This is a genomic window from Lysobacter sp. 22409, from assembly GCF_052045105.1.
Lineage (GTDB): Bacteria > Pseudomonadota > Gammaproteobacteria > Xanthomonadales > Xanthomonadaceae > Lysobacter > Lysobacter antibioticus_B.
Window position 1 is genome coordinate 42,300 of record NZ_JBQEOE010000010.1, and the last position, 41,244, is coordinate 83,543.

Consider the following 41,244-nt stretch of genomic DNA (forward strand, 5'->3'; position numbering starts at 1 on the left):
GATACCGCAACCGCCCGCGCAACCTGCCCGGCCCCGCAATGAACCCGCCAGCCGAGTCCCCCTTCGGAAAAGGGGGGCAAGGGGGGATTGGCGACAGCGCCGCAGTTCTTCTGTCACCGCCGAGCCCAACGTCATCGTCCTACGGCCGCTCGCGTCGTCGACACCATTGCGCGGTCGCGGCTTGCGCCGCTCCTACCCAAGAGCGACGCCGCTTCAAGGGTAGGCCCACGGGGATTTCCTTCGGTCGCAAGCCGCGACCGCGATCCCGCAAACATCGGCGCTACCGATGAGCCCCGGTTTGGATGCGCCACCCGACTGCTACCATGTCCCCGTTGCAGAAGAGTGGCGCCGGCCGAAGGCCGCTGCCCGCCGAAGGCGCAGGCTCCCATAATCGCTCAGGCTCGGCCCTTCATCGGCCGGAACACTGCAACGAACACGCCGATCTGGAGAGAGGCCGCGACGCGGCCCACCGAAGGGGCAAGCGGCCGCTGTCGCGACAGCGCGCCGCCCAAACTCTCAGGTAAAAGGACAGCGGGAGCGGCACCGCGGCCTTCGGGCCACGGAGACAGGCAAGCGCATGCGGCTCACGGCCGCGCCTGCGCTTGCCGCGCTGTCCGGCCGCTCGTCCTCATCGCAGCGGCGCGTCCGCGTCTTCGTGCCCGGCCGCGGTTCATTCGTGCCCGCCCGACGGAGAACCGCCGTGTTGCTGCAACTGATCTATCTCATCGCCATCAGCGCCGAAGCCATGACCGGCGCGCTCGCCGCCGGCAAGCGGCGCATGGACCTGTTCGGCGTCGTCATCATCGCCAGCGTCACCGCGCTCGGTGGCGGCTCGCTGCGCGACATCGTGCTCGGCCACTACCCGCTCGGTTGGGTGCGGCATCCCGAGTACCTGGGCTACACCATCGGCGCGGCGATCGCCGCGACCTTCCTGGCCAAGAAACTGCACCGCTTGCGCCGCGCCTTCCTCTGGCTGGATGCGCTCGGCCTGATCGCCTTCACCCTGATCGGCTGTTCGGTCGCGCGCGAAGGCGGGCACGCCCCGGTCATCGTCGTCATCGCCGGCATGTTGACCGGCGCGTTCGGCGGCGTGTTGCGCGACGTGCTGTGCAACGAGATCCCGCTGGTGTTCCAGCGCGAGTTGTACGCGGTGATTTCGCTGCTGACCGGCGTGGCCTATCTGGCGATGCTGCGCTTCGGCGTCGCCGAGAACCTGGCCGTGCTGCTCTGTCTCGGCGGCGGTTTCTCCTTCCGCCTGTTGGCGATCCGCTACGAGTGGGAGATGCCGAAGTTCGTTTATCAGTGAGCGTCGGCGCAGCCTGCGCTGCAGAGCGCGCTCAAGCGTCTTCGGACAGCGCCTGCGCGACGCGTTCGCGGATGGCCGGCACCAGCTCGCGTTCGAACCAGGGGTTGCGCTTGAGCCAGAGATTGTTGCGCGGGCTCGGATGCGGCAGCGCCACCGTATGCGGCCAGCGCTCGCGCCAGGACGCGACCGCGGCGGTCAGCGTGCCGCCGGCGCCGGGCAGGTGATAGGCCTGCGCGTACTGGCCGATGACCAGGGTCAGGCGCAGCCGCTGGAACTGCGCCAGCAGACGCCGGCGCCAGGCCGGCGCGCACTCGGGGCGCGGCGGCAGGTCGCCGGACTTCGCGGTGCCGGGATAGCAGAAGCCCATCGGCAGGATCGCCACCTGGTCAGCGTCGTAGAAGCGTTCGCGATCCAAGCCGAGCCAGGCGCGCAGGCGTTCGCCGCTGGCATCGTCGAAGGGCAGGCCGCTCGCGTGCACCTTGCGGCCGGGCGCCTGTCCGGCGATCAGGATGCGCGACTGCGCGCTCATCTGCAGCACCGGCCGCGGGCCATCGGGCAGATGCGCGGTGCACAGCCTGCACGCGCGAACGTCGGCGAGCAGGGCGGCAAGGGATTCCATCGGCATCGGTTCCGGCAAGGAGGCAGCGGCGGTCGGGTTTGCGCGTGCAAGCCGCGGCCGAGTGTTGGTCGCGGCGCGAAACCCTGTCAAGCTGCGAACCCGCAGCGCAGGGCGGCAGCGCAAAAGACGACGCCGGCGCTAGGCCGGCGTCGTCGTTGCAGCGCTAGTGGGCGGAGAGATTATGCAGTGATGTCGCGGTCCTTGGTTTCCGGCAGGAACAAGGCGCCGATCACCACCGTCATGGCGGCGACGATGATCGGATACCACAGGCCGCTGTAGATGTTGCCGGTGGCGGCGACGATGGCGAACGCGGTGAACGGCAGGAAGCCGCCGAACCAGCCGTTGCCGATGTGGTACGGCAGCGACATCGAGGTGTAGCGGATGCGGGTCGGGAACAACTCGACCAGCCAGGCGGCGATCGGGCCGTAGACCATCGTCACCAGCAGCACCAGGAAGGTCAGCAGCGCGATCACCATCGGCTTGTTGATCTGCGCCGGGTCGGCCTTGGCCGGATAGCCCGCGGTCTGCAGCGCTTCGGTCAATTGCTTGCCGAAGGCTTCCGACTGCGTCTTGAAGGCGGCGCCGTCGAGCGATTCGCCTTCGAAGCTGCTCAGGCTGGCGCCGCCGATGCTGACCGTGGCGACGCTGCCGGCCGGGCCGGCCGCGTTGACGTAGGGAATGCCCTTCTTGGCCAGCGCCGACTTGATGATGTCGCAGGACTGCTTGAAGGTCGCCTTGCCGACCGGGTCGAACTGGAACGCGCAACGATCCGGATCGGCGGTGACGGTGACCGGCGAGGCGGCGACCGCGGCTTCCAGCGCCGGGTTGACGTTATGGGTGAGCGCCTTGAACACCGGGAAGTAGGTGAACACCGCGATCAGGCAGCCGGCCAGCACGATCTTCTTGCGGCCGATCTTGTCCGACAGCCAGCCGAAGAAGATGAAGCCGCCGGTGGCCAGGGCCAGGGCGATCGCGATGAAGATATCGGCCTGGTTCGGGTCCATGCCGAGGGTCTTGGTGAGGAAGAACAGCGAGTAGAACTGGCCGCCGTACCAGACCACGGCCTGGCCGGCGGTGGCGCCGAGCAGGGCGAACAGGGCGATCTTGCCGTTCTTGGAGAAGAAGCTCTCGGTGATCGGCGCCTTGGAGGTCTTGCCTTCGGCCTTCATCTGCTGGAACAACGGCGATTCGGCCAATTGCATGCGGATCCACACCGACACACCGAGCAGGATCACCGAGAACCAGAACGGGATGCGCCAGCCCCAGGACTCGAAATCTTCCTTGCCGAGGTAATTGCGGCAGGCCCAGATCACCAGCAGCGACAGGAACAGACCGAGCGTTGCGGTGGTCTGGATGAAGCTGGTGTACAGGCCGCGCTTGCCGTTGGGCGCGTGCTCGGCGACGTAGGTCGCCGCGCCGCCGTACTCGCCGCCGAGCGCCAGGCCCTGCAACAGCCGCAAGGTAATCAGAATGACCGGCGCGGCGATGCCCAGGGTGGCGTAACTGGGCAGGATGCCGACCAGGAAGGTCGCCAGGCCCATGATCACGATGGTGACCAGGAAGGTGTACTTGCGTCCGATCATGTCGCCGAGGCGGCCGAACACCAGCGCGCCGAACGGACGCACCGCGAAACCGGCGGCGAAGGCGAGCAGGGCGAAGATGAACTGGCTGGTCTCGTTCAAACCGCCGAAGAACTGCTTGCCGATGATCACGGCGAGCGAACCGTAGAGGTAGAAGTCGTACCACTCGAACACGGTGCCGAGGCTGGAGGCGAAGATGACCTTCTTGTGGTCCTTGGTCAGCGGCGTGCTTTGCGGCGCTGCGTTTGCGGTGATGCTGGACATGTCTGTTCCCCCGAACAGTGGAGAGGAGCGGGCCGGGGCCCGCCGGGGCGATTCTTTCTATGCTGCTGTCGCGACTTTCCGATCAGAAGCTGTACTTGACGTGGGTCTGCAGGCGGTTGATTTCGCCGCGGTCGCCGCTTTCGATCTCGCGCTGGCCCCAGATGTACTCGGCACCCAGGTCGAGTTTCGGGATCGGGGTATAGATCAGGTTGATGTGGGCCGATTGCGCCGACTTGGTGATGCCCAGGCCGGTCAATGCGGTCTTGTTGTCGTATTCGGCGCGCGAATAGAACAGGTTGCCGCGCAGCTTCGGGGTGAACGCGTGGCGCCAGCCGACGAAGCCCGAGACCAGGTCGATGTTCTCCAGGTCGCCGCTGGCGTCGAGCACGGCGTCGTTGTTGAGCGCCAGGCCGACGTAGCGGCCGATGCCGCTGCCGGTGGTGACCATGTAGCGCAGGTCGTCCTTGGCGCCGAGGTTCCACTTGCCCGACAGGCTCAGGCCGTAGCCGGTGTTGCTGTCGTTGATGCGACCGGACTGATACTTGAGCTGGCGGGCGAGCGCGCCGACGCTGAAGTGGCCCCAGTCGCCCTTGGCGGTGTAGCGCGCGGTCACGTCCGGCACCGCGCCGTCGTCGCCGGCGACCTGGGCCATGTTGCCGCGGAACGGCGTGTACACCGTCTCCGGGTTCTCGATCGAGAACGACCACGGCCCGCTGGTGTAGCGCAATTGCGCCTGGCGTACGAACACCGTGCCCTCGGTGGGGCCGAGGAAGTCGACCGTGTCCGGCAACGCCGCGGTGTCCTGGAAGTTCGACCAGGCCTGGCCGGCCATCCACTTGTTCCAGGTCACGTAGGCCTGGCGCAGCGTCAGCGCGTAAGTGTTGGTGGCGACCTCGCTGCCGGTGAAGGCGGTGCTGCCGCCGCCGTAGAGGTCGAATTCCAGATAGCCCTTGAGCTTGTCGCCGCTTTCCAGGTCGGTGTCGGCGGCGAACCAGAAGCGCGAGAAGTTCGCGCCCATGTCGGTGTCGCTGCCGCCTTCGCGGGTGGCCGCGCCGCCGACCGGAATCGCCTTGGGCACGTAGAACAGGCGCCCGACCGAACCGTCGGCGATGTCGCCGTCGTTGGTCTGGGTGACCGAGGCATCGAGCTTGATGAAACCGCCGTAGCTGAAACGGGTGCCGGGGTTGCCGGCGGTCGAGATCGGCGTGCTCTGGATGCCGGGCTTGGCCGGCGTCGCCGCGACCGCGGCCGGTGCGGCGGCCTGCGCGGCCTTGACCTCGGTGACCTGGGTCTGCACCTGCTGCTGTTGCGAGACCAGTTGCTGGACCATGCGTTCGAGTTCGGCGACGCGCGTTTCGAGTTCTTTTTCCTTTGCCGTCTGCGCGAAAGCCAGGCCGGGCAGCGCCAGGGCGACCAGCAAGGCCGCGGCCAGGGGCCGCCGTCGCATCGCCGCGCGCCGCGGTGCCGTGCGTGTGAGCACACTAGTGAACGTCATGATTCCCTCCCGAGGAACGCCGCGCGGTACGTGCGGCTGCGGCCAGCCTGCGCGCGGCCGAGACGGCTTCACCATTCGCCATTGGTCGTAACGGCGCGATTCAGTTCTCCATTTACGGCCAAGTTACGACCAAGGTCTAAATGGGTGCCGCAGCGGCGGTCGCGATGAATGCGGCAAACTGGGAAGCCCGACGGGTCGAGGGCCGGGATTGCGGATTCGAGATTCGTAAGCTGCGATGATGGCTTGGTCGATTCTCGAATCCCCAATCCCGAATCCCAGCCGTCTTACGGAGCCCCCACTCATGACTCACCCCGTCACCGTCTACCCGACCGACGCGGACTTCGCTGCGAAGTCGCGCTACCGGCGCGAAGACTACGAACGTCTCTACGCCGAATCGGTCGCCGACCCGGACGCGTTCTGGGGCGGCGTGGCCAAGCGCCTGGACTGGTTCAAGGCGCCGACCAAGATCAAGAACGTCAGCTTCGATCTGGCCGACTTCCACATCCACTGGTACGAGGACGGCGAGCTCAACGCCAGCGTCAACTGCCTCGACCGCCATCTGGCCGAGCGCGGCGACAAGACCGCGCTGCTGTTCGAGCACGACGACCCGAGCCTGCCGGCCGAGCACATCAGCTACCGCGAGCTGCATGCGCGCGTGTGCCGTCTGGCCAATGCGCTGCGTAACCTCGGCGTCAAGAAGGGCGACCGCATCACCATCTACCTGCCGATGATTCCCGAGGCCGTGGTGGCGATGCTCGCTTGCGCGCGGGTCGGCGCGATCCACTCGGTGGTGTTCGGCGGCTTCGCCCCGAACTCGATCGCCGACCGCGTCGCCGACTGCGCCAGCAAGCTCGTCATCACCGCCGACGAAGGCCTGCGCGGCAGCAAGAAGATTCCGCTCAAGGCCAACGTCGATGCGGCCCTGAAGCTGCCCGGCACCAACTCGGTCGAAACCGTGCTGGTGGTGCGCCACACCGGCGCCGCGGTCGACATGCAGATGCCGCGCGACCGCTGGTACGACGCGGTGGTCGAAGGCCAGCCGGAAACCTGCGAGCCCGAGCGCATGAACGCGGAAGACCCGTTGTTCATCCTCTATACCTCCGGCAGCACCGGCAAGCCCAAGGGCGTGCTGCACACCACCGGCGGTTACCTGGTCTATGCTAGCTTCACCCACGAGGCAGTGTTCGACCTGCGCGAAGACGACATCTACTGGTGCACCGCCGACGTCGGCTGGGTCACCGGTCACAGTTACATCGTCTATGGCCCGCTCGCCAACGGCGCCACCGCGCTGGTCTTCGAGGGCGTGCCGAACTATCCGGACGTGTCGCGTTTCTGGAACGTGATCGACAAGCACAAGGTGAGCGTGTTCTACACCGCGCCGACCGCGATCCGTGCGCTGATGCGCGACGGCGACGAGCCGGTCAAGAAGACCTCGCGCGCCTCGCTGCGTCTGCTCGGCACGGTCGGCGAGCCGATCAACCCCGAAGCCTGGCGTTGGTATTACGAGGTGGTCGGCGATTCGCGTTGCCCGATCGTCGATACCTGGTGGCAGACCGAGACCGGCGGCATCCTGATCACCCCGTTGGCCGGCGCGATCGACCTCAAGCCCGGTTCGGCGAGCAAGCCCTTCTTCGGCGTGCAGCCGGCCCTGGTCGACGCCAACGGCGGCGAGCTCGCAGGCGAGGCCGAAGGCAATCTGGTGCTGAAGGATTCCTGGCCGGGGCAGATGCGCACCGTCTATGGCGACCACCCGCGTTTCATCGAGACCTATTTCAAGACCTACCCCGGCAGCTACTTCACCGGCGACGGCTGCCGCCGCGATGCCGACGGCTACTACTGGATCACCGGGCGCGTCGACGACGTCATCAACGTCAGCGGCCACCGCATCGGCACCGCCGAAGTCGAGAGCGCGCTGGTCTCGCACCCCAAGGTCGCCGAAGCGGCGGTGGTCGGTTTCCCGCACGACCTCAAGGGCCAAGGCATCTACGCCTACGTGACCCTGATCGCCGGCGAAGCGCAGAACGACGAATTGCGCAAGGAACTGGTGGCCTGGGTGCGCAAGGAGATCGGCCCGATCGCCACGCCCGACCATCTGCAGTGGGCGCCGGGCCTGCCGAAGACCCGTTCGGGCAAGATCATGCGCCGCATCCTGCGCAAGATCGCCGAGAACGCGCCGGATCAGTTGGGCGACACCAGCACGCTCGCCGACCCGTCGGTGGTCGAGAGCCTCGTGAGCGAGCGACTGGGGCGATAAGAGCGTCACTGCCTGGCTGGCACGGCTGTTATCGCGGTCGTGCTGGTTGCGGGGGGCGGCTGTAGCAGCAGCAACAGCAAATCCCCCCTGCCCCTTTTTTCAAAGGAGGGATTCGGTAGGAAGGTGATTCCCGGGTTGGGTGATTCGTGAGCGAGGCTGCAAATAGCCTTGCTTGGGCAGCTCAAGCTCCACTTCGAGTTCCACCTCAAGCTCCACCTCAAGTTCCACTTCAAGTTCCACTTCAAGCGTCAGCTCAAGCTGGCATTGGTATACCCGTGCTGTTGCTGTTCCCCCCTTTGAAAAAGGGGGGCAGGGGGGATTTGCTTCGGCTTTCGCCTTCAATCTTGACTCACGATCCCAGGCAAACGCTCGGACACGACGCGATATATCTCCTCCATCACCGCAGCCGTTTCCCTGTGCACCTGCAGGTTGTCGAAGCGGATCACCTTCAGCCCGAGCATCTCCAACGCGACCGTCCTTCTTTCATCCGCCGTCAGGCCTGAATCGGTGGCGTGCTGCGAGCCATCGACTTCGACGATCAGCCCCGCCGCCGGCGCATAAAAGTCGACCACATAACGTAGCAACGGCTTCTGCCGGTAGAACTGCACGCCGAGCATCTGCTTGCGCCGCAACAGCCGCCACAACCGCTGTTCGGCGGCGCTGGCGTCGCCTCGCAGGCGGCGCGCGGGCGTTTTGAGACCGGGTTCATACGAATGCATACCCACATTTCACCCGCCTTCACCCATCGTCCAATAGCGGACGAACCCCCTGTACGACGTAAGATTCCTGCCATGTACGTCGTCCGCAGCACCCTTCCCCCGACCAGGCCCGCCCCATGCCGACCCTGCTGATCGCCGACGACCACCCGCTGTTCCGCGAAGCCTTGCGCGGCGCGGTCGCGCGGGTGCTGCCGGACGCGGCCCTGCGCGAAGCCGACAGCGTCGATGCGCTGTACGCGCTGGTCGAGGCCGAATCCGACGCCGATCTGTTGCTGCTCGACCTCAACATGCCCGGCGCGCAAGGCTTCAGCGCGCTCGTGCATCTGCGTGCGCTGCATCCGCAGTTGCCGATCGTGGTGGTGTCGGCGCGCGAGGAGCCGGCGACGATGCGCCGCGCGCTGGATCATGGCGCGGTCGGTTTCATTCCCAAGTCCGCCGACGCGGCGACGCTCGGCGCGGCGCTGACCACGGTGCTCGACGGCGACCGTTGGGCGCCGGCCGCCGCCTTCGCCGCGCCGGCCGCGAATGCCGACGAACACGAAGCCGCGCAACGCCTGCGCGACCTCACCCCGCAGCAGTTCCGCGTTCTGCAGATGCTCGGCGCCGGCCTGCTCAACAAACAGATCGGCTACGAACTCGGCGTCTCCGAAGCGACGGTCAAGGCCCACGTCACCGCGATCCTGCGCAAGCTCGGCGCCAACAACCGCACCCAGGCGGTGCTGATCGCCGGCCGTCTCGCCCTCGATCCCAGCGCGATCGTGCCGCCGCCGGAAGAGGTCGAGTAAGCGGGTTCACCGGCGACCACCGCTCGCCGCTTGCGCGCACTCGAACCGTCGCAGGGAATCCGCAGACGATGGACGGCCACCCGAGTTTCCCCGACCCGGTAACCAAAAGCATCGACATCCAGGCCGCGCCGACGACGGTGTGGCAGGCGCTGACCGATCCTGTGCGCATGCCGGCGTGGATGTCGGAGGAGCCGCTCGAAGTCGTCACCGACTGGGCCATCGGCAGCCCGATCGTGATCCGCGGCGTGTTGCACGGACGGCTGCGTTTCGAGAACAGCGGCATCGTTCGCGCCTTCGAAGCCGGGCGCGTCCTCGAATACAGCCATTGGAGCTCGCTGTCGCGGCGCGCGCTCGCCGACGCGCCCGAGAACCACGTCGGCATCGCATTGCGGCTGCATCCGAGCGGCCACGGCACGCGACTCGAGCTGAGCCTGAGCAATCTCGGCGACTATGCGGTCTACGGCCACATGAATTTCTACTGGGAAGTCACCCTGGCGGTGCTCAAGCGTTACTGCGAAGCACAGGCGCGGTAACGAGCGTCCGTTGCGCGGCCACGCTCGCCGCCCGTCGGCGCGATGCGAGTTGCCGCGGACGGCCATTGAATCGACAACGCAGCTGCCGGCATAGTCGCGCCATCAATGGACCGCCATCGAGAAAGGAAGCGGCATGAATCGCTCGACCCGCTGGATGCTGTCGTTGGCGATGCTCGTAATCGCGCTGCCCGCAGCCGCGCAGGACATCGAATGCGACTTCGACCAGGACTATCTGGCCAAGCGCATGCAACAAGCCGCTGCGCGCCACGGCGGCCGACTCGATGCCGCCACCGGCACCGCCATCTGGAAACTGCGCAACGGCGAGACGGTCACGGTCGCCAGCGGCGGTTGCGTGCATTACGGCACGACGGTGAGTCTGGTCTATGCGCCCGGCGCGTCCGCACCTTCCCGTGAAGTCGCCATCGAGCGCCTGTTCGCCGCGGTCTCGAAGTACTGGCAGCCGGCGGCTGCACGCCGTTTGCAGGCTTTGGTGCAGGCCGGCGCGTATGCAACCAAGACCTTGGACGACGGCAGCATCGAACTGGTCGGCTCGCTCGACCCGGGGGAAAGTTTTTCGTTCGAATATCGCCTCATCCTCGGCAAGCACGAGGTGCGGATCAGCTGGGAAGAAGCCTGATCCGCGAAACCGCAACCCGCGCACAAACTTGAAAACCGCGCGGCGCGGGTGTTAGCTGGCCGCCTCAATGCGCCGCCGCGCAGTCGCGGTCGGCGCGCACGCGCGACGATCGCGATGCGGTTCAACGGAGGCGTAATGAAGCGGGAACTCGAAGGCAAGGTCGCGGTGATCCACGGCGGTGGCGGCGCGATCGGCGGCGCGGTGGCGCGTGCGTTCGCGCGCGAAGGCGCTCGCTTGTTCCTCGCCGGTCGTAGCCAAGCGCGTCTCGATGCGGTCGTGGCGGACATAGCGAAGGCCGGCGGCATCGCCGAAAGCGCGCAGGTCGATGCGCTCGATGCCGGTGCCGTCGAGCGCCACGCCGAGGCGGTCGCGGCGAAGGCGGGCGCCATCGATATCGTTTTCAACGCGGTGGCCTTCGTGCACGTGCAGGGCGTGCCGTTCGCCGAACTGCCGCCGGCCGACTTCGAGTATCCGGTCCACTCGTACATCCGCTCCAACTATCTGACCGCACAGGCGGCCGCGCGCCACATGGGCGAACGCGGCGGCGTCATCCTGAGCCTGGTCACGCCGGTTGCGCGCATGACCGGTCCCGGCTATCTGGGCCATTGCGTCGCCTGCGCCGGTGTCGAAGCGATGTCGCGCCATCTCGCCGGCGAACTCGGCGGGCGCGGTATTCGCACCGTCTGTCTGCGTTCGCATGCGATCCCTGAAGCGCTGGACGCGGGTTCGCACAGCCGCGAGGTGTTCCAGCCGCTTGCCGACCAGGCCGGCATCTCGGTCGAAGCGATGCTGCAGGGCGCGGCCGAGAGCACCCTGCTCAAGCGTCTGCCGACGCTCGCCGACATCGCCGGCAGCGCGGTCTACGCGGCTTCGGATCGCGCCTCGGCGATGACCGGCGGCATCCTCAATCTCACCGGCGGTTTCCTGGTGGATTGATACGCGGGCGACTCACGGCTCGTCGCGTTGCGCATCCGGCGCCCACACCACGCCGAGTGCGCGAATGCCGAAACCGGACACGCGCTGCACTTCGCGCCACGGGTCCAGCGAGGTGTCGAATTCGATGATCTCGTAGGAGCGGCCGCAGGTGCGCCAACCCGTGCACGGCGCGATGTTCGGCGCCTGGTCCCAGGGAATGCCCGACAAGCGCCGTAACTCCACCCACGCCTCGGCCAGCGAGCCGTGTTGGCTCAGCGATTGCGCGTGATCGGTGTCTTCGATGATGAAGCGCGTCGCCATGATGTCGATGCGTGCTACCCAGAGAGTGGGACTGCGGGGCAAGACCGGGCAGTCGGGCCGGCCTTCCCCAAGGCCGGCGATCCGCGGCATCGTAGCCGGGCTCATGCGTCAGGACAAATCGCCCTGCGTCGCCGTCCTTGCGAACCGCGAGCGCGACTGGAGATCAACCATGGCGGCAAGATCGCGATCGCGAAAACCCGGATCGCGATCACACCCGGCTACGGCGCCTGCGCACTCGTGCGACACGAAGCGCGACGGCGCGCCCGCTTGCGATGGCGGCTCAAGGAAAGCAGCGGTGCGCGCGACGAGGCGTGCGTACTGCGAACACGGACGACGACGTCCTCGCAACCAAGCGCTAGGGCAGGGTGAACTTGCGCATCGCGCGCAGCGGCCACAGCGAAGTGAAGCGTGCGCCGCCGACCAGGCGATGCGCGGCCGACATGCCCTGGATCAGGCCCAGGCGTTCCAGCACGTCCTTGGCGCGGCGGAAGCTATGGCGCGGGTCGGCGGTCAGCATGAACAGATTGATCTCTTTCGCGCTGACGTCGTAACCCTCCAGCTCGACCGTATCGCCCAGCGCGGCCTTCAACTCGGCCTCGATCGTCGCCAGGAAGGCCTCGTCGGCCAGGGACTTGCGCCAGAACTTGATGATGAGTTGATGATCCATCCGCCGATTGTAGGCGCAACCGCGAACGGCGCGATCTGCCCGTGCCGCAATGCCGATGCGCGATCGCGTCGCGCGCCGCGTTGCAGTCGTAATGCCGGATGCGGCCGACAACAAAGCGGCCCGGTTTCCCGGGCCGCTCGTCAAGCTTCCCTGCCTGCCTCGCAGCTCAGTCCTGGGCGCTCTGGTAAGCGACCAGGTAACGGCCTGCGGCGACCGCGAAGGCGGCGCGGCTCACCGTCTTGCCGGGGTCGAAGTAGGCGTGCAGGGTCGGTTGCAGATCGAACGGCCCCTGGGTGACGGCGAAGCGCGCATTGATCAGGCCGCGGTCGAGGGCCAACTGCACGTAACCGCGCAGGCTGGCCGGGATCGACGCCGCATCGTCGACGGCAATGCGCTTGCCGTCGTAGAACGCGGTCAGCTGGCCGTTGAACGCGCGCGCTTCGCTCTGCAAGGCCAGGCTCTGCACCAGCGAATAGGCCAGGCTGACCCGGCTGACGCTGTCGTTCGGGCGGAACGCGCCGTTGAGCGTGCCCATCACGCCGTCCTGCGACTGGCTCAGGTCGCGCAGTGCGCCGCCGTTGGCGACCGCGGATTCGGCATAAGCGTAACGCGCGTCGCCGGGCGAGAGGTCGCTGAAGCTGGAGCGGCCGTTGAACGGCAGGTACTGGCGCACGCTCTGGCCCATCAACAGGTATTGCGCCAGTTCGCTGCGCTTGAGCGTGGCATCGGGGCGGAACTGCTGATCCGAGTAACCGTCGACCAAGCGGTTGGCGACGGCGAATTCGATCGCCGAGCGCGCCGGGTGGGTGGCGACGTCGCCCATGCCGGTGTAGCCGCCGCTCTTGAGGAAACTGATTTCGCCATCGACCGTGCCTGGCAGGCCGTAGCCGTTGGTGACCTTGGCCGGGTCGAGGTTGGTGCCGGACACCGAGCCGACGCCGCGCACGCTGACCTTCCACAGGCCAGGCTTGCCGGGCGCGCCGGTGGTGACGGTGTCGCCGAGCACCGGCAGGGCGATCGAGGAGCCGTACTTGATGCCGTCCGGATCGGTCAGCACCACCGCCAGCGTGTTCTCGCCGATGGTGGCGCGGGCGGCGACCCAGGCGATGTCGCTGGCGACGGTGAAGCTTTGCTCCTCGACCGTGCCGACCGGAGCGAAGTCGACCGAGAACGGCAGGTTCGGCACGCCGCCGGACAGGATCGCGTTGGCGTTGAACGCACGCAGCGGGTTGACCGTGGCGCCGAAGCCGTAGCGCAGCGCGGCGGCCTCGGCGACCGCGGTGTAGGCGTTGACGTGGCCGGCACCGGCTTCCCAGGCCAGGCGGCCGGTCATGTTGGTCGAGGTGCGCTCGAGGATGTCCTTGATCTGCGCCGGGGTCAGGTTCGGATTGGCTTCCAGCATCAGCGCCACGATGCCCGCGACGTGCGGCGTCGCCATCGAGGTGCCGCTCATGTGGGTGTAGTGGGCCAGATAGGCCGGCGCCAGGGTTTCGGCGTCGTGCTGCGCTTCGGTCGCCGGCAGGGCGCCGGTCAGCGCGCGCGTGGACACGATGTCCACGCCCGGCGCGACGATGGTGGGCTGGTTGAAGTAGGTCCACTGGCGGCCGTCGGGCATGGTGAAGCTGCCGCTCTCGCCGCGCTTGCCGCGCGAGGAGAAGCCGGTCAGCACGCCGTCCTTCTCGCCGGCGCCGACCGAGATCACCCACGGCGCCTGTGCGTAGGGGTTGTGGGTGTCTTCGCCGGGGCCGTCGTTGCCGGCGGCGAACACGCTGACGATGCCGCGCTTGTACAGCTCGTAGGTCGAAACGTTGACCGGGTTGAGCGGATCGAACTTGCCGCTGCTGCCCCAGGAGTTGCTGGTCACGCGGATCGGGTGATCGAAGCTGAACTGCTTGGTCGCGGCGTAGTCGAGGCCGCCGACCGCATCGAGGATCAGCAACACTGCACCCGAGCCGTAACCGACCAGGTCCGCACCCGGCGCCACGCCGCGGTACAGGCCGTTGGAGCGGGCGCCGTTGCCGCCGATGGTGCCGGCGCAATGGGTGCCGTGGCCGGAACCGAGGTCGGTGTTGATCACGCCCTCGGTGTAGGAGATCGGCAGCATCGAGTCGAGCGAGTTGAGGTTGGTGGTGCCGAGGGTGTTCTCGACCACGTGCTCGCGGAACTTGAGGTCGTCGTGGGTGGCGTCGATGCCGGAGTCGTTGACCACCACGGTGACGCCGGCGCCGCTGAACGGCACGGCGCGCACGTAGTCGCCGGGGTTGTCGACGGTGCGGGCGGCGCCGGTGATCTCGCGCGCTTCCTTGTTGAAGTAGCGCAGCGGCGCATTCCAGTAGATCGAGGCGACGTCGTCGCGCTGGGCCAAGGCGCGGATCTCCGCCGGCGTCGCCAGGGCGCCGGCGATCGGCAGGGTCCGCATGGTCACGCCCTGGTCGATGCCGAGCGCGCGCAGCGCCGCGACCTGGGCCGGGGTCACCGGGCTGGACTGCTTGTAGCTGACCACCACCTGCAGCGGCTCGGTGCCGGCGACGGCGGCCATGCGCTTGAGCAACTGCGGGTCGAGGTGGGCGTCGGCCAGGGCGACGCCGCTGGCGAGTACGCCGACGGCGATGGCGCAGACGCGGAAGGTCTTACGGGGAATTCGCGATGACATGGTCGAATGGCTCCGGAAACGCCCAGGACGTGAGGCGTGTCCGGAGTATTCGCAGCCGCCCGGGGCCATCGCATCGGGACTTCCCCCTAACCCGGCTGGGGAGAAACCCTCAGGTGCCGAGGGCCGAGCAAGGCCGTGCGACGGCCCTACCGCGCTGCCGCGGCAGGGGCCTGCCGCCGTGCTTACAGCCCCTGCGCGACCTGGGCCGCCTCGTAGGCATCGACATGACCGCTGCCGACCTCGTAAGGCTGGCGTCCGGTCATCGGGTCGGCGGTGGATTGCAGCACCTGTTTGACCTCGAGCGGGCTCAGCCCGGGGTTGGCCTCGAACAGCAGGGCGACGATACCGGCGACATGCGGCGTCGCCATCGAGGTGCCGCTCATGTGGGTGTAGAACGGCGCCTGCAGGCCGAGGGCGGCGTCCTGCGGCGTCGCCAACAAGGGCAAGGCGCCGGTCAAGGCGCGCGCGGACACGACATCGACGCCGGTCGCGACCAGGCTCGGCTGGTTGACGTAGGTCCAGTGCGAGCCGTCGCTCATGGTGAAGCTGCCGCTTTCGCCGCGCTGGCCGCGCGAGGAGAAGTCGGCCAGCGTGCCGTCCTTCTCGCCGGCGCCCACCGAGATCACCCACGGCGCCTGCGCGTAAGGGTTGTGGGTGTTTTCGGCCGGGCCGTCGTTGCCGGCGGCGAACACGCTGACGATGCCCTTCTTGTACGCCGCATAGCTGGCGAGGTTGACCGGGTCGGTGGGGTCGAAGGCGCCGCTGCTGCCCCAGGAATTGGAGATCACTTTGATTGGCGAATTGAACGCGTGTTGCTTGGCGATGGCGTAGTCGAAGCCGCCGACCGCATCGAGGATCGAGATCACCGCGCCGGAACCGTAGCCGACCAGGTCGGCGGCCGGGGCGACGCCGCGCTGCTGGCCGCCCGAACGCGCGCCGCTGCCGCCGACGCTGCCGGCGCAATGGGTGCCGTGGCCGGAGCTGAGGTCGGTATTGAGTTGGCCTTCCAGGTAAGTCGCCGGGCCGAAACCGGTCACCGAGGCCAGGTTGGTCAGCGCCTGTACGTTCTCGACCACGTGGTTGCCGAATTTCAGGTCGTCGTGAGTGGCGTCGATGCCGGAGTCGTTGACCATCACGGTGACGCCGCGCCCGGTGTAGCCGAGCGAGGGCGTCGCCTGCAGGCGGTCGACGCCGGACAGCCGGCGTGCGTCGGCGTTGTAGTAGCGCAGGCTGCGGTTGAAATGGATCGCGGCGACATCGTCGCGCTGCGCGAGGGCGCGGATCTGCGCCGCGGTCGCCAGGGCGCCGGCGATCGGCAGGCTGCGCATGCGGATGCCCTTGGCGATGCCGAGCGCCTGCAGAGCGGCGACCTGGCCGGTCGTGACCGGGCTGGCTTGCTTGTAGCTGACCACGATCTGCAGCGGCTCGTTCGTGGCCGTCGAATTCAGCTTCGACAGCAGCTGCGGATCGAGCCGGGCCTCGGCCAGGGCCAGGCCGCTGCTCAGCAGGCCCAAAGACAGGGCGGACAGTTTCAGTGCCTTGCGACGAGTGCGATTCATGCGAGCGAAGACTCCCTAATGACCCGATGGCCGTGTCGGCCGAACATGAACCGGCCGCGGCGGTCGGGGCATCCGGGATTCCCTTCAGCGGCAAGCGCGGAAAACCCCCAGTCAGCTTCCCGGGGACGGCGCTGAGGGAAATTCCCTAGAGACACACGTCACATTTCGGTTTAGCCTGCCTCTCCGCGTGGTCGTACGCCGGAGTAAGCGATGGGGAAGTTGGCGTTGGCGTCGAGGCTGCTGGCAGCCGCCGCCCTGTTCGTATCCAGCGCGGTCGCATCGGCGCAATCGCTGCCGGTCACCGTCAACGCTTCCGGCAACACCGCCACCATCGTGGTCGGCGATCCCACCCAGCCGGTCGCCGACCTCACCCTGACCTTCGACGATGCCAGCGGCCTGCAGGCGTCCAGCCTGGGGGTCAGCGCCCAGCTGGTCAGCCTCAGCGACAGCGCCCTGCTCGCGCGCCTGCCTGGCCTCGGCCTGACCCCGCTCGACCCGGCCTTTCCGCTGCTGATCACCATCGAGCCGCCGGCGCTCGGCGGGCTCAGCTTTCGCCGAAGCGTGCGGGTCGAGGTGCATACCCATGCGCTGAGCTACAGCGCGGGCAGCTCGTATCGTTTGTTCAAGGCCCCGCTGGGCGGCAACTTCCGCGACATCTCCGACGAAATCGCTCCGGGCAGCGTGCGCGCGCGCGGCACCACCGGCGGTTTCTCGCAGTTCCTGGTGCTGTCGGACCTGCGCGCCACCGGCAGCGTGATCGCCCAGAAGATCGCCTGGCTGCGCGCCCGTGTCGATCAACTGCCCTTGGCCGAGCAGGCGGCGTTCGATGCCTGGCTCGACACCGTCGCCACCGCCGTCGCCGCGGCCGAGTACGCCGATGCGATCGCGGCGCTGGATGCGTTCCGCGCCCGCGCCGTCGCCCGCGCCGGCAGTCCGCTCGCCGACCAGTGGCGCGCCGCCCGCGACCTCGACAACCATGCCGGCGAACTGATCGCGGGGGCCGCGACGCTGAAGTTCAGCGTCGCCTACCTGCGCGACTTCGGCCAATAAGCACACCGCGTCATCGGCGGCTTGCGCTTTGCGCCGTCGCGCCTGCCTTTCCCGCATCGGCGACGCTAAGATGATCCGATGCAGGCGCGCCTGATCGCCTATCCGCCAGATCACGCTGCGGTCGTCCGGTCCTTGCGGCCGGGCGATGCGTTGAGCATCGGCCGCGCGCCCGATTGCGACCTGGTCATCGCGCACCCTTCGATCTCGCGCCGGCACGCCGAATTGCTCGGCGAAGCCGACGGCTGGCGCCTGCGCGACCTCGGCAGCAAGAACGGCAGCTTCGCCGACGGTCTCGCGGTCGACGAGCTGGTCATGACCGAGCCGTACTGGCTGCGTTTCGGCGACGTGCATTGCGAATTCGCGCCGCTCAGCGCCGCCGAGATCGCCGCCGGCGAACAGGGCCAGTCGCTGCGGCGCGCCGCGGCCACCGCACACACGATGCGGCTGCAAGGCCTGACCCGGCTCGACGACCTGCTCGACGGCAGCCTGCGCGCGGTGTTGGACCTGGCCCAATGCGAGCGCGGTTTCGTCCTGTTCGAAGCCGGCGACGGTGACGGCTATAAGGTGCACAGCAGCCTGGCGCTCGACCCGGGCCGGCTCGGCGCGCGCGAATTCTCCGGCAGCGTCGGCGCGGTGCGGCGGGCCTTGCAGCAACGCCGCGCGGTCGTCGCCAACGATGTCCGCAGCGAAGCCTGGCTGGCGACGCGCGCCTCGGTGGTCGCGGCCGGAATCAACACCCTGGTATGCCTGCCGCTGCTCGACGGCGAACAAACCCTCGGCGTGCTGTACGCCGATCGCGTGCGCCCGGGGCCGGCGATCACCACCCTCGACCTGGAATTGCTCGAAGCCTTCGCCGAAGGCGCGGCGGTATGGATCGCCGTGCGCCGTACCAGCGAATGGCTCGATGCCCAGCCGGCCGCGCCGCAGTGGGAGCGCATCGTCGCCGCCCAGTTCGGGGAGGCGGGATGAGCTCCTCCGGCGGTGCCGGGCACGACGCGACCGCCACCGGTCTCTATCGACACGCCGATCTGCCGCCGGGCAGCGTGCTGGCCGGGCGCTTCCGCATCGAGTCGATGCTCGGCGTCGGCGGCATGGGCGTGGTCTATCGCGCCACCGACCTTGCCCTGGACATCCAGGTCGCGCTGAAACTGCTGCGCCCCGAACTGATGCACCGCCCGGATGCGTTCGAACGCTTCCGTCAGGAACTGCTGCTGGCGCGGCAAGTGTCCAGCGCCCACGTCGTGCGCATCCACGACCTGGCGCAGCACGAAGGCCGTTGGCTGATCAGCATGGATTTCGTCGACGGCGAATCGCTCGATCGCCGCCTCGACCGCGACGGGCCGTTCGCCGTCGACAGCGCCCTGCGCATCGCCCGTCAACTCGCCGAAGGCCTCGCCGCGGCGCACGCCAAGGGCGTGGTGCACCGCGACCTCAAGCCGGCCAACGTGCTGCTGGATGCGCAGGGCAATGCCTACATCAGCGATTTCGGCGTGGCGCGCTCGCTCGCCAGCAGCGGCCTGACCCAGTCCGGCGCGGTGATCGGCACGCCGGACTATCTGTCGCCGGAGCAGGCGCGCGGCGAAGCGCTCGATGCGCGCAGCGATCTGTATGCGCTCGGTTTGATCCTCTACGAAATGCTGACCGGCCAGTTGCCGTTCGCCGGCGGCACGGTCAGCGAAGTGCTGGCGCAACGCATGCTGCGCACACCGCCGCCGGTGACGGCGCAGCGCGCCGAACTGCCGGCCTGGATCGCGCGCCTGGTCGACAAGCTGCTGCGGCCGCAACCGGCGCACCGCTTCAAGGACGCGGCCGCGGTGATCGCCGCGCTCGACGCCAAAGAAGTGCCTCGCGACGGCTATCGCGAAGGCGGTCGTTCCACGCGCGCCCTCTGGCTGGCCGCGGCCGCCGCACTGGCCTTGCTCGCCGGCGCCGGCGCGTGGTGGTGGCAGCGCGACAGCGCACCGGTGCAGGTGGCCTCGGCGCCCCTGGACCGTCTGCTGGTCTTGCCGATCCGCCATGCCGGCGACGATGCGCTGGCGCCGCGTCTGCTCGGTTTGGGCGCGCATTTGCGCGATGCGCTCGCGGCATCGCCCGGTGTCGCGGTGGTCGATGAAGAACGCACCGTGCAGGCACTGCGGCAACTCGACCCGACCGGCAACGCCGTACCCGATAGCGCCGCCTTGAGCCGGCTCGCCGCGGCGCGGCGCGTGTTGCAGCCGCGCTTGATCGAGCGCGACGGCCGTTGGCGCATCGACGCCGAACTGCGTGTCGGCGGCGCCCCGGCGCAGACCCTCGCCGGGCCGCTTGCCGCCGACCCGACCGCGGCCTTGCAGGCCTGGGCGGCGAAGCCGGACACCGTGCGCGCGCTGGCCTTGCCGTCGGCGATCGCGCTGGCCTTGCCCGATACGGGCAAGGCGCTCGATGCCTATGGCGCCGGCCTGCTGGCGCGTCGCCAAGGCCGCTTGAGCGATGCGCTGACCCAGTTCGACCTCGCCACCGCCGCCGCGCCCGATTACGCCATGGCCTGGCTCGCGCAGGGCGAAGCCGCCCTCGCCATCGGCGAGCAGGACGCCGCCTTCGAAGCGATCGAACGCGGCCAGGCCGTGGCCGGCATCGGTGAACGCCTGCGGCGCCGGCTCGATGCCGAACATGCCCTGCTGCAAGGCGACCCGCCCAAGGCCGTCGCGGCCTGGCGCGAGTGGTTGGCCAAGACCCCGGACGACACCTACGCCGAACTCAACCTCGCCCGCGGCCTCGGCGCCGGCGGCGATTTCAAGGCCGCCGTCGCCGCCTTGCTGCGCCTGGCCGAGCGCGACGGCGACGACCCGCGGGTGTGGTTCGAACTCGGCAAGTTTTCGATCCTGCAGGGGCAGGCGCGGCGCGCGGTCGACGACTACCTCGTGCGCGCGCTGGTCTTGTTCAAGCGCAGTCGCAACCTCGGCGGCGAAGCCGAAACGGTCAACGCGCTCGGCGTCGGCTACGGCCGTCTCGGCCAGTCGGCCGACGCCGCCGAGCAATACCGCAAGGCGGTGGAGCTGCGGCGTGCGCTCGGCAACCGCCGAGGCGTGGCGACCAGCTTGCGCAACCTCGCCAACGTGCTTGCCACCACCGGCAAGTTCGACGAGGCCGCTGCCGCGTTGGCGCAGGCGCGCGCGCTGCATGTCGAGCTGGACGATCGCGCCGGCTTGGCCGCGGTCGAAAACGAACTCGGCCTGCTCGCCGAGGAGCGCGGCGACTACCCCGGCGCGCTCGACGCGTTCCGTCGCGCTTTGCAGGCCTGGCGTCAGGTGGAGGACCCGCACGGCACCGCGCAGGCGCTCAACAACATCGGCTTCGCCGACTATCAACTCGGCGCCTACGACGACGCCCAGGTGTATTGGCAGCAGGCCGCCGAGGCTTACGCTGCGCTCGGCGAACAGACCGGGCGCATCCGCACCGAACAGAATCTCGGCCTGCTCGCGACGGCGCGCGGTCAGTGGGGCGAGGCGCGCCGCTTGCTGCAGCATTCCTTGAGCGCCGCCGAACAGCAGCAGATGTTGGAAGAGGTCGCAGTGAGCCGCCGCAACCTCGCCGAACTGGAACTGCTGCAAGGCCATTACGCTGCGGCGATCGATCAGGCGCGCCAGGCCGGCGAGCTGTTCCGGCAACGCGAAGACGCGCGCGGCCAGGTCGATGTCGACCTGCTGCGCGTCCAAGCCCTCATGCAAGCGCAGGCCCTGGTCGAGGCCCGGCGTTTGCTCGACGAGCAAGACAAGCCGCTCGCACAAGCGTCCAGCGAACAACGCGCGATCGCCTATCTGTTGCAAGCGCAGCTGGCGGCGCGCGAGCAACGCGCGGCGCAGACCGGCCCCGCCTTGCGCCAGGCCCGGCAACTCGCCGAGGCCTCCGGCGTACGCCAGCTACAACTGCAGATCGCGCTGGAGCAGGCCGGCAACGAGCGCGTCGATCCCTCGCTCGACCGCGCCACCGCCAGCCTCGGTCACGCCGGCTTGCGGCTGGCCTGGCTGGAGTTGGCGATGCGGCAGGCCCTGGCCGCAAGCAATCCCGCGCTTGCCCTGGGCCATTACCGCGAAGCCGTGCAGCGCCTGCGCGACGGCGACTTCCATCGCGCCCGAGCGCTGCATCGTCTCGGCGCGCGCGCCTACGCAGCGACCGGCGACGTCGCCGGCGAACGCAGCGCCCGCAACAAGGCCGATGCCGCACTGAAGACCATGCGCGACGGATTGCCGCCGGCCCTGCGCGCCGGCTTCGACCGCATCGAAACACCGTCAGGCAAGGAGGCGCCATGAGCCGCTCCGATCCCACCGAGCCAGACCTGTCGCTGGAACGCATCCGCGATCAATACCGCAGCCTGCTGCAACGCCTGGAAGCCAACGAACGCGAGTTCCGCCGGCTCGGCCGCTCGGTGTGGCGAGTGCAGGAAGACGAGCGCCGCCGCCTCGCGCGCGAACTGCACGACGGCATCGGCCAAAACCTCACCGCCCTCAAGCACCGCCTGGTCCAACTCGGCGACGGCTTGTCAGCCGAGCAACGCGCGCGACTGGAAACGGCGATCGCGCTGTGCGCCGATACGCTCGAAGACACGCGCGAGCTCTCGCGCCTGCTGCGCCCGCCGATCCTCGACGACCTCGGCCTGGAACCGGCGCTGCGCTGGCTGGCGCGCAGCCAGAGCGAAGCCAGCGGCATGGACGTCGCGATCGAGATCGAAGCGCTGCCGGCGCTCGACGGCGATCTGCAGACCTTGCTGTTCCGCGTCGCCCAGGAGGCGATCAACAACGCGGCCAAACATGCGCAGGCACGCAGTGTGCTTTTGCGCCTCGTCGCGCGAGGCGGCCTGCTGCAATTGCAAGTCGTCGACGACGGTTGCGGTTACGACCCCGACGCGGTGGCCGCGTCCGGCGGCTGCGGCCTCGGCGGCATGCGCGAGCGTCTGCGCCTGTACGACGGCAAACTCGAAATCCATTCCGTGCCCGGCGAAGGCACGCGCCTGCGCGCGGTGCTGCCGTTGCCGCCCGTCGCCGACGCCTGAGGCTTGACGGCGGCGAAGCCGGCGCGCACCTTGCCCGCATGGCGAGTTTTACTATCCGGGTTCTGATCGCAGACGACCACACTCTCGTACGCGAGAGTCTCGTCAGCCTGTTGCAGGCCGACGGCGCGATCGAAGTCGTGGCCCAGGCGTCCGACGGCCTGGAGACCGTCACCCAAGCCATCGCCACCCGCCCCGACATCGTCGTCGCCGACATCTCGATGCCGCGCCTCAACGGCATCGAAGTCGTGCGGCGTTTGCGCGAAGCCCTGCCCGACACCCGCGTGCTGGTGCTGACCATGCACCAGGAAGACGAGTACGTACTGCAAGCGGTGCGCGCCGGCGCTTCCGGCTACCTGGTCAAAGACAGCGCCGCCTCGGAACTGCTCGCCGCTGTGCGCAGCCTGCATGCCGGCCGCAGCTATTTCGGCCCGCAAGCGGCCAAGGCCATGGCCGAACAGATGCGCCACCCCGAGCGCACCGTCGAAGACCCTTACGGCCGCCTCACCCCGCGCGAACGCGAAGTGTTCCATCTGATCGCCGAAGGCCTGACCACCAAAGAGATCGCCCGCAAGCTCGACATCAGCGCCAAGACCGCCGAAAACCACCGCGCCCGCGTGCTCGACAAACTCGACGTCCGCAACACCGCCGAACTGGTGCGCTACGCCCTGCGCAAGGGCCTGCTCGACTGAGCGTGCTCCGCGGCACACCTCAACTGCATCCTGCCAGTTCGCCTCGGCACGCCCCGCGGCCCAAAGGGTAGGAGCGGCGCAAGCCGCGACCGTGCAACCTAAAGTTCGCGCCGCAACCTCCGGTGCCGCCGAATGTAGGATCAGCGCAAGCCGCGACAAAGCCCGACCCATCTCGCCTCGTCACTCCCAGCCGCGCCGACCAGCCGCGCCACCGTGGCCATTCGTCTACACGCATGCAGCAAATGTCTACAACCGATCGGATTTTTCCTATAGCCGCCTCAAGCGGCCCGCTGCTAGGCTGGATCGCAGTAGCCCTGCATCATCGGCCACACTGCCAAGCACGCTGCAGTACGGACCGGAAGCCAAACCTGCGATAGCGATGTATCGAATCGACACAAGGAGAAGTCCTTTGTGAGCGCTGCCAATGTTACTCGTTACGCTAACAGCTTTGGTTCTGTCCCCTGTGTAGAACAACGCAGGCGAGGGGCAGCATTTTGTAGGCAACTCGTGCATACAGGAATATGACGATGAAAAGGAGCGACCATTGCGAGCTTATCTAGTGCTGGTGATGCCAATCCTTGGCTTGTCATTGATTCCTGCTCTGGGTGGTTGCCAATCTCGCGATGGCAACGCGGATATGTCTGGGAATCCGGATATCGCGCCCGCTATAAATCCCAGGCCGATCCATGTTCTTCAACTATCGGGGCGGATACCGAAGTCCCTCACCACGAAGCTGTTCGTTAATTACCTGACCGATGCCAAGGATCCATCCTGCTTCTCTCACCCTGCCGCTAAATGGGGCGGCGGTCCGAACTATCGTCAGGAAATCCTCGATGTAACCCGTCAGGGCGAGTCTTTCCAGGCGCAAGTGGCCATCGACAAGTACTTGCCCGGTGTCTGCAATTGGCGTTTCCAGTCAGTTGGGGCGGCAGTCATCAAGGACGGCAATGCGAGCGATGAAACAGTGGTGGAAGATCTCGTAAGTGGCTATCTGTATGGCGCTAAAGCGGACGCGCAGGGCTGCGACGGTACAGGGCAGGACGATTGCCCGCAGAAGCAGAACGCATTGGACGCCCCGGTAATTGTCCCTTGCGTCAAATTTCTATACGACAAGCCCATGCCCGGGATTAAGCAAGACACGGTGCCGCGGTTGTTTTGCGCATCGGAAAGTTCGGTCAAGGGCGCCTACAAGGAAAGTCATCGTCTCAGGTCCGGCCAGAAGACAGTCAGGGTCGACTTCTACGATTTGGAGTCGGAAGCGGATCCGACCGGGAAGTGAGTCACAAGGAGTTAGTGCGATGAGCAGTAGACCTTCGCTGTATCCACCCGCCAAGTTCGATCTAAGCGAGGATGCGGACCTGTCGATGATGGCCGATGCCGTTTATGGGGCCCGAGATGAACTCATCGTCGCGAAGAGTGGCCTCGGTCGGAAGGAATACCAACTGCCTACGAACTGGTCCCTACTGGGGGCGAATGAAGAGCGAGAAGGCTTGAACTTCCGCGATGACCGCAAATCAGGTTTTACGGCTGCTGTCTTCGAGAAGGAAACCACGGAGGGGCGTCGTCTCGCGATCGCTTTCCGTGGCAGCGATGAGCTGGCAGATTGGATTGGTCCGAATCGAGTGCTCGCCGCCGATGGTGATCTTCTTGGAACCGCCGGCTTGCCCGGCCCGGCGACGGAGGCGACCAAAGGTCAAGCGGCCAAGGCGCAGGTAGCACTAATAGGTGCCTGGAATCCTCAGTTCGAGGAGGCTCTTGATTACGCGTTGGATATCCACAAGAAGTATGGCGCAGACCACATGATCGAGGTGACCGGGCATTCGCTCGGTGGGGCTCACGCCCAACTGGTTGCCTACACGTTCGGCTGGGGTGGGAGAACTTTCGACGCACCCGGCGCCGTCAATGTCATTGAATCCAAAGACTATAGGGACTGGCTCAAGAAGCACGACATAACGCCTGCAGGCGCACCCGAATACCAGTATGGGGTCGTACAGCAGCAGAGTTTCTTGAACTACACCGTCAACAACAGTGTCGTATCGCACGAGAGTGGCGATCACATCGGAGGGAAGATGTCGATCTCCAGCCTTGTCGGCCGCGAGGGCATAAAGGCGTATGCCGCATGGGCCGTAGGTCTCGTCGGCGGCGCGATATCCGAGACGCCATTGCTAGGCAAGGCGGCAGGCACGGCATATGGAGTCAACGAACGTTGGATCTCCGGCATCGCGAACGCCGCGAACGTAGCCGGAGATGCCAGCGACCGACACGATATGGCGCGCATCGTGAGGCTGTTTCAGAAAGCTGTAGAGAATGGCCGTGAGCTTCCGTACCAGTTCGGCGATACGACCGAGCCCGCGCGCCCTGAAAAGGTGGTTTCCGATCCGCGTCAGGCGGGCCATGCCGACCATGCGATGTACGAGAAGATCAAGGATGGCGTGACGGCGTCCCATCAGCAGCAGGGCAGGTCGTTCGATGAAGGCGGCGAACGGATTGCTCTCGGCCTGTTCGTAGCGGCGAAGCAAGCCGGCCTGAGTCGAATCGATCATGTGGTGCCCAGCGTCGGCGTCAACCCGGGCGAAACCTATTTTCTCGTAGAGGGCGATCTGCGCGACCCTGCGCACAAGCGCGCTCAAGTTTCGGTAGCGATTGCCGAACAAACGCCTATCGCCGAGTCTCTACAGAAACTCGATGTCGAGAGTCAGCGCATGGCGGAGACTCAGAATCAGAATCAAGAGCAAGCTCGAAGCAACGGACCACGTATGAGTTGATCAATGCCTGAATCCGGATTGCTGTTTGTGCTTTACCGTGTCGGTTCGATAAGTCGAGCTCAGGTTTCCATCACATATTGCGATGCAGTGGTAGCCCGGCTTAGGCGATCCTACAAGACAGTCAGCGAGCGTTGATCTGGTCGTTACTTGACCACAACCGTTCGAACTCTTCCTGACTGATTCGAAACGGCTCGAACTCCAGAGGGTCAAGCGGCGCTTCACCCAGTTGACCGTAAATATCTTCGATGTGATCCAGATCGTAGCGAAGTACCTGTCCGCCATCGTAGATTTCCATCTGTCGTTGTGGCCAGAAGTCATCGCCGGTCTCGAAGAGAAACCAGGATGCGCCCCAGGAGTCGAAGTCGTCCCCTCTCGATTCGTCCCAGCGGCGTTTGTAGTAATTGGTCACGTAACTATTCGGTGCCATCCGGCGAATACCGGTGGCGGAGAACTATACCGAGCCGCGAAGTGGCTTCGGCTTGGACGAGTAATCACGAACGGCCCGCAGCCCGCGCCGGAACAGGTATTCCACCCAGCTGCCGATGGCAACCAGGAGCGCGTACGAGTATCCGGTCGCAACGAGATAGCCGTAGAGCAGGCCGAAGTCCAAGGCTGTGTTTGCGTTGAGAGCTATGCGGCTTGCAGCAACGCCGGAAACCAACTGGACGACAAGCATCAGCAGGATGCAAGCCGGAGGCGAGACGGCCAATAGCATCCATGTTTGCATGTAGCTGGTGACCTGGTTCAGTTTGCGCCATGACCAGGCCAGGAAAAGAACATAGCCACTGAGCATGGCCAGGCTGCCGGTGAACATGCCCAATGCATCGGTGTGCGGGCTTGAGTTGCCGTCAAGCCATAAGTACAGCAGAGCGCCTGTTCCAAGGAAAAGAATCGCAGCCGGCAACAAGAGCATGAACTGCAGGAATTTCCGGTTGGGCACGACGTCCTCTCTCGTCTGAATCGAGTCGCCGGGGCGGCGGCCCCGGCTTGGCGACGGTCAGGCTAGTCTTTCCTGTCCGCCTCGAGCCACCTCATCGGCACGGTCGCGCGGATCACGCTATAGCAATCGGCCTGTTCGCGGCCGGAAATGAAGGTGTCGTAACAACCGCCGTGATACCGGTATTGAACCTGGGAGGTCTCGACAGGGCTCAGTCGATCGGCAAGACGATGGTTGAGCAGGGTCAGCGCGGCTTCGACCAGTGCGACGCATTCCGGGCGAATCTCCTCTTCCGGGGGCGAGTAGAAATGCGTAGGGCAGTCGATTCTTATCGACGGGCCGTTCGTACGCAGAACCGATTCGCTGGCGGCCGCGAACTGGTGCGGTTCGCAATCCACCGGGGTGCCGGCCTTGCAGTGCTTGTACGACAGCCGGGAATCGATGCTGGCGCATCCGCAAAGCAGGGCCAGGCCGACGCAGAGGTAAACGACTTTCATCGCAGCGTCCGATGCTGATTGCCCCGCGGGCCGATGTCGGATGCTCGGTTCCCGTGGCGCCGGCTGTCAAGCTCGGGCGGCTGCGTTCCGGCCTCGGCATGCCGACGTTCGAGGTCGTGGATTGCCGGCACTATCCGTAAGTCGAGCCGATTCGTCGCCCAGCCTGGTTCGATGGCCACTCCCGGACGGTCGTGCGTCCCACGACTCACACGCATGCATCGACATGACCGGCCGACGTAAAAGCTCATGGGCTAAGGCGGCGAAGCAGCGGAAACGGACTCCTGCGGTAGGTGATCGCCGGCGGCGCCTCGCCAGAACAGCCCCCCGGAAGGGCGATGGGCAAATGTGTACCATTGCGTACCCTCGTCGAGGCGCATAAGGCCGGGCACCGGATCGGGGCGATGTAAGCATGTTCCCGCCTGTTCGCCGCAAGCGCGCGCCGCCGTCTCGCCGTGCGGTTGCGACCCGACCAAAACCGATCTTTCGATGCGCCGATCATGCTGAGCCAGCATTTCCTGTTCTTCTTCGCCATGCTCGGCGCCTTCAACGGCATCGGCGCGGCGTCGTTTCTCTGGTGGCGGGCCAAGGGCGAACCCACGCAGCGTTGGCTATCGCTGCTGATCCTCGCGGTCAGCGTGCGAACGGGGAAATCCGTTGCCTTTTATTTTTGGCCCGACATTCCCAAGATCGTTCTCCAGCTCGGCCTGACCGCCTGTTTCATGATCGGGCCCTGCCTGTTCTTTCTGGTCCGCTCCAGCCAGGGCGATAGCCCCGGCCCCGGGCGGGCCGACCGTCGGCATATCGCCGGGCTGTTGGCCATAGCCGCCGCCGTCAACGTGTTCCTGCCCTATGCCGGCCACATCGACTTGTGGCGACACGTCGTCGCGCCGGCTATCACCTACTCGTGGCTGGGCTACCTCCTGCTCGCCACCGCGCAGGTGTACCTGCATCGCACGCGGCTTTCGGGGACGCCGTCCGGCCCGCTGTTGCTGGGGGCGGTGGGCGGCATCTGGTTGATCTGGATCGCCTACTACACCTCCGGCTATACCTCCTACATCGTCGGCGCGCTGTCGTTTACCTTCGTCCTCGCGGCGAGCGTCCTGATCTACCTGCGCCTGCGGTCCGGTCAGGCTCCGATCGAGCCCTATCAGGATCGGCGGATTCCGGAGTCCGAGGCTTCCGTGCAGTTGCAGGCCTTGGCCGAGTTGATGGCGCGCGAGCGCTTGTATCTGGACCCCGCATTGACGCTGCCTCGCCTCGCCCGCCGGCTCGGCGTGCCCCAGACCCGGTTGTCGCAGCTGTTGAACGACAACAACCAGACCACGTTCAAGCAATACCTGGCGCAACTGCGCGTGGGTGAGGCGAAGGCGCTGCTGCGGCAGCTCCCCCCGAAGCCGCTCGAAGTCGTGGCCGAAGAAGCCGGCTTCCAATCGATGTCGACCTTCCACAGCGCATTCAAAAAGCTGGAGGGGGTCACGCCGGCGGCGTTCCGCGCGACCAAAGCCGACTCCGAAAAGCGATTCCAGCACTCCTGAAGGATATTGCAAGAGATTGATTTGAAAGAGATTGGGTAGTGTGCGGGCTCCTCCCCGCGAGCTCGCGCTCATGCACCTACCTCGCTTCATTCAATGCATCCTGATGCTCATGCTGTCCGCCTGGCTGGGCGGCGTTTCCGGCGCCCAGGCGGCCCATGCTTTCACCGGGCCGGCTTTCACCGGGCATGCCATTGCCGGGCATGCCATCGCCGGCCAGGTGGCCGCCGACCGTTCGCCGACCGTGGCGCCCACGGAGCGGACGGGCACGGCCCGATCCGTCGCGAAGACCGACCGCCGGGAGCCCACCGGTGGCAACCCGGGACGCATTCTCTTCATCCTCGCCAGCAGCAAGGTCCACGGGGCATCGGCCCTGCCGGCCAGCATCAGCTTCGGCGAGGTCGTGCATGCGTGGGATACGTTCCATGCCGCGGGCTATTCGGTCGACTTCGTCTCGCCCGACGGCGGGGCGGTGCCGATCCTCGACGCTTATGTCAGCAAGGAGGTGGAGCCTCGGCTGAAGGACGGGCGCATCATGGACGGGCTGCGGAACACCGCCAAACCCGCGCAGGTCGACCCCGCCCGATACCGCGCCGTGTACTACGTCGGCGGCAGCAATGCCATCTACGGTGTGCCGGAGCATCCGGTCCTGCAGAACATCGCCATGCATGTTTATGAGCGCAACGGCGGGGTGGTTTCCGCCGTCTGTCACGGCACGGCTGGAATCGTCAACCTCAAGCTCTCCAGCGGCCAAGCCTTGGTCGCGGGCAAACGCATCACCGGTTTCCCCGAAGAACACGAAGATCAGGGCGCTGCCTACTTCAAAGAGTTCCCTTTCCTGATCCGGAAAACGGTCGAAGCCCGCGGCGGCTCCTTCCATGCGCTCGATGGCAACCAGCCTTACGCCGAAGTCGACGGCAGGGTGGTGACAGGCCAGAACTACGCGTCCGCGAAGCCCGTGGCGGAAGCCGTGGTCGATGTTCTTCGCAAACTGGTCGATCGACAGCCAGGCAGCGGCGCGGCGAAACGCTGATGTAAACGCTGATCTTCCGGAGCATCGCCGTCGCAGGGCGAGGCCGGACCCACCCTCACGCACTCGATAAACCTCAGGACAACCATGAAAATCTCGATCCGGTCGTTCGTTCTCGCACTGGCTTTCCTCGTTCTTCCCACCTCCGCCGTGGCGCAAAACAGCGAGCATGACGCGGTGGACCAAACCATGAAAAAGATGATGCGCGCCTTCGAAACCGGCGACGCCAATCTGGCTTTCGAAGTGCTCAGAAAAGACGGTGTGGTGCTCGGCTATTCGACAACCAGAGGCCAGGTGGTCGCGCAAACCGCGGAGGAATGGGCGAAGGGGTTCCAGGGCAAGCCGGCCGACGATGAGGCCCAGCGCAAACGCAGTTACGAAATCGTGGATGTGACCGAACACGCTGCGGTCGTCAAAGTGATGCTGGATTATCCCGCGTGGAAGGGGCTGGACTATCTTGCGTTGTCGAAGATCGACGGGAAATGGATGATCGTGAGCAAATCGTGGAGCGGTCAACGTAAACCCTAAGCACCGTAGCGCGGCTTTCGAACCCGCCGCTTCGCGCGCAGGGCGGCGCGAAGCGGCGGCATAGTGCCGGCGTAACTTTTGCGCGAGGGCGGGCGGAATGCCTGCCCCGAATGAAACCGAATCAGGTTCACTCCACCCGTGCCCGTGCCCGTCTCGGACGCGGGTGCGCGCTTATGCGCATGCTTCCGGCGTCTGTCGAATTCCGCTCCGGCCGTTCGTCGTGTATGTAGCGGACAACCCGCAACCGGCTCACCAGGAGCGTGTCACGATGGCCATCATCATTACCGCCTTTGAACGGTCGCCCGACGGCGGCAAGGGACTGGCGCGCGATACGCGCGTGCGTTGGGCGCTGGAAGAAACAGGCCAAGCCTACGAGGCCCGCCTGGTTTCGTTCGCTGCGATGAAGGAACCCGCGCACCTGCGCCTGCAGCCCTTCGGCCAGATTCCCACCTACGAGGAAGGCGACCTCGCCCTGTTCGAAACGGGCGCGATTGTCTTGCACCTCGCGCAAAGCCACCCGGGCCTGTTGCCGGGCGACGCCAATGCACGGGCGCGTGCCATCGCCTGGATGTTCGCCGCACTCAACACCGTGGAACCGCCGATCCTCGACCTGGTCGTCGCCAAGTTTCAGGAAGGCGACCGGCCTTGGGCTAAAGAGCGCCTGCCCCTGGTCGAAGATCGCATTCGCCACCGGCTGGTGCAGCTTGCGGCCCGCCTGGGCGATGCCGACTGGCTCGACGGTGCATTCAGTGCGGGCGACCTGATGATGGTGTCGGTGCTGCTCAGGCTGCGACCGTCGGGCATCCTGGACGAATTTCCGCGTCTGGCCGCCTACGTCGCCCGCGGCGAAGCGCGGCCCGCCTACCAGCGTGCATTCGCCGCGCAATGGGCGGTCAACGCCGCCAAGCCGCAAGCCGGTTGAGGGTTCGGTTCGGGATGGGAGCTGCGGTCCGGAGCGGCGGTCGGCTTTCGGCCAAATGTAGACGCTCGATCGTGGGTGTTAGGCCCCGAAACCGGGTGGCGTCTGAAAACCGCCAAGCTCCTGTGCGATCAGCCGGGCCACTTCAATGGTGGTCCGGTCGCCATACTCCGGGCCGATGATCTGCAGGCCGATTGGCAGCCCGTCGCTCGATAATCCGCAGGGAAAAGCAGTACTCGGCAAATATGCGAGTGTCGCAAGGCCTACCCAAAAGTAATGCTCGTAATGCGAGGTCGGTGCCCTGTCGACGGCGAGAACTCGCTCGAGCTTGGGCCGATGATCATGTTCGTAGGCCGTGGTTGCGGAAATCGGGCATATCACCACATCCCAATCGTTGAAGAAGGCGCGCCACCGCAGGCGGTAGCGGGTACGCGCTTCGTCGTGATCGGACCAGCTTCGATGATCGAGTACGCGGGCGCGCGTAACTACCGCTAACGGCGATTCGTCGTTCGCATCGAACTCTGCAGCCGCCGCCTGGGCAACGGAATAGTACTCATCGGGAAGGTTGACGAGTCCTGTCGATGCCAACAGGTTCAGGTATGTGTTGTGCGATTGCCGTGGCGAGAGTTCAGGGCGGGCCAGATCAGAAACGACCGCGCCAGCACGGGCAAGAGCTTCTCCGACTTGCTGCACGCGATCCGATATCTCCACAGAGGTGGGAACGAAATCCTCCTTCGGCCAAATCGCAACGCGCAAGCCTCGTAAAGTGCGTGCCTTCGGCGGTGGAAGCACCAGTCTCCAGCCCGGCGACCGGAACCGGTCAGGACCCGCTACGACGTCCAGAGCCAGCGCCAGATCTTCCGCACTCCGCCCCATCGGCCCGACGACATTCAAATCCGGCGCAGATACGACGCCAAGGGGATTGTGGCCCAGCGTCGGAACGATTCCATACGTGGGTTTGTGTCCATACACACCACAGAAGTGAGACGGATTTCGGATCGACCCCGCGATATCGGAGGCGAATTCCAAGCCGGTCAAACCGGCCGCCAGCGCGGCGGCCGATCCGCCGGAAGATCCGCCCGGCGACCTCGCAGTGTCCCAGGGGTTGTTGGTTATTCCGTAAACGTCGTTGTAGCTCTGCCAGTCCGCGAGTCGCAGCGCGACGTTCGTCTTCCCCATGAAATGGGCGCCGGCTGCCTTCAGGTGCCCGACGACCGTTGCGTCGTTCAGGGCGAGGTTGTCCTGTTGCTCCGGCACGCCCCACGTGGTCGGCAATCCGGACACGTCGAAGGCTTCTTTGATCGTCATCGGCACGCCGTGCAGCGATCCCAATCGCTGTCCCCGGGCAAGAGACTCGTCGGCTGATTTCGCCGCTTCCAGTGCGCGTTCGAAATCCCTCGCCACGACGGCATTCAACGCTTCATCGAATCGTTCGATGCGCTCGATGTAGTACTGAGTGAGTTCGAACGAGCTGACTTGTTTTCGCTGAATCAGTTGCGCCAGCTCGGTCGCCGACGAAAAGGCGAGCTCTCCCGATGCGAGGCCATTGTGTGCAGAGGTAATGGCAGGGCCGCAGGATGAAACTGAAGTGCCGCCTGGCGCCCTAGGAAAGTCACGCCTGGAAATCGGATTCATGATGGCCCTGTGTGTAGGTCGGCGGTCTTCAATCAGAGGTGTTTGCGCCCCGGATTCTTACTTGCTTGTCCTGCAACGCCCGAATTCTAGCGGAAACAAGTGATCGCAACCGGCTGGAAGCCGTCACTTCGGGCCTACTGCAAGGGAGTAACAGCCTTGCCTGGACGAGACAGGGTAAGCCCGATATTTCTACCGGAACGGAGCATGCCCGGACCGCAAAATCAGCCGGCTTTATAGCTTCAGCCTTCCGGAATACTCGCAGCAGCGAACGGGGCGAGCACCGTCCAGCCCAGGTTCGCATACAGGCCGCGGCGGTCTTCGGTCGCGACCAGGAGCTGTTGACTTGCAACGGAGTTTCTCGCGCTGCCAAGCGCGACCATCACCGCGACGCCCAGTCCTTTGCGGCGGTGATCCTGCGCGGTTTCGATTCGATCGTAGATGAAGGCCTCTGCGCTTTCCGCCGCGCATCCGGTTGCGGCCAGATCGCCGTTCGGCGCGATGACGCTGGCTCGGGTGACCGGCCCGGCACGATGCAGTTCCATCCTGTACCCGGCCGGCAGGGGCTTCGTATCGAGGTCGGCTACGGCCGTCGTCATCAGATAGTTCGCTGGCTGAATCGCCCAGCGGGCGGGCAGTGCGCTTCGCAGTTCCTCGTCGCTGCCGCACAGCTTCAGGTAATGCCGAGGCGCGGTGATCTCCCGGGCGATTTCGCGCAGGCCGTCGCATAGCGCCGGGAACACCCAGCGCTTCACTTCCTTTTCCGAGTAGGTGTCCACGCGAAAGCCGCCGCGGTCGTGCACGGGAACCGGGGAGCCGCGGGCGATGGAATGCGCGGCTTGCCAGGCGAACAATAGCTTCGGGTCGATGTCGGACGCGGTCATGGTGGGTCGTCGGCGATGCTCGGCAGGTGGAGGGGCATTCTCCGACGACCGCAGGCGTTGCGCCATTGGCTCTCTGCTATGAAGTTCCTGTGACTTCCAACTAAATCATCGCCCTGTCTCAGGAGTTAAGACGACGGCGGTAGGGCTGGACGCACGGTCGGCACGAATCGCCCGTACGAAGCAGACGACACCCCAACTTACGTCACCGGCCGCGCCTTGTTCTTCGCCGTCTGCGTGTCCCGCACCGGCGGCAGGCCGAACACGCGTCCGTATTCGCGGGTGAATTGCGGCACGCTTTCGTAGCCGACCGCGAAGGCGGCGCTGCTCGCGCTGACGCCTTCCGACAACATCAGCCGCCGGGCTTCGATCAGGCGCAGTTGTTTCTGGAACTGCAACGGCGACAGCGAGGTCACTTCGCGGAAGTGTTGGTAAAACGAGGACGGGCTCATGCCGGCGGCCGCGGCGAGGCGCTCGACCGGCAGCGGTTGGGCGAACTCGGCGCGCAGCACGGCCACTGCCCTGGCGACGCGTTGGGCGTTGCTGTTGGGCCAGCCCAGGCGGCGGATCGCCGCGCCGTGCCGGCCGAGCAGCAGCCAGTAATGCAGTTCGCGCAGCAACTGCGTTTGCAGGACCGGCATCGACGCGGGACGGTCGAGCAGGCGCATCAGGCGCAGGGCCGCGTCGGCGACTTCGCTGTCGGTCGGCTCGATCTGCACCGGGAAACGCTCGGCCGTGGGCGCTGCCTGCATTTCCGTCGCCAGGTTGGCGATGACGGCGGCATCGAGTTCCATCACGAAGGACAGGTAGGGCGCGGCAGCGCTGGCCTGGGTGATCTGGCTGACCGTCGGCACGTCGGCGGCGATCAGCAACGAGTCGCCGGCGCCGAAGGCGAAGGTCTGGGTGCCCATCGTGACTTGCTTGCTGCCTTGCAGGACCAGGCAAACCAGCGGCCGCGAGATTTCGTGCAGCAGGCCGCTGGGTGCGGTGGCGCGGATCGCGGCGAGGCCGGGGATCGGAGTGCGGGCCAGGCCGGTCGGGTCGGCATGGGCCTGGGCGTAATGGCCGACGGTATCGAGAAGAGTGGTCACGGGGCGAGCCTACTCCGTCGCTGCGGCGGCACGGGCCAGCCTGGAGGATCAGGCAAACAACGCCGAGATTCCAGCAACCGGCGGCGGGCCGCCGGTCCGATAGTGGCGCCCTCACTCGCCCCAGGATTCGCAGCATGAACAAGATCGCCCTCGTCACCGGCGCCAGCCGCGGGCTCGGCCGCAACACCGCACTCAACATCGCCCGCCACGGCGGCGACGTCGTCCTCACCTACCAACGCCGCGCCGAAGACGCGGCCGACGTCGTCGCCGAGATCGAGGCGATGGGGCGCAAGGCCGTCGCCTTGCCGCTCGACACCGGCGACGTCGCCGCGTTCGCGCCGTTCGCGCAGACGCTGCGGACCGCACTGCAGGACAGGTGGCAGCGCGAGACCTTCGACCACCTCGTCAACAATGCCGGCCACGGCGACAACGCGCCGTTCGAGCGGACGACCGAGGCGCAGTTCGACCGCCTGGTCGACGTCCACTTCAAGGGCGTGTTCTTCCTCACCCAGGCCTTGCTGCCCCTGATCGCCGACGGCGGCCGCATCGTCAATCTGTCGACCGGCCTGACCCGCTTCTCGGCGCCGGGTTGGTCGGCGTACGCGGCGGCGAAGGGCGCGGTGGAAGTGTTGACGGTGTATCTGGCGAAGGAACTCGGCAGCCGCGGCATCGCCGTCAACACGGTGGCGCCGGGCGCGATCGAGACCGATTTCTTCGGCGGCGCGGTGCGCGACACGCCCGAGTTCAACCGCCATTTCGCCGAGATGACCGCGCTCGGCCGTGTCGGCTTGCCCGACGATATCGGGCCGATGATCGCCAGCCTGTTGTCCGAGCAGAACCGTTGGGTCAACGCGCAGCGGATCGAGGTATCGGGCGGTCAGGCGATCTGAGGCGGCGGCCGCAGCCTGACCTGCGCGGCCTGTTTCTGCGCGGCCAGGAACGCGCGCAGCGAGGCCGGCTTGATCGGCTTGGTCAGCACCCGGCAGCCGCGTTCGCGCGCGGCGAGCTTGAGGGCGTCGCTGCCGTCGCCGGTCAGTAGTGCGGCCGGCAAGGCGATGCCGAGGCGTTCGCGCAGGGCCTCGATGGTGGCGAGGCCGTCGAGGCGGTCGTGCAGGTGGTAGTCGACCAGGGCGACGTCGGGGTTTTGATCGAGCAATGCCAAGGCATCGTCGACGGTCGCGGCCAGCAGCGCGGTCGCGCCCCATCGGTCGAGCAGGGCGCGCATGCCGTCGAGAATCTCGCGGTCGTTGTCGATGCACAGCACGCGCAGGCCGGACAATGAGTCGGCCGCCGACGAGTTCGCCGGTTCGACGAGGGGCTGGGCGCGCAGTGCCTGGCCGCGCGGCACGAAGATCGAGAACACGCTGCCGCGGCGGATCTGCGAACGCACGCGCAGCGGATGGTCGAGGGTGCGGGCGATGCGCTGGCAGATCGACAGGCCCAGGCCGAGGCCGCGCTCGCCGCCGCTGCCGGGCTGATCGAAGCGGCGGAACTCGTCGAAGATCTGTTCCAGATGGTGCTCGGGTATGCCGGGGCCGGTGTCCCAGACCTGCAGTTCGATGCGGCCCGGTTGCGAGGGGTCGTGATGCGGGCGCAGGCGCGCGGCCATCAGCACGCCGCCTTCGCGGGTGTAGCGCAAGGCGTTGGCGAGGAAGTTCTGCAGCGCGCGGCGCAACAGGCGGCGGTCGCTGCGCACCGGCATCGAGGCTTGCGCCAGGCGCACGCGCAGTTCCAGGCCGCGGCCGGCCGCGCTCGGTGCGTACTGCGCGGCGAGTTCGCGCAGCAGTTCGCCGGCGTCGAAGTCGGTCAGCTCGGGCCGCAGCGCACCGGCGTCGAGGCGGGAAATGTCGAGCAGGCCGTCGAGCAGGTCTTCGGCGGCGCGCAGCGAAGCGTCGACGCGTTCGGCCAGGCGCCGTTGTTCGCCGATGTCGTCGCTCTCGCGCAGCGCGGTGGTGAACAGGCGCGCTGCGTTGAGCGGTTGCAGCACGTCGTGGCTGACCGCGGCGAGGAAGCGGGTCTTGGACTGCTGCGCCGATTCGGCTTCCTGGGTGCGTTGCTCGACGCGTTGTTCGAGGTTCTCGTTGGCTTCGCGCAGCGCCTGTTCGGCGCGCTTGTAGTCGGTGACGTCGCTGTAACTGGTGACGTAGCCGCCGCCGACCAGCGGGCGGCCGACCATCTCGATGACCTGGCCGTTGGCGCGCACACGCTCGAACACGTGCGGCGCGCCGGCGCGCAGGTGGGCGAGGCGGCGGCCGACCAGTTCGTCGATGGCGCGTTCGTCGAGCGGGCCGGTGCCCATCTCGCCGCGCTCGGCGTTCCAGCGCAGCAGGTCGCCGACCGGGCGGCCGACGTAGAGCATGCCGTCCGGGTAGTCGAACAGTTCCTGATAGCGCCGGTTCCACGCGACCAGGCGCATTTCCGGGTCGACCACGCTGACCCCCTGGCTGATGTTCTCCAGGGTGGTCGACAGCACCTGGCGGTTGAAACGCAGCTCTTGGTTGGCCTCGTCGAGCAGGGCCACCACTTCGCCGAGTTCCATGCCCGAGCCGCGCAGCGCGCTGGTCAGGGTGAGGCGCGCCGAGGCCGCGCCGATGGCCGAGGCGAGCAGGCGTTCGGTGAACTGGGCCAGGGCGCGGTCGGCCGGTTGCAGCGGCTGCCATTCGCGGCCTTGCTGGTGGGCGTAGTCCTCGAAGGCGCGGCGCGCATGGCGTTCGCCGACGATGCGTTCGGCCAGGGTCAGCAGTTCGCCGCTGCGCACGCTGCCGGCCCAGCCGCCGGGGCCGAGCGCGGGGCGGCGCACGTAGGGGTCGAGGAAGGGCGCGGCGAGCAACTGGTCCTGCAAGCGCGGGCGCTGCCGCACCGAGATGAACAGGAAGGCGCCGATGTTGAACAGCAGCGACCAGAAAGTGCCGTGGGTCAGCGGGTCCCAACCGACCAGGCCGAACAGTTGCTCCGGGCGCAGCCAGACGATGTCGAGCGGGCCGGTCGCGAGCCAAGCATCGGGAATCCAGCCGCCGCGCGCGAGCGCCGGCAGCAGCAAGGTATAGATCCACAGCACGGTGCCGGCGAACAGGCCCGAGAACGCGCCCGAACGGCTGGCGCCGCGCCAGTACAGGCCGCCGATCAGCGCCGGGGCGAATTGCGCGACCGCGGCGAAGGCGAGCAGGCCGTGTTGGGCCAAACCGTTCGAGCCGAGCGAACCGCGGTGGTAGGCATAGGCCATCAGCGCCAGCATGACGATGGTGATGCGCCGCACCCACAACACCTGGCGGTCGATGCCCTGGCTTTCGTTCAAGGCGCCGCTGCGCAGCAGCAGCGGCACCACCAGGTCGTTGCTGACCATGGTCGACAGCGCGACGCTGGAGACGATGACCATGCCGGTCGCGGCCGAGAAGCCGCCGATGTAGACCATCAACGCCAGCGCCTGCTGGTCGAACTGCAGCGGCAGCGCCAGCACGTAGGTGTCGGGCGAGATACCGCTGCCGGCGAGCACGGCCTGGCCGGTCAGGGTGATCGGCACCACCAGCACGGTGATCAGCGCCAGATAGCCGCCGAACAGCCAGCGCGCCGCGCGCAGGTCGTTCGGGTCCTGGCACTCGACCACGGCGACGTGGAACTGGCGCGGCAGGCAGATGATCGCGGTGAAGGCGAGCAGGGTCTGGGTGACGAAACCGGCCGGCAGGCCGGGCTGGATCACCACCTGCGCGGCCTGTTGGATGCGTTGCGGGAAATTGCCGAGGCCGGGCAGGTGCAGTAACGCGAACACGCCGATGGCGATGAAGGCGATCAGCTTGACCAGCGACTCCAGCGCGACCGCGAGCACCATGCCGTGATGGTGTTCGGTGGCGTCGATCTGGCGCGTGCCGAACAGGATCGCGAACACCGCCAGCATCATCGCCACGTAGAACGCCGGGTCGGCGAGCAGGCCGCCGTCGGACGGCACCCCGGCCAGCACTTCCACGCTCATCGCCACCGCCTTGAACTGCAGGGCGACGTAGGGCACCGCGGCGGTCAGCGCGACCGCGGCGACCAGGGCGGCCAGGCCGGGTGCGCGGCCGTAGCGCGAGGACAGGAAGTCGGCGATCGAGACGATGCGGTGTTCGCCGGAGATCAGCACCAGGCGTTCGAGGATGCGCCAGCCGAACGCCAGCATCAGCAGCGGGCCGAGGTAGATCGGCAGGAAGCCCAGGCCGGTGCGCGCGGCGGTGCCGACCGCGCCGTAGAAGGTCCACGACGAGCAATAGACGGCGAGCGCGAGCGAGTACACCGCGGTGCGCAGCCAGCGCGCGCGCGGCGTGCGTTCGCGCTGGTCGCCGTAATAGGCGACCGCGAACAGCAGGCCGACGTAGCCGGCCGATACCAGCAGCAGAATCCAGCCTGGGATCAAGGGCGCGGGTTCGGAATCGATGAAGTCGGTCGAGTGTACGGCCTGCGCGCGCGGGCCGGACCGGCGCCGGGCTTCGACTTTGGCCGCGGGGCGGGCCGGAGCGGGGCGAATCGGCGCCGGGCCGCCGGCACGCTCGCGCTGAGGCCGCGGTCAAGGTTCAGCGATACGGCCACGGAGGGAACCACTGCGATCACGGTTTCGGCCGGGGCGATCTGAGAGCGTGCTGCGGCGCCGGCCCGTCGCCGTGCGCTCCGACTCATCACCCCCGGCGTCTGCACCGCGACGCTGCGCCGCCGTCCGCACGGCGGCCGACCGCCGTTGCGACTGCTCTGTGCGCCATCGCCGCTCCAGGAGGGAAACCGCAATGAAGTCCGGAACCACGAAATTCTTCGCGCCCACGCTGCTCGCCATCGCCCTGACGACGGGCCTGGCCCTGTCTTTCGCCCCAGAAGCCGTCGCCGCCGACCCAGCGCCGGCGCCGCTCAAGATCGCCGAGCAGCGCAGCACCGACCTGCGCCTGGGCGCCGGCGGCAAAGCCGCGTTCGAGCCGGTCGAAATCCGCACGCCCGACGCCGCCTTCATCAAGGTGCACTTCGACCGCTTGTCGCTGCCCGAAGGCGTGATGCTCGAAGTCGCCAGCCCCGACGGCCGCGAGGTCTATCGCTACGGCAACACCCAGCGCGACCGCTACACCGTCGCCAAGGACCTCGGCCAGGACGGCCGCCTGAGTTTCTCGGCGATGTCGATCGGCGGCCCGGTCGCGGTGCTGCGCCTGGTCGGCACGCCGCGCGAGCCCTGGAACTCCGGGCACGGCGTGGTGGTGACGCGTTATCTGGAAGGTTATCCCGAGGCGATGCTCGGCGAACTGCAGGATGCGAATCTGCTCGGCGGCCAGGTCGGCACCAAGTCGATCTGCGGCGTCGACGACAAGAAGGCCGCGGCGTGTTACGCCAGCAGCGACGCCACCGCCTTCGATCGTTCGCGCCCGGTCGCGCGCATGCTCAGCAGCGGCGGCAGCCTGTGCACCGCGTGGCGCGTCGGTCCCGACAACCGCATGTTCACCAACAACCACTGCATCAACACCGCCGCAGCGGTGGCCGGCGCCGAGTTCTGGTTCAACTATCAGCTCAGCAGTTGCGGCGGCGCGCAGGGCACGGTGACCAAGGTCGCCGGCGACCAGATGCTGCGCACCGATGCCACGCTCGACTACACGCTGTTCACGGTCAAGAACTTCGCGACCATCTCCAGCTTCGGTTACCTCGGCCTCGACGTGCGCGCCGCGACCGCGGGCGAGGGCTTGTTCATCTCCGGCCATCCGGGTGGGCGCCTGAAGGAACTCAGTGTGGTCGACGACCGCAACGGCGGCGGCAGCTGCCGCGTCGATTCGGCCAACGTCAACGGTAACGGCACCAACACCGATATCGGTTATTACTGCGACACCGAAGGCGGCAGCTCGGGTTCGCCGGTGATCGCGCGTTCCACCCGCAAGGCCATCGCCCTGCACCACTTCGGCGGCTGCCTGAATTCGGGCGCGAAGTTCTCCTTGATCTGGCCGCAGGTCTCGAGCCATTTCGGCGGGGTCGTGCCGGACGGCGACGACGGCGGCGGCACGCCGGCACCGCGTTTCGAGAACACCACCGACTATGCGATCAACGACAACGCCACCGTCGACAGCCCGGTCACGGTCAGCGGCATCAGCGGCAGCGTGCTGTCGGTGAGGGTCGAGGTGGCCATCGTGCATACCTACCAGGGCGATCTGAAGGTTGACTTGGTCGCGCCCGACGGCAGCCTCTACAACTTGCATAACCGCACCGGCGGCAGCACCGACAACATCAACAAGGTCTATACCGTGCCCGTCAGCGAGATCGCCAACGGCGTGTGGAAGCTGCGCGTCAACGACAACGCCGCGCAGGACGTCGGCAAGATCGACCGCTGGGCCTTGCAGTTCTGAGCCCATGCGGCAGGAGGCG

34 protein-coding genes and 1 riboswitch are annotated in these 41,244 nt (G+C 66.9%); of the genes, 19 read left to right on the top strand and 15 right to left on the bottom strand.

What is annotated here, in order from left to right; translation table 11 throughout:
* The first annotated feature begins 433 nt into the window (after positions 1 to 433).
* Positions 434 to 540: riboswitch (glycine riboswitch) on the top strand.
* Positions 541 to 700: 160 nt separating this feature from the next.
* Positions 701 to 1,306, top strand: a complete 606-nt coding sequence (locus ACTJJK_RS07290; protein ID WP_440729881.1) for a trimeric intracellular cation channel family protein — start codon at positions 701 to 703, stop codon at positions 1,304 to 1,306.
* Positions 1,307 to 1,337: 31 nt separating this feature from the next.
* Here ACTJJK_RS07290 and ACTJJK_RS07295 read toward each other — a convergent pair whose 3' ends face one another.
* The 3 genes from ACTJJK_RS07295 to ACTJJK_RS07305 form a co-directional block, all read right to left on the bottom strand.
* Positions 1,338 to 1,925: a uracil-DNA glycosylase family protein gene (locus tag ACTJJK_RS07295; protein WP_440729882.1), complete on the bottom strand. Its 588-nt coding sequence runs from the start codon at positions 1,923 to 1,925 to the stop codon at positions 1,338 to 1,340.
* A 179-nt stretch (positions 1,926 to 2,104) separates the two neighbouring features.
* A complete protein-coding gene (locus ACTJJK_RS07300; protein WP_440729883.1) occupies positions 2,105 to 3,769 on the bottom strand; it encodes an MFS transporter in 1,665 nt (554 codons plus the stop codon).
* An 82-nt stretch (positions 3,770 to 3,851) separates the two neighbouring features.
* Positions 3,852 to 5,264, bottom strand: a complete 1,413-nt coding sequence (locus ACTJJK_RS07305; protein WP_223619241.1) for a DcaP family trimeric outer membrane transporter — start codon at positions 5,262 to 5,264, stop codon at positions 3,852 to 3,854.
* Between the two features lie 301 nt (positions 5,265 to 5,565).
* Here ACTJJK_RS07305 and acs point away from each other — a divergent pair, with 301 nt between their 5' ends.
* On the top strand, positions 5,566 to 7,518 hold the full coding sequence (gene acs, locus ACTJJK_RS07310) for an acetate--CoA ligase (protein WP_031370623.1): 1,953 nt from the start codon (positions 5,566 to 5,568) through the stop codon (positions 7,516 to 7,518).
* Between the two features lie 338 nt (positions 7,519 to 7,856).
* Here acs and ACTJJK_RS07315 read toward each other — a convergent pair whose 3' ends face one another.
* Positions 7,857 to 8,237 carry an endonuclease domain-containing protein gene (locus tag ACTJJK_RS07315; RefSeq protein ID WP_440729884.1) on the bottom strand — a complete coding sequence of 127 codons (381 nt, stop codon included), beginning with the start codon at positions 8,235 to 8,237 and terminating at the stop codon, positions 7,857 to 7,859.
* A gap of 116 nt (positions 8,238 to 8,353) precedes the next feature.
* On the opposite strand from ACTJJK_RS07315, the gene ACTJJK_RS07320 reads away from it, so the two are divergent.
* The 4 genes from ACTJJK_RS07320 to ACTJJK_RS07335 all read left to right on the top strand — a co-directional run bounded on the left by ACTJJK_RS07320 (position 8,354) and on the right by ACTJJK_RS07335 (position 11,128).
* Positions 8,354 to 9,022, top strand: coding sequence for a response regulator transcription factor (locus tag ACTJJK_RS07320; RefSeq protein ID WP_031370625.1), 669 nt, complete (start codon positions 8,354 to 8,356; stop codon positions 9,020 to 9,022).
* Positions 9,023 to 9,090: 68 nt separating this feature from the next.
* Positions 9,091 to 9,555 carry an SRPBCC family protein gene (locus tag ACTJJK_RS07325; protein ID WP_223619244.1) on the top strand — a complete coding sequence of 155 codons (465 nt, stop codon included), beginning with the start codon at positions 9,091 to 9,093 and terminating at the stop codon, positions 9,553 to 9,555.
* A 133-nt stretch (positions 9,556 to 9,688) separates the two neighbouring features.
* Positions 9,689 to 10,192: a hypothetical protein gene (locus tag ACTJJK_RS07330; RefSeq protein ID WP_440729885.1), complete on the top strand. Its 504-nt coding sequence runs from the start codon at positions 9,689 to 9,691 to the stop codon at positions 10,190 to 10,192.
* 135 nt (positions 10,193 to 10,327) lie between these two features.
* Positions 10,328 to 11,128: an SDR family NAD(P)-dependent oxidoreductase gene (locus ACTJJK_RS07335; protein ID WP_440729886.1), complete on the top strand. Its 801-nt coding sequence runs from the start codon at positions 10,328 to 10,330 to the stop codon at positions 11,126 to 11,128.
* Between the two features lie 12 nt (positions 11,129 to 11,140).
* Here the strand turns inward: ACTJJK_RS07335 and ACTJJK_RS07340 are convergent, their stop codons facing one another.
* The 4 genes from ACTJJK_RS07340 to ACTJJK_RS07355 form a co-directional block, all read right to left on the bottom strand.
* Positions 11,141 to 11,428: a hypothetical protein gene (locus ACTJJK_RS07340; protein ID WP_031370629.1), complete on the bottom strand. Its 288-nt coding sequence runs from the start codon at positions 11,426 to 11,428 to the stop codon at positions 11,141 to 11,143.
* Between the two features lie 355 nt (positions 11,429 to 11,783).
* Positions 11,784 to 12,095, bottom strand: a complete 312-nt coding sequence (locus ACTJJK_RS07345) for a hypothetical protein (RefSeq protein ID WP_031370630.1) — start codon at positions 12,093 to 12,095, stop codon at positions 11,784 to 11,786.
* A 166-nt stretch (positions 12,096 to 12,261) separates the two neighbouring features.
* A complete protein-coding gene (locus ACTJJK_RS07350; RefSeq protein ID WP_440729887.1) occupies positions 12,262 to 14,748 on the bottom strand; it encodes a S8 family peptidase in 2,487 nt (828 codons plus the stop codon).
* 182 nt (positions 14,749 to 14,930) lie between these two features.
* Positions 14,931 to 16,307, bottom strand: coding sequence for a S8 family peptidase (locus ACTJJK_RS07355; protein ID WP_440729888.1), 1,377 nt, complete (start codon positions 16,305 to 16,307; stop codon positions 14,931 to 14,933).
* Positions 16,308 to 16,517: 210 nt separating this feature from the next.
* On the opposite strand from ACTJJK_RS07355, the gene ACTJJK_RS07360 reads away from it, so the two are divergent.
* From ACTJJK_RS07360 to ACTJJK_RS07390, 7 genes are all read left to right on the top strand, one after another.
* Positions 16,518 to 17,357 (top strand): DUF6689 family protein, encoded by an 840-nt coding sequence (locus ACTJJK_RS07360; protein ID WP_031370633.1) that lies wholly within the window; start codon positions 16,518 to 16,520, stop codon positions 17,355 to 17,357.
* A gap of 78 nt (positions 17,358 to 17,435) precedes the next feature.
* A complete protein-coding gene (locus tag ACTJJK_RS07365) occupies positions 17,436 to 18,326 on the top strand; it encodes an FHA domain-containing protein (RefSeq protein WP_440729889.1) in 891 nt (296 codons plus the stop codon).
* Complete coding sequence (locus tag ACTJJK_RS07370) at positions 18,323 to 21,646, top strand: protein kinase domain-containing protein (RefSeq protein ID WP_440729890.1); 3,324 nt, start codon at positions 18,323 to 18,325, stop codon at positions 21,644 to 21,646. Before ACTJJK_RS07365 ends, ACTJJK_RS07370 begins: the two co-directional genes overlap by 4 nt.
* Positions 21,643 to 22,386, top strand: a complete 744-nt coding sequence (locus tag ACTJJK_RS07375) for a sensor histidine kinase (RefSeq protein WP_223619250.1) — start codon at positions 21,643 to 21,645, stop codon at positions 22,384 to 22,386. The genes ACTJJK_RS07370 and ACTJJK_RS07375 overlap by 4 nt, the downstream gene beginning before the upstream one ends.
* A gap of 38 nt (positions 22,387 to 22,424) precedes the next feature.
* On the top strand, positions 22,425 to 23,075 hold the full coding sequence (locus ACTJJK_RS07380; RefSeq protein WP_057916175.1) for a response regulator: 651 nt from the start codon (positions 22,425 to 22,427) through the stop codon (positions 23,073 to 23,075).
* Positions 23,076 to 23,619: 544 nt separating this feature from the next.
* Entirely contained in the window at positions 23,620 to 24,354 is a 735-nt protein-coding gene (locus ACTJJK_RS07385; RefSeq protein WP_440729891.1) for a hypothetical protein, read from the top strand.
* A gap of 19 nt (positions 24,355 to 24,373) precedes the next feature.
* Positions 24,374 to 25,840, top strand: coding sequence for an XVIPCD domain-containing protein (locus tag ACTJJK_RS07390; protein ID WP_440729892.1), 1,467 nt, complete (start codon positions 24,374 to 24,376; stop codon positions 25,838 to 25,840).
* Positions 25,841 to 25,961: 121 nt separating this feature from the next.
* On the opposite strand, the gene ACTJJK_RS07395 is transcribed toward ACTJJK_RS07390, so the two are convergent.
* From ACTJJK_RS07395 to ACTJJK_RS07405, 3 genes are all read right to left on the bottom strand, one after another.
* On the bottom strand, positions 25,962 to 26,249 hold the full coding sequence (locus ACTJJK_RS07395) for a hypothetical protein (RefSeq protein ID WP_440729893.1): 288 nt from the start codon (positions 26,247 to 26,249) through the stop codon (positions 25,962 to 25,964).
* Positions 26,250 to 26,291: 42 nt separating this feature from the next.
* On the bottom strand, positions 26,292 to 26,780 hold the full coding sequence (locus ACTJJK_RS07400) for a hypothetical protein (RefSeq protein ID WP_440729894.1): 489 nt from the start codon (positions 26,778 to 26,780) through the stop codon (positions 26,292 to 26,294).
* A gap of 62 nt (positions 26,781 to 26,842) precedes the next feature.
* Complete coding sequence (locus ACTJJK_RS07405) at positions 26,843 to 27,274, bottom strand: hypothetical protein (protein WP_440729895.1); 432 nt, start codon at positions 27,272 to 27,274, stop codon at positions 26,843 to 26,845.
* Between the two features lie 497 nt (positions 27,275 to 27,771).
* Between ACTJJK_RS07405 and ACTJJK_RS07410 the strand changes: the two genes are divergently transcribed.
* From ACTJJK_RS07410 to ACTJJK_RS07425, 4 genes are all read left to right on the top strand, one after another.
* Positions 27,772 to 28,809, top strand: a complete 1,038-nt coding sequence (locus ACTJJK_RS07410; protein ID WP_223619255.1) for a helix-turn-helix domain-containing protein — start codon at positions 27,772 to 27,774, stop codon at positions 28,807 to 28,809.
* A 70-nt stretch (positions 28,810 to 28,879) separates the two neighbouring features.
* Positions 28,880 to 29,839, top strand: a complete 960-nt coding sequence (locus ACTJJK_RS07415) for a type 1 glutamine amidotransferase domain-containing protein (protein ID WP_440729896.1) — start codon at positions 28,880 to 28,882, stop codon at positions 29,837 to 29,839.
* An 84-nt stretch (positions 29,840 to 29,923) separates the two neighbouring features.
* A complete protein-coding gene (locus tag ACTJJK_RS07420; protein WP_440729897.1) occupies positions 29,924 to 30,364 on the top strand; it encodes a nuclear transport factor 2 family protein in 441 nt (146 codons plus the stop codon).
* Positions 30,365 to 30,632: 268 nt separating this feature from the next.
* Positions 30,633 to 31,286, top strand: coding sequence for a glutathione S-transferase family protein (locus tag ACTJJK_RS07425; RefSeq protein WP_440729911.1), 654 nt, complete (start codon positions 30,633 to 30,635; stop codon positions 31,284 to 31,286).
* A 78-nt stretch (positions 31,287 to 31,364) separates the two neighbouring features.
* Here the strand turns inward: ACTJJK_RS07425 and ACTJJK_RS07430 are convergent, their stop codons facing one another.
* From ACTJJK_RS07430 to ACTJJK_RS07440, 3 genes are all read right to left on the bottom strand, one after another.
* The gene (locus ACTJJK_RS07430; RefSeq protein WP_440729898.1) at positions 31,365 to 32,918 is read right to left on the bottom strand and encodes an amidase; all 1,554 of its coding nucleotides are present in this window, start codon (positions 32,916 to 32,918) and stop codon (positions 31,365 to 31,367) included.
* A gap of 239 nt (positions 32,919 to 33,157) precedes the next feature.
* Positions 33,158 to 33,799 carry a hypothetical protein gene (locus ACTJJK_RS07435; RefSeq protein WP_440729899.1) on the bottom strand — a complete coding sequence of 214 codons (642 nt, stop codon included), beginning with the start codon at positions 33,797 to 33,799 and terminating at the stop codon, positions 33,158 to 33,160.
* Between the two features lie 197 nt (positions 33,800 to 33,996).
* Positions 33,997 to 34,887 carry an AraC family transcriptional regulator N-terminal domain-containing protein gene (locus ACTJJK_RS07440; RefSeq protein WP_440729900.1) on the bottom strand — a complete coding sequence of 297 codons (891 nt, stop codon included), beginning with the start codon at positions 34,885 to 34,887 and terminating at the stop codon, positions 33,997 to 33,999.
* Between the two features lie 134 nt (positions 34,888 to 35,021).
* Here ACTJJK_RS07440 and ACTJJK_RS07445 point away from each other — a divergent pair, with 134 nt between their 5' ends.
* The gene (locus tag ACTJJK_RS07445) at positions 35,022 to 35,777 is read left to right on the top strand and encodes an SDR family NAD(P)-dependent oxidoreductase (RefSeq protein WP_031370651.1); all 756 of its coding nucleotides are present in this window, start codon (positions 35,022 to 35,024) and stop codon (positions 35,775 to 35,777) included.
* On the opposite strand, the gene ACTJJK_RS07450 is transcribed toward ACTJJK_RS07445, so the two are convergent.
* Entirely contained in the window at positions 35,765 to 39,274 is a 3,510-nt protein-coding gene (locus tag ACTJJK_RS07450; RefSeq protein ID WP_036147959.1) for a PAS domain-containing hybrid sensor histidine kinase/response regulator, read from the bottom strand. The genes ACTJJK_RS07445 and ACTJJK_RS07450 overlap by 13 nt on opposite strands.
* Positions 39,275 to 39,638: 364 nt before the next feature.
* On the opposite strand from ACTJJK_RS07450, the gene ACTJJK_RS07455 reads away from it, so the two are divergent.
* Positions 39,639 to 41,225 carry a proprotein convertase P-domain-containing protein gene (locus ACTJJK_RS07455; protein ID WP_440729901.1) on the top strand — a complete coding sequence of 529 codons (1,587 nt, stop codon included), beginning with the start codon at positions 39,639 to 39,641 and terminating at the stop codon, positions 41,223 to 41,225.
* The last annotated feature ends 19 nt before the right edge of the window (positions 41,226 to 41,244 follow it).

Excerpts from the sequence above, each read along its gene's own strand:
- ACTJJK_RS07345 (WP_031370630.1), bottom strand. The coding sequence starts at position 12,095 with ATGGATCATCAACTCATCATCAAGTTCTGGCGCAAGTCCCTGGCCGAC.
- ACTJJK_RS07410 (WP_223619255.1), top strand. The coding sequence starts at position 27,772 with ATGCTGAGCCAGCATTTCCTGTTCTTCTTCGCCATGCTCGGCGCCTTC.
- ACTJJK_RS07435 (WP_440729899.1), bottom strand. The coding sequence starts at position 33,799 with ATGACCGCGTCCGACATCGACCCGAAGCTATTGTTCGCCTGGCAAGCC.
- ACTJJK_RS07355 (WP_440729888.1), bottom strand. The coding sequence starts at position 16,307 with ATGAATCGCACTCGTCGCAAGGCACTGAAACTGTCCGCCCTGTCTTTG.
- ACTJJK_RS07305 (WP_223619241.1), bottom strand. The coding sequence starts at position 5,264 with ATGACGTTCACTAGTGTGCTCACACGCACGGCACCGCGGCGCGCGGCG.
- ACTJJK_RS07430 (WP_440729898.1), bottom strand. The coding sequence starts at position 32,918 with ATGAATCCGATTTCCAGGCGTGACTTTCCTAGGGCGCCAGGCGGCACT.
- ACTJJK_RS07295 (WP_440729882.1), bottom strand. The coding sequence starts at position 1,925 with ATGGAATCCCTTGCCGCCCTGCTCGCCGACGTTCGCGCGTGCAGGCTG.
- ACTJJK_RS07365 (WP_440729889.1), top strand. The coding sequence starts at position 17,436 with ATGCAGGCGCGCCTGATCGCCTATCCGCCAGATCACGCTGCGGTCGTC.
- ACTJJK_RS07335 (WP_440729886.1), top strand. The coding sequence starts at position 10,328 with ATGAAGCGGGAACTCGAAGGCAAGGTCGCGGTGATCCACGGCGGTGGC.
- ACTJJK_RS07340 (WP_031370629.1), bottom strand. The coding sequence starts at position 11,428 with ATGGCGACGCGCTTCATCATCGAAGACACCGATCACGCGCAATCGCTG.
- ACTJJK_RS07360 (WP_031370633.1), top strand. The coding sequence starts at position 16,518 with ATGGGGAAGTTGGCGTTGGCGTCGAGGCTGCTGGCAGCCGCCGCCCTG.
- acs (WP_031370623.1), top strand. The coding sequence starts at position 5,566 with ATGACTCACCCCGTCACCGTCTACCCGACCGACGCGGACTTCGCTGCG.
- ACTJJK_RS07455 (WP_440729901.1), top strand. The coding sequence starts at position 39,639 with ATGAAGTCCGGAACCACGAAATTCTTCGCGCCCACGCTGCTCGCCATC.
- ACTJJK_RS07325 (WP_223619244.1), top strand. The coding sequence starts at position 9,091 with ATGGACGGCCACCCGAGTTTCCCCGACCCGGTAACCAAAAGCATCGAC.
- ACTJJK_RS07350 (WP_440729887.1), bottom strand. The coding sequence starts at position 14,748 with ATGTCATCGCGAATTCCCCGTAAGACCTTCCGCGTCTGCGCCATCGCC.
- ACTJJK_RS07425 (WP_440729911.1), top strand. The coding sequence starts at position 30,633 with ATGGCCATCATCATTACCGCCTTTGAACGGTCGCCCGACGGCGGCAAG.
- ACTJJK_RS07415 (WP_440729896.1), top strand. The coding sequence starts at position 28,880 with ATGCACCTACCTCGCTTCATTCAATGCATCCTGATGCTCATGCTGTCC.
- ACTJJK_RS07375 (WP_223619250.1), top strand. The coding sequence starts at position 21,643 with ATGAGCCGCTCCGATCCCACCGAGCCAGACCTGTCGCTGGAACGCATC.
- ACTJJK_RS07300 (WP_440729883.1), bottom strand. The coding sequence starts at position 3,769 with ATGTCCAGCATCACCGCAAACGCAGCGCCGCAAAGCACGCCGCTGACC.
- ACTJJK_RS07330 (WP_440729885.1), top strand. The coding sequence starts at position 9,689 with ATGAATCGCTCGACCCGCTGGATGCTGTCGTTGGCGATGCTCGTAATC.
- ACTJJK_RS07320 (WP_031370625.1), top strand. The coding sequence starts at position 8,354 with ATGCCGACCCTGCTGATCGCCGACGACCACCCGCTGTTCCGCGAAGCC.
- ACTJJK_RS07390 (WP_440729892.1), top strand. The coding sequence starts at position 24,374 with ATGAGCAGTAGACCTTCGCTGTATCCACCCGCCAAGTTCGATCTAAGC.
- ACTJJK_RS07315 (WP_440729884.1), bottom strand. The coding sequence starts at position 8,237 with ATGCATTCGTATGAACCCGGTCTCAAAACGCCCGCGCGCCGCCTGCGA.
- ACTJJK_RS07445 (WP_031370651.1), top strand. The coding sequence starts at position 35,022 with ATGAACAAGATCGCCCTCGTCACCGGCGCCAGCCGCGGGCTCGGCCGC.
- ACTJJK_RS07405 (WP_440729895.1), bottom strand. The coding sequence starts at position 27,274 with ATGAAAGTCGTTTACCTCTGCGTCGGCCTGGCCCTGCTTTGCGGATGC.
- ACTJJK_RS07380 (WP_057916175.1), top strand. The coding sequence starts at position 22,425 with ATGGCGAGTTTTACTATCCGGGTTCTGATCGCAGACGACCACACTCTC.
- ACTJJK_RS07420 (WP_440729897.1), top strand. The coding sequence starts at position 29,924 with ATGAAAATCTCGATCCGGTCGTTCGTTCTCGCACTGGCTTTCCTCGTT.
- ACTJJK_RS07370 (WP_440729890.1), top strand. The coding sequence starts at position 18,323 with ATGAGCTCCTCCGGCGGTGCCGGGCACGACGCGACCGCCACCGGTCTC.